Below are 49,824 nucleotides of genomic sequence, written 5' to 3' on the forward strand. Positions count from 1 at the left end.
AGCGTCCTCACCCTGGTCCCATCGCCCGTGGGACCGCGGACCCCTCGCCGGAAAGAGCCAACTACCCCTCGAGGAGTTCGCGCGCCCACGCGAAGGAGCCCAGGCACCCAGCGTCCTCACCCTGGTCCCATCGCCCGTGGGACCGCGGACCCCTCGCCGGAAAGAGCCAACTACCCCTCGAGGAGTTCGCCCGCCCACGCGCGACGGGTCCTTGCCCGCGAGAATGCCGTCGCCTCGCTCTTCCAGCCAGCCAAAAGGCCGCTCAGCATCCAGCCCCGGGGGTCCACTCTCGAGCAGGGTCCCGCACGAAGGCTGGCTCTCCCGATTGTGAGCTCTCACAAGTTGCCGTCGAGGCATCGCCTGGGTAGAATGAGATGGTATTCCTCGGTAGCTCAATGGTAGAGCGGCCGGCTGTTAACCGGTTGGTTGTTGGTTCGAGTCCAGCCCGAGGAGCCAGAATCCAAGCCGAGAAGCCTTGGGCTTCCAGGCAGCTGATGCATTCGGGGGAAGCGAAGCCTGAGAGGCAACGCTTCCCCTCTTGCGTATGGCGCAGAGCGAGCCCTGTGCCGTCGGGGGAGGTGCGCGTGGCCAGAGAGCACGAACCGAGCTACACAGACCTGGTGTACGAAGTGCTCCAATCGTCGCCGGGGCCGCTTGCCCTCTCCGAGATTCTGCAGGCCGTCAACGAACGGAGGCCGATAGCCACTGCCAATCCCAAGAGCACCATACGCGGTGCGCTCCACCAAGGCAGATCGCTCGTCAGCCTGGGGAAAGGCCTGTATGGATACCTGCCTACGCTGCTTGAGGGCAGCTTGCTGCGCTTGCCACTGACCGAGAAGAAGCCAGCCAATCATCCTCTCATATTCACCCCGGAGCTGAGCGTCGCTCTGTGGCCCACCAGCGACGAGCCCGCCAAGCGCCGGAACGACGGTCCGGTTCGGGTGCGGCTGCCCAGCGGCGAGGAGGTGACCTTGGGCCGTCACTTCCTGGGCCTGGGCACTTGGGGCAGCAGCATACCTGAGCCGCTTCGCCACTACCTGGTACAGAATCGCGCCGCGGCAGGAGACTCCCTCCTGATTCGGGTAGTTGACGCGAAGACACAGCTCTACGAAGCGCGCTTCGAGGCCCAACGCCACCGGGATGCCGCTGCAGTGGCCGCTCGGAACCGCGAGATAGGCGAGGCTGCCGCCGAGTTTGTTTGCAGGAAGCGTAGCTCCGTCGTCTTGGTCTGGGAGATCGCCAGCTATCTGCTGGCCAAAGGCTACTACAAGGCCGGCGTGGCACCCGATCCGCTCGAGACCCTGCTATCCAGTGATCGTCGACTGGGCACGAGCGGATACGGGGTGTGGATGACCGCCGAGGAGGCAGCTGAGCGCGGTGACGAGCTGAGACTTGCGTTCGAGCGCGTTTTCTCGCAGGACACAGACGATCTGCTGACGGACGCCTTCGTTCCCGATCTGCCCAAGGCACCCCCTGCTGGGCTCGAAGCCGCAATCATGGAGAGAGCGCTGGGGAACATCGACAGGATCCTGGCGGAGCAGGACTTCGAGACTGAAGAGGAGCTCGAGGCATTCCTCAGCGAACTCCTGAAGGACGGCCCCATCCCCGAGCGCCCGGCGGAGACGCCTCTGCAGAAAGCTCAGGAGCTGATCTACCAGGCCTGGGAGGCCCGCAGCCGGCAGCAGCGAGTCCGCCTGGCTCAGCAGGCGCTGGAGATCTCCCCAGACTGCGCTGACGCCTACGTGGTACTGGCCGAGGAAACGGCCCGTACCGCCGAAGAAGCTCTGGATCTGTATGCTCAGGGGGTGGCCGCCGGCGAGCGAGCCCTGGGACCCAAGGCGTTCGAGGAGTACCGTGACCGGTTCTGGGGCGTGATCGAGACCCGTCCCTACATGCGAGCGCGTCTAGGTCTGGCTCTCGCCCTCTGGGAGTGCGGTCGCCGGGAGGAGGCCATCGGCCATGCCTGGAGCATGCTGGAGCTGAACCCCAACGACAACCAGGGAGTGCGCTACGCCCTGCTCGGTTGGCTCCTCGAAAGCGGCGACCAGGCAGGGACCCTCAGGCTCCTCAAGCAGTACGAGGACGACCCGGCGGCGGCGTGGAAGTACGGCCGTGCCCTGCACAGCTTCCAGACCGAAGGCGACACCGCTCACTCCTGCCAGCTTCTGCGCCAGGCGATGGACAGCAATTCGTACGTCCCGGCCTACCTTGTCGGACGGAGGCGTATCCCTCTGAGGCGGCCCGAGTTCATGTCTCTGGGCAATGAGAGCGAAGCGGTGGTCTACGCCCAGGATCAGATTGGGGCCTGGAGGAATACCCCAGGGGCTCTTGAGTGGCTCAGGAGGCGGTGGCGCGCCGAGTAACCTAGCCATGTCCCGACTTCCGTGCGACATAGGAAACGGCGCATGAGCGAGTACCAGTACTGTGAAGGCGGCGTATAGGACCTGATCGGCCGGTGCCAGGCCGCTGGCCATGACCACGCCGTCCAGATCCTCCAGGACCTGGGCGACCTGGCAGCCTCGCTGGGGAGGCAGGAGCGCTTCCGCAGCCGCGTACACGAGCCCCACCCCCGCTACGCCCGCAGGCCCTCCCTCGTGAGCCGGCTCGATACCATCGTGCTCAAGGAGTGAACTCCGGCACGTTCCTCGAGCGAGACTCACACTGGCCCGCGAATTGCGACCCAGTACCTGGCGGCGTTCGCGCCCGCATCTCCCCGGGGAGGGTCTTCCATGGCCAAGCGGTTGCGTCTGCTCATGCGGCTGGTCGGCGTCTCGGTGCTCTTCGGCCTACTCGCCTCCCTCGGCGTATACTGCCTGACCGCCTGCTGGTCCGACTGGGCCTTCCAGCGTGAGTTCCTCTCCCGCCTGGGATCGTCCCTGGCAGCGATCCTCGTGGGGGTGCCCATCGCCCTGGGCCTCCGCGACCAGCTCCGCCGAGGAGAAATGGAGGAGCACCGCCGCTCTCAGGCCGAGCACGCTTCCACGGTGCTGAGTCTCCTTCGCCGCGAGCTGGAGCATAACGGCGACCTGCTCCTGGCCCGCCAAGGCTCCGATACCCCTCTCCCTTCGGAACCGCTCAAGGACGACCTTTGGCAGGCTCTCACTCGCGGCGGAGAGCTCCCCTGGCTGCAGGAGCCGGCAGTGCTGGACCGCCTTGCCTCCGCCTACTACTACGTGCGCGCCGTGAGCGAACTCGAGTCGGCCATGGCCCATTCCGGAGCCGGCTTCGGACCCGACGGGACCCTGAGCGAGGGCTTCCGCGGCTATCTGGAGGATCTCGAAGCTCGCGCCCTGCGCCACGTGGTCCTGGCCCTCGAGACTGTGGACGAGAAGATGGGCCGAGTGGCCGTCCAGCGGTGAGGCAGGCCAGCATTTCTGACCCATCCGGTGTATAATGCCGGGATCACAGCGCCAGGTGGCGCCGGGAGCAGGCCCCCAGTTGTACGCGGAAGAGCCACAGACGGCAGTGCAGACGCCCACAGCGGTCTATCGCGACCCCAACTTGCGTATCATCTTCGCCGTCACTCTGATCGCCGTTCTGGGCGTGTCCAGCGTCACACCGGCCTTTCCCACCATGCAGAGGTCCCTGGGCATCACCCCTCAGGCGACCGGCCTTCTCATCACCGTCTTCACCCTACCTGGGGTGGTGGCCACACCGGTGCTGGGCATGATGGCAGATCACGTGGGCCGCAAGCGGATCCTGGTGCCTTCTCTCTTCCTATTCGCTGCGGCCGGCACCGCGCTGCCCCTGGCCGGCAGCATGGACCTCATGCTCCTCCTCCGTTTCCTCCAGGGGCTCGGTGCCGCTGCTCTGGGCTCCCTCAACGTCACCATTATCGGCGATCTCTACTCGGGCCGCCGGTGCACTGCTGCTATGGGCTACAACGCTAGCGTGCTCAGCGTAGGCACCGCCGCCTATCCTGCTATCGGTGGCGCACTCGCGTCTCTGGGCTGGCGCTATCCCTTCTTCCTCCCTGTGGTGGCCATCCCTGTGGGCCTTCTGGTCCTGTTCCGGCTGGACAGCCCGGAACCGCTGACCCATCAGGGCCTGCGGCAGTACCTGGCCGATGCCTTCATCAGCGTGACCAACCGCCGCATCGGTGGCCTCTTCCTCGCCAGCCTGGCCACTTTCATCATCATCTATGGCGCCTACCTGGCTTACTTCCCCTTCCTGTTGGCCGACTCCTTCGGGGGCTCCTCGCTGGTCATCGGCCTCATTATGTCGAGCATGTCGATCACCACTGCCCTGGTGTCCTCCCAGCTAGGCCGGCTGGTGCGCCGCTCGTCGGAGCGCTCTCTCATCGTGGTGGCCTTCCTGCTCTACGCGGCGGCCATGACTCTCATCCCCTTGGTGCCCAGCTTGTGGCTCTTCATAGTGCCCGCCACCATCTTCGGCCTGGCCCAGGGCATCAACGTCCCCAGCATACAGTCGCTGCTGGCACGCCTGGCCCCGCCGCAGCATAGGGGGGCGTTCATGTCGCTGAACGGTATGGTCCTCCGCCTCGGTCAGACGCTCGGCCCCGTGATCATGGGTGGCGCGTACGCCGCGTGGGGCATGGTCGGAGTCTATCGCACCGGTGCCGCAGTGGCGCTTCTAGCGGCTGTGATCGTCGGCTACACCGTAAGGGCCGGGCGCGGCGAATGACCGCGCCCTCCGCTTTGACCGCCAGCGCCGCTCGGTGCTAACTTCCTTCTCAGCTTCCTCTGGAGACATCCATGACCGGTAGAGAACGCGTCTGGGCTGCCATCCGCTTCCATACGCCGGATCGCATCCCCCTCATCTACGGCGTGCTACCCGGGGCGGTGGACCGGTACGGAGCTGAGCTATCCGCCATCATGGCGCGATACCCTAGCGACTTCGCCGGCCAGGAGAGGGCCCTTCATGGAACGGCGGAAGACCCGCACTACCGACAGGGCACGGACGTGGATGCCTGGGGCTGCATCTGGAAGAACATGGGCCTGGGAACAGAGGGACAGATCGTGGGCCACCCCCTGGCCGACTGGTCGGCGCTGCCGGCCTACCGTCCCCCCGACCCAGGAGCCGAGGACTGGGCCGCCGTGGACGACACCATCGAGGAGGGGCGGCGCCGGGGCAAGTTCGTCATGTTCGGGGCCGGCAGGCTGTTTGAGCGCATGCACTTCCTGCGCGGCTATGACCGCCTGCTCCTGGACATCGCCGAGGATCGGCCCGAGGTGGAGCGTCTACGTGACCTGGTGCTGGCCCACGACCTCGCCGTCGCCGAGCTCGTCGCCCAACGCGACACCGATGGCATCTCCTACATGGACGACTGGGGCACCCAGTCCGCCCTGATGATTCGCCCGGACCGATGGCGCTCCCTGTTCAAGCCCGCCTACCGCAAGCTGGTCCAGGTGGCCCACGACGCCGGCAAAGCGTTCTACTTTCACAGCGACGGCTGCATCGCTGAGATCATCCCCGACCTGATCGAGGTCGGGGTGGACGTGCTCAACCCCCAGTTCTCCTGCCACGACTTGGATGAGCTGGCCCAACTCTGTCGCGGGCGGGTCTGCATCTCCACCGATCTGGACCGGCAGCAGGTGCTGCCCTACGGCACGCCCGATGACGTGCGCCAGTACACCCGACGGGTCATCGAGTCCCTGGCCCTGCCAGAAGGCGGGCTGATCGGCCGGGCCGAGGCCGCACCGGACACGCCACCCGCCAACATCGAAGCCGCCTATGCCGTGTTCGCCTGCCACCGCTTCGGCTCCGGCCAGAACGATGGCTCGCAGCGCCCGCTTGGCGGCCCCAGGGAGTAGAGCATGCCAGGGGTCGCGCACGATTCGGCAGACGTGCTGGTGCTGGGGGGCGGCGGCGCCGCCCTGCGGGCCGCCATCGCTGCAGCCGAGCACAGCCCCCGGCTATCGGTGCTTCTCGCCACCAAGGGCTCCCTGGGCCGAAGCGGGGTCACTGCCACCGCCTGCTCCGACCGGATGGCCTTCCACGCCACTCTCCCCACCACCGAGCCCCGCGAGCCCTACTCCTGGGTGCACCACGCCGACGACACCTACCGCATCGGCGGCTACGTCTCCGACTATGACCTGGCTGCCATTCAGGCGCGAGAGGCCGCCTCGGCCTTCCACTACCTCGATCGCCTGGGCGTTCCCTGGGTTCGACGGCCGGACGGCACCGTGGACCAGTTCGTCACCGATGGGTCCGAGTATGCCCGTGCCTGTTACACCGGGCCCTATACTGCTAAGCACATCGAGGAGGCCCTGGTCCGACGCGCCCGCAGTCTGGCCAACCTCCGGGTCATCGAGCACGTCGGCGCCACCGACCTGCTCCGGGGCCAGGACGGCGGCATCGCCGGGGCGCTGCTTCTGAGCCAGACCGGCGACGAGCGGCTGGCGATCACCGCGGGCGGTGTGGTGCTGGCCACCGGCGGCGCTGGCCAGATCTTCGAGATCAACGTCTTCCCGCCCGACTGTACCGGCGATGGCTATGCCATGGCCTACCGCGCCGGCGCCGAACTGGTGAATATGGAGTTCATCCAGCTCGGCCTGTGCTCCGTCGCTACGGGGCTAGCCATGTCCGGCAGCATGATGCGTGCCCTTCCCCGGATGGTGAATGACTCCGGTGAGGAGTTCCTCTTTCGCTACCTGCCGCCGGACACCCCTCCCGAGGAGGCCTACGGCCTCCTCTTCAGCAAGGGCGCCAGCTGGCCCGTGTCCCTGGAGCAGCCCAGCCACGTCCTCGACATCGCCGTGACTTACGAGAGGGCGGAGGGCCGTCGAGTGTACCTCGATTACAGCGCCAACCCGCAAGAGCTGGAGGTGTCCTCCCTGCCGGCCAAGGTCAGGCGCTGGTACCGCGACACGAAGGGCGTGCCCTTCGAGGATGAGCCGTACCGCAGCAGTCCTCTAGAGAGGCTCAGGGCCATCAACCTTCCGTCAGTGGAGTGGCTCAAGGACAGGGGCGTCGATCTGGAGGCGGGCCATCTGGTCGAGGTGGCGCCCGCGGCCCAGCACTTCCAGGGCGGCGTCAAGATACGCACCCACGCCGAGACGTCCCTGCCTGGGCTCTACGCCGCCGGGGAGGTCGCCGGTGGGCAGCACGGTGCCAACCGCCCGGGTGGCAACGCCCTCATGGACTCACAGGTGTTCGGCCGTATCGCCGGAGACAGCGCCGCTCTCCTGGCCTCGCGCCGCAGCCCGACGCTTGATCCAGCCTCCCTACGCGCCGCTCTGGACAGCCTGGATCGGCTCTCCGCCCGAGCCGGGAGTGCCGTCAGCCTGAGGCGCGCGGTTCAGCAAGTCATGTCGCAGGCGGCGTCCGTGGTCCGCACCGCTGCGGGGCTGACCGAAGGGCTGCGCCGGCTGGAGCACCTCAGGCGCTCGTGGTCGCCTGATGGCGACGGGGAGCTCCTGTGCGCCGTGGAGACGGCTAGCCTGCTGACCGTGGCCGAGATGGTGCTACGCGCCGCCGAGGCCCGCACCGAGAGCCGTGGTCCCCACCTGCGCTTCGCCACCTGGGGCGACCTCACTCCCATTCCGTCCTCGCCTCACTGGCGCCAGTACGTCGTCATCCGGAGGAGCGGCCCCACCATGCAGCTCGAGATACACCAACCGGTGGAACCGTAGCAGTGACCGCCAGCGTCCGCCGGGCCACCGTCGCCGACGTGGAGGCCTTGCAGCAGCTGTACCGCCAGGTGGACGAGATGCACTTGCGCCTCGCCCCCGCACGTTCCGCCGCCCAGAGGAGCCTCTTGGCATCCGGGAATGGATCGCCGACCTCATCAACGATCCCCAGTCGCTCCTCCTCGTGGCCGAGAGCGGCGGTCTCGTCGTCGGCCTGGTGGAGGCGGCCCTCCGGGAAATGCCGCCGATGCCCTACCTGGTGCCGAAGCGTTTCGTCGTCGGCACCTTGGTGGTGCATGAAGGGTTCGGCCGCCGCGGCATCGGCCGAGCGTTGATGGCGGCGGTCGAGGAGTGGGGGAAGGGCCAGGGGGCAGAGGAATGCCAGCTCACCGTCCACGCGGCGAACCGGGGGGCCATGTTCTTCTGCGAGGCACTCGAGTCCGCCTCCGCCAAGCAAGACCCGGGTAAGCCACTTGACCGCTAGCGACCGGGCCATGCGGGTGCTCCTCGCGTCCAAAGCCTACGTGGTGGCCGAGTATCGCCGTAAGGCGGCCGAGCTGGCGGAGCTGGGCGTCGATCTTACGCTGGTGGCGCCAGCGTCGTGGCAGGACGAGCGCGGCCGGTCGCCGCTCGAACCCGGCGATGATTCCTCCTATCGGCTGCGCGTGCTTCCCCTGGCTCTGAACGGCCACTTCCACCTGCACTGGTTCCGCGGGCTGGGCGGCCTGATCCGGCAAGAGCGACCGGACATCGTGCACATGGAAGAGGAGCCCTACAACCTGGCCACCGCCCTGGCGCTGGCCGCCGCTCGCCGGTCCGGGGCGCGAGCCGTCTTCTTCACTTGGCAGAACCTGAACCGCCGCTATCCTGTGCCCTTCCGATTGCTGGAGCGCTATTGCTACCGCACCGCTTCCCACGCTCTGAGCGGGAACACCGAGGCCGCAGCGGTGCTGCGGGCCAAAGGGTACACCGGCCCCGTCACCGTGCTGCCTCAGTTCGGGGTGGATCCGGACCGGTTCAGCCCCCCTCCCGCCCCACCGAAGGACTTCGTCATCGGCTACGTGGGACGGCTGGTGCCGGAGAAGGGAGTGGACCTGCTGCTGCGGGCCGCCGGCGGCCTGACCGGGGAGTGGTCTCTGAGCATCCTGGGTGCCGGGCCCGAGGCCAAGAACCTGCAAGGACTCGCCGAGCAGTTGGGGGTGGCACCCCGCGTACGCTGGCATGACCCCGTGCCGTCCCCGCACGTGCCCGCTCACCTGAGATCGCTTGCCTGTCTGGTCCTGCCATCGATCTCTCGGCCCCACTGGAAGGAGCAATTCGGCCGGGTCCTGGTCGAGGCCATGGCCTGCGGAGTGCCAGTGGTGGGATCGGACTCAGGCGAGATCCCCAACGTGATCGGGCCCGCAGGTCTGGTCTTCCCCGAAGGGGACGTAGCCGCCCTGCGCGCGTCCCTGGCCCGGCTGCAGAGTTCACCCGCGCTACGGCGGGAGCTGGCGGTAGCCGGCCGCCAGCGGGTGCTGGAGCACTACACCCAGGCCGCCATCGCCCGAGAGACGGTGCGTGTCTACGAGGCCGTGCTCGGCAGGGGAACGGGCCTCAGTCTCAACGCCCAGTAGGCCGCCCCGACCGCCACCGGCAGCAGCACCAGCACCCCCAGTAGAGGCCGGGAGTAGGCATCCCCCAGCAGAACCCCCAGCTGCCCGGCCAGGTGCAACCCCATCGCGTACAGGACCCAGGCTCGCGACGACCGCAGGAACGCCTGCACCACCAGAACCGAGAGGCCTACCTGCAGCACCAGGGTCAGGGCGCTCTCAGCACCGTCCACCAGCGGTAGCCAGACGGCCATGGTGGCCACGTGCTCCTTGGCCGCTCGGAGCGCCATCAGCTCCCCGACTGTCTGGGCCACGCTGGACGGGTTGACCTGAGGCAACACGATGACGTTCACCAGGGCCATGGCCGCCGGCAGCCCCACCAGATACACAGACTGCAGGCTGCCATACCCCAGGCCGAAGACCACCGCCCGCCGCCACGTGCGCCGCAGGTCCCGGAACAGCAACCGGAACCCCAGGTAGCGGCCGATCTGCTCGGTCACCGCGGTGGCGAGGGCCAGCGCCACGACCGCGCCCAGGCGCCCCGCGTGGGCCTGCCCCCAGGAGGAGGCGACAGGCCCACGAGTGGCCCAGTCGGTGAGCGGCGTCAGAAGGACTAACCCCACCACGGCAAAGGTCAGCACCCCATAGCCGAAGACCCGCCAACCCACTCTGAGGCTCCCCACCGCCCAGAGACTGGCCACCGCCGGTAGGCCTACTTCCACCGAGATCGCGGCCAGAAAGGCCAGAACCAGCGGAATCCTCACCATTTCCCTACGTTGCGCCGAATGGATCGGCCCCCCGTCAACCGCCCCGTCCTCGGGCGAAGCGCCACACCAGCGCCGAGGCCAAAGCCAGCAGCCCCGCTCCCAATAGGGCGAGGGAGGAGCGGTCGGTGATCTCGCTCACCCGCACCCCGTCGCTACCCACGCTAACCAGGGCGATGGGCCGGACGTAGCAGCGCGACTGGGGCTGGCCTAGGCCGCCGCCCGCCAGCTTCACCCCCGCCTCCGGCCCCTCCCCCTCGAACTCGCCCTCGGCCCGCAAGGCGTAGCTCACCCGCGCTACGGGGATCACCGTCCTACCGGCAGCCTCATAGGGTTCACCGAAGGCGGCCCGCACCATGTTGGAGTTCTTGAATGCATCCAACCACTGAAACAGGCCCTCTACCATCGCCTCCCTCCTCCCCTCACGTGCCGGAACGGGCAGGCCTCCTGTACCGCCTCCACAGCCACAGCGCGAGCACAAGCAACGCCAGCAGCCCTACTCCACCCCAGCGGCGCCGGGGGGCCACGGCGATGCTGTAGCGCCGGCCGAGTGGGTCGGTGACCTGTATCCTGGTGGGGCGAACGTGGACCCAGGCCCACACGCGGCCCAGGACCGGGCCGTGGAGCGGCACAGCCACCTTGGCCTTGCCTCCGCGCAGCACCCAGGCCACCGGCTCTATCTGATGGCCCTGCACGAAGTACGGCCTGCCGGACTGGCGCTCCCACGACAGCGGGCCCACCGAGATCCTCACCGCTCTGCTCCCTCACGCACCTCGGCCAACCGCGACGGTTCAGCCAGCCACTTCCGCACTAGTCGCTCCTCCTCTTGCCGGCCGGCCACCACGCCATCCAGCACCGCTTCCCGCAGCGCCTCCAGTACCTCGCGGTAAATGGGCCCAGGCTTCAGCCCCCATCCTCGCAGGTCTCTGCCGGTGATCTGCGGGCGCACCCGTCGCCACTCGGTCTGGTAGCGCAACAGCCGCTCGCGGGCGCGCTCGTCGCAGGATACGGCATAGGCAGCCAGGAGGCCGGGGGCAGCATATGGCTCGAGCCAGCGGTACACCTGACTGGGCGTCAGAGCCGCCGTTCCCAGCCTCTCCACCACCTCTCTCAGGGCCGGCACTTGACTTACCAGCCGGGCGACCGCACGGGATAATCGGAGGCGCGTCACCAGGCTCTGAATCTCCTCTCGGGATGAGTCCCACACCAGCAAACACAGGTACGTCTGCGGCAGGTCAGCCGTCTTCACCTCGAAGCGCGGCGCCGACATCCTGGCTGCCTCCATGGCAGTGTGCAGCTGAGGCGTGAAGCGGAGCCCCTCGGCCACGCGCTCCAGCAGCCCGAACTCCTGCAGACGAGCCAGGGCGCGCTCAGGAGCCTCCTCCTGCAGGATGAGCATCAGCTCCCCGGCAACTCGCTCCCCCGACGTGCGCTCCAGAAGCTCCGCCGCGTCACGGATCAGCTCGGCAGTGCGCTCTTCGATCTGAAAGCCCAGGCGCGCCTCCAGACGCACTGCCCGGAGCATCCGGGTGGGGTCTTCCACAAACGAAAGGCTGTGCAGCACCCGGACCACTCCTTGGTCCAGGTCTCTCAAGCCGCCGAAGAAGTCGAGGACCTCCCCCAACCTACCCGGGTTCAGAGTGATGGCGAGGGTGTTGATAGTGAAGTCCCGCCGGTGCAAATCCTGCTTGATGGAGCTCCGTTCCACGATGGGCAGGGCGCTGGGCCGCTCGTAGAACTCGGTGCGCGCAGTGGCGAAGTCCACGTGCTCGGGCAGGTCGGCCCACTCCTGACCCGCCATCGTTTCTCTCTCCAGTACCCACTTGGCTGTGCCGAAGCGCCGGTGGCTCTTGACCTCGCCCCCCAGGCGCTTAGCCAGCTGCTGGGCCAGAGCTATGGCATCCCCTTCCACCACCAGATCCAAGTCCAGGTTCGGGAACCCCAGGAGCAGGTCGCGGACGAAACCGCCCACGGCGTAGAGGTTGTAGCCCATATCGTCGGCCACATCGGCGGCGATACGCAGCACCCGCCACAGAGGAGCCGGCAGGGCGCTCTCCAGCCGTTCCACTACCCGAGGGGGCTTGGAGGCCCCCTCGCCTTCCGCTGCCCACAGCTTGATGAGGTCCGTACGGGTTACGATGCCAATCACCCGGCCATCCTCTACCACCGGCACCTGTCCGATGTCGTGCTCGGTCATCAGCCGCTGTAGCTCGCGCACTCCCGTCTCCGGGTCCACGCTGACACCCTGAGCCCGCATATACACCCGCACCGGAGCTCGATCCAGACCATGGTGCAGAGCTCGGTCTATCTCTCGGCGAGTGATGATCCCTACCGGCTTGCCGCCCTCAACCACCGGGAAACCCTCGTGGCCGTAGCGCTGCATGAGAGCAGCCGCCTCGGCCACCCGTGTATCGGGAGCGAGGACATGCACGCCGTAGGACATGATCTGCCGGACGGTGGTGGTGGGCTCCACCGCCACCGGTAGGTACGCCCGTAGCTCCCGCTTGACCTCATTCAGGCTGCGTTCCCGCACCAGCGCCGCCGAAGCCCGGGCGTGCCCGCCCCCGCCGAAGTGCCGGGCGACGCGGCCCACGTCTATTGTCCCCTTCTCGCTCCGGGCCACCATCTGGATGTGGTCGTCCATCTTGGCCAGGAGGAACAGCGCCTGAGGCTCGTACAGGTCCATCAGTCGGTGGGCCAGGACGCTGACCTCTTCCACGTAGACCTCTGATTCGGCCGCAGCTACCGCTACCGTCACTCCCTCTACCAGGAACGTAGTCAGACTCTGGGCCAGCCGGTGGTAGAGTTGCCGCTGTTCGTCGGTCAAGGGATAGCTGAGAAACTCCCTTACAATCTCGAGGTTCGCCCCCAATTCCATCAGGCGGGCCGCCGCCAGCAGATCGCGCGGAGTGGTGCCGCTGTAGGTCAGGCCCCCGGTGTCTTCGTATATCCCCAGGACGAAGAGGGTAGCTTCCAGAGGATCAATGCCGATCCCGCTCTCTAGCAGACGCTCCACTAGCATGGTGGTCGTGGAGCCCGTCGTGTCCAGCTCGTACGTTGCGTTGGCCAGGCGCTGGTCCATACTATGGTGATCCACGATGACCAGGGACGTCTGCCCGTCTACCCCCCGGAGCTGCGGGGGCGTCTGGGTGTCCACCAGGATGAGTGTGTCCACGTGCTCACGAGGCAGGTCGTTTGGGCGGTGCAGCAGCAGCCTGTCCTGGTAAAGGGCGTGGAATCCGCGGACGTTGCGGTTCATCTGGTGCGGTAGCAGCGCGAGAGCGGAAGGAAACAGCTTGGAGGCCGCCACGAGCGCCGAGAAGCCATCGAAATCGGTATTCTCGTGGGTGGCAATCACATTCATATGGTCATTATAGGGTGGTGGCGAGACCAGGGACAATCGCCCCCGTGGTGCGGGGACCCCACGTGGGGGAGAGGGCGGCCCCGTAGCGTCGTGCTGCATAGAGCGCGGTATCTCCGGCCACGGCATCAACGGCACCGCCATGCCTTCTTGCCTGGCAGCCCCCAGCGGCTAGAATCCCCCATCAGTGGGAGGTCCCGGCATGGCGAGTGAGAACGGGCCCGCGGTCCTCAGCCGCCCAGCCTATCTGTACGCCGGCCTGATCGGCGCCGCGCTGATCGGGCTCGTCCTGGCGCTGCTTCCCTGGCTTGGCGCCGAGAGGCAGCCCGCCATCGCGCCCAAGCGCAGCATCCCCAACACGGATGTCAGCCCCTACGGCGCCAACTTCTTCCTTCCTCGCGAGGTGGAGGACTGGAAACGGGAGCGCACCCTAAGTATGGCCGCCGAGGCCGGCATACGTTGGGCCAAGATCCAGTTCTCCTGGGCCGAGATCGAGAGGGACGGAAAGGCCCGCACCCCCGAGGACCTGGACTGGGAGAAGTTCGATCACATCGTGGACCTGTGCGAGCGCTATGGCATCCGCGTGATCGCCCGGTTGGATCGTCCTCCCGACTGGAGTCGCGCGGACAACACTGTGCCCGGCCGCCCGCCTGATAACCTGGAGGACTACGGCGACTTCGTCCACGCCTTCGCTGATCATTACCGTGGCCGGGTGGACTACATCCAGATCTGGAACGAGCCCAACCTCTGGAGTGAATGGGGCAATCGCCCGGTGGACCCGCAAGGCTACGTGGAGCTCCTGCGCATAGCCTACCGCCGAGCCAAGGAGGCCAACCCCAACGTCTACATCTTGTCGGCGCCCCTGGCCATCACCCTGGGAGAACCGCATCCTGAGCCCGGCAAGTGGCGGGCCATGAACGACATCCAGTTCCTGGAGGAGATGTACCAGGCCGGCGCCAAGCCCTACTTCGACATCCTCTCCGTCAACGCCTTCGGCATGGACCTGCCGCCCGAGGACCCTCCAGGCCGGGACAAGCTGAACTTCTCCCGCGTGTTGCTCCAGCGCCAGGTGATGGAGCGCTATGGCGATGCCAATAAGGCAGTGTGGTTCAACGAGTTCGGCTGGAACGCCCCTCCTGACGACATGCCCGACGAGCGAGCCATCTACGGCCGAGTCACCGAGGAGCAGCAGGCCGAGTATGTCCTGAGGGCCATCGAGATGGCTCGCCGGAGCTGGCCCTGGGCGGGGGTCTTCAGCTTCTGGTACTTCCGCCAGGTGGGCGACATCAGCCCCGATGCGGCCGACTACTACTTCCGCATGGTGGACGTGGATTTCACCCCCAGGCGGGTCTACTACACCGTGAAGGACGCCGCCAACGCCCTGGCCACCGCCGGCCCGGGCTATCATGAGGAGACCAGCCCCGGGGTGGAGTGGGGAAGGGGCTGGCAGAACGCTATCTTCCAGGACGCCAGCGGCGGGGCCGTCGCCGTGGCCGAAGAGCCGGGCGCTACCCTCACCCTCAAGTTCAAGGGCGACGGGGTGACCTTGGTAGCCCTCAAGGACAGTCGCTCCGGCATCCTCCACGCCACTCTCGACGGCAAACGCGTCCCTGGCCTGCCCGTGGACTCGGAAGGCAACTCATACCTGGATCTGTACTCGCCCGAAGTGCAGTGGCAGGGCGAAATCCAAGTGATCGGTGGCCTGAGCGATGGTCAGCACCTCCTGCGCCTCACCACCAGCGGGCAGAGCAACCCTGAGTCGCGAGGCCAGCGTTGTGCCGTGGACGCCTTCATCGTGGCCGCTCCGGCCCCGCCTGGCTTCCCCTTCGCCCAGGTGATCGCCTTCAGCGCCGTAGCAGCGTTCGGCGGGTGGTCCCTGGCTCGCGGGGTTCGCCCGGCAGCACCTACTTCCGCCTAGTGCCGTGGGGCTGCGGCATGAGGCCCCGGACGTACACCCGGGGCCTCGGCCACCACAGCACTGGGGCGAGATCAGAGCAGACCAGCTTCCCGGTGCTTATCCGCCACTGTCTGAGCCAACCTCGCCAGCGACGCCAGATCATCGTCCCTCGGCATCCCCTTGACCAGCACCGGCTCCAACCACTCGCCACGGACGGTGGTGAGCATGTTGGCGATCTGCTGGTCCACTCGCGTGCCCCAACCGAAGGAGCCGAATAGCCCCAGGAACCTGGCCTTCGGGCGCAGGGCATTTATCAGGGTGACAGCGCTAGCGGCGGCCGGGTGAGGGCCCGCCAGCACCGTGGGCGTCCCTATCAGGATGGTGGCCGCATCCACCAGCGACATGGCCAGCTTACCCGGGTCGGTCACCGTCAGCTCGAACCGTTCCACCGTGACCCCGTGCCGCGTCAGTTCGGACACCAGATGATCGCTCATCATCTTGGTGCTTCCGTGCATGGACACGTAGGGCACCACGGCCACGTTCTTGGGCTCCGCGCTCACCCAATCCCGGTACAAGTCCATGATGAAGGCAGGGTCGTCATAGAGCGGCCCGTGACTGGGACCGATAATCCCGATGTCATAGCCCTCCAGTCGCTCCAGGTGCCGCACGATGTTGCGAGCGAAAGGCATCATGATCTCGGCATAGTAGCGCTTGGCGGCCTCCTCCACCCGCCCCCGGTCCACCCCGTACAGCTCCGAGGTAGCCAGGTGCGAACCGAACAGGTCGCAGGGGAACAGGATTCTCTGCTCGCCCAGGTAGGTGAGCATGGTCTCCGGCCAGTGCACCCAGGGCGCGTGGATGAACTCGAGAGTCCGGTCGCCCAGCGACAGCTTCTCGCCGTCCTCGACCGTCACCATCTGGTCTCGATGCAGGTGAAGCAGGTCCTCCAGCATGTCGGCGCACTTGGGGGTGCACACCACCTTCGCCATCTGGTAGCGCTCGAGCACTGCCGGGATGCCCCCCGAGTGATCCTGCTCGGCGTGGTTGGTTACTAGGTAGTCCAGGCGCTTGACCCCCACCTCATCCAGGTGCCGCATGAGCACGTGGACCATGGTCGGGTGAACCGCGTCCACCAGCGCAGTGGCATCGGTACCCTGCACCAGATACGAGTTGTAGCTGGTTCCATCCGGGAGCGGGATCAGGGCATCGAAGAGCCGCCGGTCCCAATCTACCGCCCCGACCGAGAATACTCCGTCAACGATCTTCCTGGCAGGCATGACGTTACAGTCCTCCCTCAAGAAGGCAGCTATGGCGCTGCCCATTCAGCAACATGTTATACTCTTCTAGTAGGATTATAGGCGCTGAGTCAAGAACCACGACGGGCCAGACCGCCGGGACTCAGCCGGTCGCTATCTCCGCCGGCCACCCTTCCAACGCCTCCCGAAGGAGCGCCCGCACCCGGGGTGCGGCCTGCTCCACGAAGAGCCGCGCCAGCATGGCCCCGTGCTCTGCAGTGGCCTCCTTGGCATCGGCGGTGCAACCCTCGCGGGCCGAGTCCAGCTGCCCTGCTGGCAAGCGGGACAGGTCCACTAGTTCCGGGCGGAAGTGCAGCATCAGCGAGGTCTCGTTCTTCCCCGCGTGGTCCCCGCCCTTCACTTCCACCCATCCGGCCGGTTCGTAGTCGGTGATGGCCATGACCCGGGGCAGCCGATGCTTCTCGGTGAACCGAGCTACTCCCTCCTTCACCGCCTCCACATGCTTGCCCCCGTAGTGGCCCATCACCACCACCATGGCCTTGAATCCCTCTTGGTACAGGTTCTCTAGGTGCTCGTACACGTACTGGGTGACTAGGTCCCGAGAGAACTCGAAGGTGTGCCGGAACCCGCCCCACGGCTTCATGGTCTGGTACCCGCAGTACACCGGCGGCAGCACCACCCCGCCCGTCTCCCGGCACAGCGCCAGGGTCATGTGGTAGGCCTTGAGCGTGTCCAGCCCCACCGGATTGTGCACCCCGTGCCACTCGTGCGCTCCCCAGACAAGGTAGGCCAGTGGCGTCTCCCGCAATACGTCGTTGATCTGATGCGGCCTGAGCTCCTCGTACTTCATCCCCAGCCTCCACTGAGCGGGCCGGCGTGACCCCTACGCCCTGACCTTCTCCACCGCCGCGACAACACGGGCCTCGAAGTCGGTCATGGCCTTGGTGAACCCGTCGGCGGTGGCCACCAGGGGCGGGTAGGAGTCATACTCCTCCGGCGTCTGTCCATCCTCATCGTAGGCCTGTCGGAAGTAGGGGACCCGCCGCAGCTTCTTGATCACCTCATCGGGCACCGGCTCGTCTATGTGAGGAGCGATCTCCTCGCCCCGGTAGGCCAGGAGGAACTCCTCGATGATGTTGGGGAAGATGGTGAGAACTACGTTCCCACCGGCGAACTTCTCCAGATGCCAGATGCGAGTCTTGCCCCCCTCCTTAGGCCCCACCCGCATGGAGGCAGCGAGCATCTTGGTGCTGTAGCCTCGGTCCCGGTATAGCCGGTAGGCCTTCTTGAACACAGCCACTCCAGCCCAGCGCAGGTCGGTCTCGCTCAGTTCCACTCCGGCTGCGGCCGCCTGCTCCTTGACGGCGGGGTGATCCTCAAATCGGCCTAGCATCATGGTAGCGCAAGATCGCCAGGCGGAGAGGTCCACCCCCCTAGCCTCCGCCTCTCGCTTGCCGGCGTCCGCCGCCTCCGCCAGGGCCACCAGCTGAGAGACGGTGTAGGCCAGGGTGAGGTTAGTGGGCACGCCGCGGGCCGCCAGTTGGCGCACACCCTTGATGCCGGCGTCCGTGCCCGGCATCTTGACCATGATGTTGGGGCTGATGGAGTTCAGCTCCACCGCCTGCTCCACCATGGCATTGGTATCGCGACTGAGGCGGGGGTCCACCTGGGCGCAGATGTAGCCATAGCGCTTGCCCGACGTCTCGAAGATGGGGAAGAGCATCTCCGCCCCCCGTCGGGCTACCTCCTTGAACGTCTCCCAGGCCACCTGCTGCGGCGACCACTCTGGGTGACTCCGGGTGGCCCCCGCGATCCACTGCTCGAACTCCGGCCACCTCTCCTGGAGCGCCTGCAGGGCCAACGGTTGGTTGGTGGTGCTGCCCCGGAGATAGCCGGCGGCAGGATGGTCCGGGTCGTAGAGAGCCTGTAGGGCGCTGGAAAGGTCGGGCCCGTCGCCGGCCGCCTGCCGCGCCAGGAAGCCTTCACGCCAGGCGCGGTAGATGAGGGGGGACGAGTCGTACCAGATCTCGGTGTCTTCGTGGCAGCGTGCCAGGCTCTCTAGGGAGCTTCGTTCCATCACTCTCCTCCGTCTGGGCTACACGGATGTCTGTGCTCGAAGCCGGGCCCGGCTTCGCTGGTCCGGCCATTATCGCAGCTTGAGGAGAGGACAACAAGGCAGGCACTGGCGTCTCGCCTGGAGGGACCAGATGCCTTCGGGCTTCTGCAGGCCCGATCCAGTGGGCGTCATCCCGTGCCGGCATGACGCCTCGCCGAGCCCCTGCTACAATTTGGGCAGTACTTCGGGAGGGGCGCAGATGCCGATGGTCAGAGTCAGCTGGTGGGCAGGGCGCACGTGCGAGGAGAAGAACCAAGTAGCGCGGGACATCACCGAGGCCATGAAGCGCCTGGGCATTCCGGCCGAGGCCACACAGGTGGTCTTCGAGGACGTGCCCAGGGAGAACTGGTGCATCGGGGGCGTGCCGGCCTCAGAGCGCCAGCCAGGCGCCTGACGAGGCCGACGAGGCGCGCCGCCTCGGGCGACCGGCGACCGGTGCCCTTGGTGCCGAGGGGCGGGCCACCGAAGAGACCTGGACATCATCAGAGCTCTCCTAGGGGAGCTGGCCAAATACCGGCATCGGACTACGCTCAACCGGGCCCATCTCGACTCCCATCCGTTACTGGCGCACGCCACACAGACCCAATGCTTCGAGCTGATGCTGGCGCCCTTGCCGAGCATGCTGCAAGAGATGCGGGAGAGGACGCATGACGTTCCGGGGGCGCCGGAGGCGGGGCCCTGATTGCAGACCGGCTTACTGGCCATGGTGGGGTCGCGCGATGGGGAAGGAGCTCGCCACATCATGCGGGAAGGCATGAGCCAGGCGGCGCAGTTGCCGCAGACCGCCCGCCTCTTGCGGCAGAGAGCGGACCGCGACGCATCGGTCGGGCAGAGGCGCTGACACCTGGAGCCTTGGCCAGCAGAGCTACAACCACCAAAGAACCGGGGCTCTGTTCTGTGCAGAGCCCCGGCCTCGTGAGCGGGAGACGGGACTCGAACCCGCGACAACCTGCTTGGAAGGCAGGAGCTCTACCACTGAGCTACTCCCGCGTGACCCGGGCGGCCGGCTTGCCCCACCATCGGAACGTACGCCACGCCCGCACCGGACGGCAACTCCGTCGGTAACCATCACCGCGGCGCCGCAGAGGTCGGGGTGAGAGGACTCGAACCTCCGACTTCAGCGTCCCAAACGCTGCGCGCTAGCCGTCTGCGCCACACCCCGCTCTCAACTCAGTATACGACAGCCGCCCTCCGCGGTCAACGCGCGGCCGTATGGAGCTCAGGGTCGGCAGAGCCGGGCCCGTCCGCGCGCCCACCCCGTAGGGACAGAGAGGCCATAGCAGGCCGAGCCCGCCTGAGCCTCCTCTGCTGCCGCCGGGGCCCCGCAGCCCCCGAGGAGTCCGCGCGCCCACGCGCGAAAGGGCCACGGCAGCACCCGTCCCTGTCCCAAGCACCACCCCGCCTGGGGGGCGCGGATCCCTCGGAAGGAAGACCTCAGCCTACCAGGGTGCCGTCGTCTGGCGCTCGCAGCCGCCTTGGAGCGCCGGCTATGAGAGACCGCAGCCCACGAAGAGCCTACCCCCTCGCTCTGCTCAGGCAAGCTCTGAGCCCGCCAAACGATGGGCTTTGCCCCGTCCGGGCCCGACTGCTCATGGTCGGGCCCGAGGCGCTTCCCGGGGACCTGTGCGTCTCCGCGAGACAGACACCGCGGGCATCAGCACACGCTTCCGCTACCGGGCAGCTCCTACCGCTCCCGCCTCCAACTGACTGGTGCAGGCCGGGCAGCGGACAGCATTGATGGGCACCACAGTGAGGCAGTAGGGACACTCCTTGGTAGTAGGAGTGGCCGGCGGCGTGGCCCGGAGTCGGTTCACCTGCCTGACCAGCAGGAAGATCACGAGAGCAACGATCAGGAAGTTGATTACGGTGTTGACGAAGACACCGTAGTTGATGGTCGGCGCTCCGGCCGCTTGCGCCTCTGCCAGGCTGGCGTAGGGCTGCCCCGAGAGGTTGAGGAACAGGTTGGAGAAGTCCACCCTGCCGAGCAGAAGCCCGATGGGCGGCATGATGATGTCGTTCACTAGGGAGTTCACGATGGAACCGAAGGCGGCGCCAAGTATGATTCCTACGGCCAAGTCGAATGCGTTACCCCGAGCGATGAATGCCTTGAACTCCTTCCACATGCCCCCCCTCCTTACCCGTGGGCGCCTTCGGTTCCTGACGCCAGTCACTGCCAGCCTATGGGGCACAGGTCGCTTCGTCAATCCTTTACGCCCCGCTGCCGGCCTTGCCACCGGACGACCTCTCGCCGGCGTTCGGAGACGCAGGCAGACCCCGGGCCGCAGTCGCCCGGGGTCTGCGAGGCGCGGGTTCGAGAGGCTATTCGATGGCGTAGACCACCTGTACGTTCGTGCGGAATTCCAGTTGGCCGGGGACGATGGGGCCGGCCCCGCCACCCAGCCCGAGCGCCTTCTCCACCCCGAATAAGGCTCCGGGGGCGCCGGTGACCACCTCGCTAATGCTCAGAATCTGGCCTATCTGGACGCCAGCCAGGTCCGCCAGGTCCTCGGCCTTCGCCCGGGCGTCCGCGATGGCCTCCTCGCGGGCCTCGACTTCGCCCTCGGACCAGTCGCCGCGGGTCAAGCCTACACCCCAGATGCGGTTGGCCCCGGCCTGCACCGCCGCGTCCAGCACCTCCGCCACCCGGTCCAGGTCCCTGATGGTCACGTCCAGCATGTTGGACACCCGGTACACCGGCTCCGTCTCCATGCCCATACCGCGGAAGCCCTCGTCGAAGAAGATGCTGTAGCTGGAGGTGCGCATGTCTTCAGAAGCGACGCCCGCCTCCTCCAAAGCCATCATGATCTGGCCCATCGTCTCTTGGTTCTGGGCCACGGCTTCCTGGATGTCCGCCGCGGCAGTCTCTACCCCGAGGGTGGCGTTGGCCCGGTCGGGAGCGGCAGTGGCCACCCCCTCGCCCACCACCAGCACGTACCGAAGCGGCTCTGCCGGCGGTTCGGCGTCCGCCGGAGCTTCCTCGCCCTCGGCCGGCACCAGCTCGAACGTGACCTGGAGCGAGACTGAGACCTCAAGCTGCCCCGGCGCTATGGGGCCGGCCTGGGCCCCCGGCGCTGCCCCGGCTGCCTCGGCAGCGAATGGGATGGCGCCACCGGTCACCACTTCGCTGAGGCTGATGACGCGCCCCACGCTCACGCCCTGCAACTCGGCCAGAGCCGTAGCCCTCTGCCGCGCGTCCTGCACCGCTTCCTCGCGGGCCTGAGCCCTGGCTTCCGACGGATCCTCCACCGATAGGCTGACGCCGTAGATGCGGTTGGCCCCGGCGCCGATGCCGGCATCCAGCACCTCACCGATGGCGTCCAGGTCCTCGATGGTGACCAGAACCGTGTTGAACACTCGATACGTCGGCTGCGGTGGCTGATCCGGCCCCCGTATCCCCTCGTCGAAGAAGATGCTGTACTCGGTGGTGCGGATGTTCTCTTCCGGCACCCCGGCTTCCTGCAGCGCCTGCAGCACGGCGTCCATGATCTCCTGGTTACCGGAGACAGCCTCCTCCACGTCGGCGGCCGATGTCTCCACCCCGAGGTTGGCGGTGGCCCTGTCCGGGGTGACGCTGGCGGTGCCACCTCCTACCACGGTGATGTGACGGATGACATCACCCGTCGGCGCCTGAGCTAGGGCGGGCACTGCGGCCGCCAGAACCAGAGATACCAAGACCAGGACCAACACCATTGCCGATACACGTCTGTACATGACTTTCCTCCACATCGTTTCTAGCGATCGCCCATAAAGGCTTCGCGGACCGACTCATCGCCCCACTGGCGAGCAACCACCGGCGCCGGGGCCGGTTCCTTCCGCCATTGCCTGTCGGTGAGTTGCTCTTGCGCCCTAACCTGCCTCTGCCGCGCCGATCATCGTGCCGCTTCGCGACGCCGGCTGCGGCCGCGCTCCGCCAGCGCCATCATGACCGGGACCACGCTGTCTGGCTCCAGAGAGATGGAGTCTATGCCCTCTTCCACCAGGAAGACGGCAAACTCCGGGTGATTGCTGGGCGCCTCCCCGCAGATGCTGACCTTGCGGCCGGCCGCGTGCGCCGCCCGAATCAGCTCGCTGATGGTGCGCTTCACCGCCTCGTGCGTCTCATCGAAGAGATGGGCCAGCGCCGCCGAATCCCGGTCCACTGCCAGCACGAACTGAGTTAGATCATTGCTGCCGATGGAGAAGCCGTCGAACCGCTCCGAGAAGCGATCCGCCAGGGTGACGTTGGAAGGCACCTCGGCCATCACGTAGACCTGGAGCCCGTTCTCTCCCCGCCGCAGGCCGTTCTCCGCCATCACCTCCAGCACCCTGTCGGCCTCTTCGGGGGTGCGACAGAAGGGTATCATCACCACCACGTTGTCCAGCCCGATCTCCTCCCGAGCCCGCTTGACCGCCCGGCACTCCAGGGCGAATCCCGGCCGGTAGGCATCGCTGTAGTACCGCGATGCGCCCCTGAACCCGAGCATGGGGTTGGCCTCTTCGGGCTCGAACTGGCGTCCACCGATCAGATTGGCGTACTCGTTGGTCTTGAAGTCGCTCATGCGGACGATGACGGGGTTCGGGTATTGCGAGGCGGCGATCTTGGCGATGCCCAGCGCCAGCAGCTCGACGAAGTACTCGGTCCTGGAGCGGTATCCCTCGGTCAACCGCTCGATCTCGGCCCGGGCGGCCCGATCCTGCAACCGATCGAACTCCACCAGGGCCATAGGATGCACCTTGATGGCGTTGTTGATGACGAACTCCATCCGCGCCAGGCCCACACCCCGCGTAGGGAGGCGCCACCAGCGGAAGGAGGCAGCCGGGCTGCCGATGTTCATCATTAGGGGCGTGGACACCTCCTCGATCTGGCTCAGGTCTATCTCGGTGGCCTCATACTGCAGCAGGCCCTCGTAGACGTGGCCCTCGTCCCCCTCGGCACAGGACATCGTGATCTCCTGGCCGTCCTTGAGCACCTTGGTGGCCCGGCCCGTGCCCACGATGGCCGGTATGCCCAGCTCCCGGCTCACGATGGCGGCGTGAGAGGTGCGCCCGCCATGATCGGTGATGATGCCGGCCGCCCGTCGCATGATGGGCACCCAGTCGGGGTCGGTCATGCCCGTCACCAGGATGGCATCATCCTGGAATCGGCCCATCTCCTGCGGGCTCTCGATGACGTTCACTCTGCCCGACGCGATGGCCTGGCCGATAGCCAGCCCGGATAGGATGGGCTCGGCCGTCTCCAACAGGGTGAATGTCTTGAGTGACGTCGCCTCCCGCTGCGACTGGACGGTCTCGGGGCGGGCCTGCACGATGAACAGCTCGTTGGTGTCACCATCCTTGGCCCACTCGATGTCCATGGGACGGCCGTAGTGCTCCTCGATGGCCACGCCCCACCGGGCCAGCTGGAGGATCTCATCATCCGTCAATACGAACGAATGGCGCTCGCCGGCCGTGGTCTCCATCTCCTTGGTGGTCTGAGTCCCGCCCGTGGCGTACACCATCTTGCGTTCCTTGGCCCCCATCAGCTTCTCGATGATTGGCCTCTTGGCCCGATCCTCCAGCAGGGGCTTGAACGCCTGGTACTCGTCTGGGTTCACCCTCCCCTGGACCACCGTCTCGCCCAGCCCCCAGGCGGCGTTGATCACCACCACACCCGGGAAGCCGCTCTCCGTGTCCAGGGTGAACATCACGCCGGCGCCCGCCTTGTCGGAACGCACCATCTTCTGCACCCCCACCGACAGGGCCACGGAGAGGTGGTCGAAGCCCCGATCCTGGCGGTAGCTAATGGCGCGATCGGTGAACAGGGAGGCGAAGCAACTCCGACACGAGTCCAGCAACTCCTCTTCGCCCCGCACGTTGAGGAAGGTCTCCTGCTGGCCAGCGAAGCTGGCCTCGGGCAGGTCCTCGGCGGTGGCGCTGCTGCGCACGGCCACGTCCACCTCCGGGACGCCGAACCGGCGCGATAGCTCCCGGTAGGCGGAGCGGATCCCCTCGGCCAGCGCCTCCGGAAATCGTCCTTGACAGAACAGGCGCCGGATGGCCCGGCCGGCCTCCTGCAGGGTCTGCTCCCCGCTTTCCAAGCCGGCGAGCTCCTCCCGGAGCCTGGCGGCAATGCCGTTCGCCTCGATGAAGGCCCAGTAAGCCTGGGCGGTGGTGGCGAAACCTCCGGGCACGCGCACCCCCTTCTCGCCCAGTGAGCGGATCATCTCGCCCAGCGAGGCGTTCTTCCCTCCCACCGAGGCCACGTCCTCGCTGCTCAAGTCCTCGAACCAGCGGATGTACGAGCTCCCGTCTCCTTGCACTACATACCCCCTCAGTGCCCGCCACCCATCGGTCGGGCCGCTACTGCAACAACCAGGTCGCGTTCACCTGGACCTCGATCTCACCACCGAAATGTAAGCGGTGCGTACACCAGAAACGCCGGCTCCGTCACCCCCAGCTCGTAGCCAGTGACGCTGCCGAAAGCCCTCATCAGGAGCCGAGAGTCCATTGCCACCAACCAGGCAGGGTTGGAGTTGGCGCTGCATCGGCGTCCTTCAGGAGCGAGAGGGACGCTGCCGCCCGCCAGCCACCCACGCAGCAAGACCAGGGAAGTCTTCCTGCGTGGTCTACTGTCAACCGGCACCTGCGCTTTGACCCCGGACAGGGATGGCGAGGCGGCCATTACCGAGTCTCGGCCAGCGGTGGCGTCTGGGCCCCTTCGGGGACCTGATCGGCACCCACTATCTGCCACACCGAACCCGGTGGGTTCTCCAGCGGGCCAGGGCCGCCGTAGCTGCAGTTGCAGGTGGTCATGTAGATGCTGCCATCCTCCGCCGCGTTGCCACCCGTGAACTGCACTCCGGTGTGCAGCAACTCCTGGAACTGCCACTCGCCGGTCTCATCCCGCCCCAGGCCCCACAGGCGCCCGGAGCACCAGTCACCCACCAGGTGCACGCCGTCAAGGTCAGGGATCTGACCACCGCGGTACACACCCAGACCCATCACCGCACAGCCCAGATCGTGGCTGTACTGGGCCACGGGCAGCACACCCACTGCGGGACAAGACTCGGCCTCGATGGGATAGCAGTATGAGCCCATCAGGAAGTCCCATCCGTAGTTCTCCCTACTCGGGCTGTCGGCCGGCTGGAAGTTGATCTCCTCCCAGTGATTCTGGCCTACATCGGGGTGATAGAGGTCACCGGTCTCAGAGTCGAAGTGAGACTTCCAGGAGTTGCGCAGCCCGTAGGCCCAGATCTCCGGCTTGGCCTCGGTGCGTATGTCGGCGAAGACCCTCTCCGGGATGCCAAACAGCTCCACCAGTCGGATCTGATCCGCAAAGGGGTTCTCCTCCGGGGTGTCGTAGGTGCGATACCCACCCTCGAGGTTGACGTCTATGCGCAGGATCTTGCCCAAGAGAGTGCTCAGGTCCTGCCCGGCCTCGAAGGGGTCGCCTGCCCAACCGCCGTCGCCGCTGCCGATGTAGAGGTAGCCGTCCGGCCCGAAGGCCAGCTCGCCACCGTTGTGGTTGGCCCAGGGCTGCTCTATCTGCATGATCACCCGGGCGCTGCTCATGTTGGCCACGTCTGGGTCAGCATCGGAGACACGGAACTCCACTATCATTCCGTCGCCGTTCCTGAGGAGCCCAGCGAAGTGCACATAGAACAGACCGTTGTTGGCAAAGTCGGGGTGGAACTCGATGTCGTACATTCCCTGCTCGAGGAAGGCGCTCAGGGTGCTGCTGGTGAGGTCCAGGAAGGGTTGCTCCAGGATCTGGCCATCCTGCACGATCCTGACAGTGCCTGAACGCTCCACCACGAAGAGCCTGCCGGTCCCATCATACGGGTTGAGCACGTTCACTGGGTCGAAGAACCCATCGGCGACCAGCACCAGCTGAACCTGAGGATCGCCCGGTAGGTCTCCTCCTGGCGTGGCCACGGGGGCCACGCTGTAGCCCAGGGGGCCGGCAGGGGCCTCCTCGGCCATGGGAGTCGGGGTCGTGTCCGCCGCAGGCGTCTCTGTGGCCATAGGTGTGCCCTGCGGGGCCGGCGTCGGCGTCTGTGCCTGCGCCACCAGTCCCACCAAGGCCACGGCCATGAGGGCGATTACCAGTACGAGCGCCCATCGCTTACGTGCCATTTCATACGCCTGCGTTAACTACAATAGACCAGCTAACACCGTGCTAGCCCTGCCCTGCCGGCCTTCCGAGGGCAGGCCAAACTTCGGCTTGGGCCGGGCGCCGTTACGCGCCGCTGCGGAGTGACTTCAGCGCCACACGTCTGACCAGTCCATGCCCAAAGCAGGTACGGCCAGCTGGGGCCGGACCGTGGCGCAGACGGCATTGGAGGCCTGGACTGGGCCTGATGGAGGCGGCTAGGCCTGGTCCCTGATGTCCTCGAACTGGAAGAGATGGTTGAACTCGGCAGGGAGTTGGGCCCGCATGTCGCGGATCTCCCCCGGGGAGACGGCCTCGGTCAGCACCGACATGACCACCCGAGCTCGGAAGACGGCATCGGGATAGTCGAGGCCGGGACCGGCGTGCTCCGCCACCCGGCGGTAGAACTCGTCCAGGCCGAAGCTCTCCTGGCGGCTTCTGTCCGCCTCTCGCAGGTAGGAGCCGATCTCTCGGGGGAGCTGTGCTGCCAGATCCTCCGCCTCTCCCCCGAAAAGCCGCTGTGCCAGGGTCTCCAGGGTGGCATGGACGGCGCGCACCGCCTCGCCGGTAGAGGGAAGCCGGGCTCGGTTCTGCACCTTGCCCACAAACTCATCATACTGCATCGAACCTCCTAACTCGTCCGCTAACGTCAAGCACACAAGACCGCTCACACGTGGTAGCCCAAACGCCGGGCTACCGACGAGGGGGATTGTACCTCGCCCTTCCACCGCTGTAAAGCGCCCCAGGGGCCGGCCGGGCCACCCCTCTTCAAGCGGCAGCTGGAGCCGAGAGCGAGGCCACCATCCCATGGAATCACCGCAGCACTACCTCCATGCCATCGAAGGCGATCTCCGCCCGGACCCCACGCTCCTGTGCCAGAGCGCGTACCTTGTCCTCCACCGCCTGGCGGTCGCCCGCCACGATGGCCGAGCCGCAGTGGGTGAAGATGGCCCGCGGCACACCTTCCTTCTGACACCAGGTCAGCTGAGTGCGGATGGGCGTGTGCCCGATCAGCTCCTCTCCCGGCTTGCGCACCATGGACCGGACAATGGTAGCCCCGTCCCCCACGTAGAGGTCTGCCCCTCCCAGCGCCTCACCGCGGTCATTTATGTACACCACGTCCGGCACGTAGAAGATCGTGACCCTCCCCGCGCCGATGCGGTAGCCCACCGCCGGTGCCCGGGTCGAGTGCACCACCGGGAACGCCTCCACCTTGATTCGCCCTATCTCGATCGGCCGGCGCGGCTCGACGGTGCGCCCATCCATCACCGAGAATGAGCGCATCACTTCCCAGGAGTGGGAGGTGGCGTACACCGGGCAAGGCGCCCCGTTCTTCAGGCCCCAGGCGTGATCAGGGTGAGCGTGGGTGACGAAGATGGCCTCCACGCGCCAGTCGTCCACCAGCCCCAACCAGTCCTCGCCGCAGTCGAGGGCGATGGATGCACCCCGGTACTGCACGAGCGTGGTGCTGTGGCGGAAATGCCGCTGCGTGCGCGGCTCGATGTACCCTCTCGTGCCCAGGAACACCAGCTTCACCGCGTCGCTCCCGTCCACCCTTGACAGCGGGGCCTGGCCGGCGTATACCGACGCCAGAGCGCTAACGTGGGCGCCTTCGACGTTAGGTGAGAATCGTTTGGGAGGATACGAGACATGTTACGTAACGTTGACGACCTCTATGGGTTCACCCTTCGCATCACCGGCGCCGATGCGGGCCGGGTGTCCGATTTCTTGTTCACCGACCGCGACCTGGCGGTGCGTTACCTGGTAGTCGACACCGGAACGTGGCTCACAGGCCGGCAGATCCTGGTAGGCACCGAAGCAGTAGAGCCCATCACCCACCCGATGTGGGAGGAGCGGAAGCTCTTCGCCAACCTGACTCAGGCTCAGATCGAGAACGCTCCGGACATAGACACCCACAGCCCTATCTCCAGGGAACAGGAGACCGAGCTCCGCTCTCATTACGGCTGGCTCCCTTACTGGGTCGGCTACCCTTTGGGAGCGCCTCTCGGCGCCAGCGGGATCACCAGGTACCCCGCGCCTCCGGTGGCCGCGCAACCGCCGGAGCTGGGACACGCCCGGGAGCATCCGGAACCGGAGCCGGCGGCGGAGGAGGAGCAGCCAGTTCTGCGGAGCACCAAGGAGGTCGCCGGTTACAGCGCCCAGGCCAGCGATGGCAAGATCGGCCGCGTCGCCAGCTTCCTCATTGACGACCAGAACTGGGCCATCCAGTACCTCATCGTAGATACCACCGAGTGGCAGCGCGGTGGCGAAGTCATGATCCCGGTCGCCGCCCTGGAGAGCATCCGCTGGTCCAGCTCTGACGTGTTCTTCCGCGCCACACGGGCCCAGATCAGGGAGGCTCCGGGCTACGAGCGCGCCCGCTGGTCCGACCTGGAGAACGAACGCCGAGTGCAGCAGTACTACGGCTACGTCCCGGACCGGGACCTCTGACCGCGCCACGGCGGTGCCCACCAGGCAGCAGGGGCTCCCTGCAGGCCGGGCCCCCTGCTCTGGCCAGCCCCTAGGCATATACCTGGGGGAAGATGGGGGTGAGGCCCTTGGCCATCTCCGCCAGCTTCGCCTGCTCTTCGTCCGACAACGGCTCGAACTCCTCCGCCGCATCCGCCATCCACCACAGCAACTCGGCGTGCCCCGGGCTTACCGCAGCGGTCACCGGAAGAGAGAGGGTGAATCGGAGGCCCCACAGGGCCTCCTGGTAGCTCTCCACCGGGCCGTACCAGCTCTTGGCCCAGGGACGGTCCTCCCCTTCCTCCAGCTTGCGCTTGGCCAGGGCCTTGAGGGCCAGCAGGCCGACCCCCCTCTCCTGAGCCTTCTCCACCACCCGGGGCCCGAAGCCCCCGCGGTACCAGGCTACCCAGCTGAGAGGAAAGAGAACGCTGTCGAAGTCGAACTGGTCCATCATGGCCACGGCAGCCTCTTCGGAGTGAGCGGAGAAGCCGATGTACCGGATCAGACCCCTCCGGCGTGCCTCCAGAAAGGCCTCCATCGCCCCCCCGGGCCCCAGAATCCCTTCCACTTCCTCCAACTTCCGCACGGCGTGGAACTGGTACAGGTCGAAGTGATCGGTCCGTAGCCGCTCTAGCGATGCGCTCAGCTCGGCTGCCGCGGCCTCCCGATCCCGCTTCTCCGTCTTGCAGGCCAGGAAGACCTGATCTCGGTAGGGTTCCAGGGCCGGGCCCAGCCGCTCCTCCGCGTTGCCGTAGGATGGCGCCACGTCGAAGTAGTTGATGCCCCGTTCGATGGCCTCCCTGACGTATGCCGAGGCCGCGTCGGGGGTCTCGTTCCGGACCACGATGCCGCCGAAGCCGACCACTGAAAGCCACTCTCCCGTCCGTCCCAATACGCGTCTTTCCACGCTACTCCTCCAAAGCGTTCCAACGCCTGATGATGCCGGCGGCTCGTCCCCCTGTGTAGCAGGGACACTGCCGCTGCTGCCCGAGCTGCCGGGCCAGGGCCGGTCCGGCACTTCTGCCCGAGCCCTGAGCCTGGTTCAGCCCGCCGCGCCCTTCTGCCTCAGGTCCTCTTCCACCGTCTCCCGGCTTCCCTCAGCCTGGCTGGGCAGCTGCGATTCCTGAGGCCCTTCCTCGCTCTCAGGCGGGGCACACTCAGCGCCGCTCACCTGCGCCTCCCTCGCCTCGTGGAGGCAAATGCCCACCTCCACCGTCTGACGATCGCCTTCGGCCTGGCTCGGCGTCGTCCTTGTGTCGGACCTTACCCCATCGGAAGCCTGCGCTCGCGGTCCTCTGCGCTTCGCTCCGCTCTTGCCTTCAGTCATCATTCCTCCCAGGAGCTTCCCTCCGAGGGCGTCGCCACCGGCACCGGCGATTACCCCTCGGCGCACATGCCCTCGCCTTCCGTGGCCCCGCCCATCAGCACCTCGCCCGCTTCCAGACGGTCCCGGAACTGACGCAGGTCGGCGCGGATCTCGTCCGCGGTCATTGGGTTGAGCAGCCGACCCACCGCCGTGCCCACGGCGCCGCCCGGCGGGCTGTAGGCCAGCATCACCCGTATCTCGGTGCCGTCGCCGGCCGGAGTGGGCCGGAAGAATACCGACCCCGCTACGTCAACCTGCGACCCGGGATAGGAGCGCCACGTGATGAGCTCATTCTCGCGCTCCTCGACGATCTCGCCCTCCCACTCCACCGTGGCCCGGACGGGTCCGGGGGCCCGCACCACCCAGCGCGATCGCCTCTCGCCCATGGGCGTCACCGACACCACGTGGCCCATGACCCGGGGCAGGTTCTCCAGGTTGCGCCAGAACCGGTAGACCTCCTCCACCGGTCGTCTCACCACGATGCTCTCTTCTACCCGGATGCCCGGGCCTCCAGGCCACGCCCAGGTCGCCCGGCGCCCTCCGGCATCTAGCCCCAGGGCATGGTACAGGTAGCTATGGCCACTGAGGCCGCGGTAGAAGAGAGCGCCGCCGAGCACGAGCCACACCAGCCCCCTGAAGGAGCGGGCGAACCCGTACACGAGTAGAAGCGACCCTACCAGCAGCGAGGCCCACCTCTCCGAATGACCGATGTTGACTTCGCGTGAGAGCTTAGTATCTAGCTGCACGTCCTCCTCCTTGGGTGTGCCGCACTCCGGCGCCGACTTCGCGCCGGCAGCCGCCTGCCCAGTCTCCTGTCCGGCGCTGCCAATTCCACCCATCCCGCCAGCCACCCCGCGGCACCAGCGGCAGTGAGGCGCCTGTGCTCCTTGAACGGTGCGAGCACGGCTGCCCGAACCTTCCCCAGCGGTCCCCGCTCCTCGGGCCGTCGCCTGTCGCCCTCGGCTTCAGCCCCCGCACGACGGCGCTCCCCGCCTCTCCACTGGCCGGTGTCGGCCCCAGTCGGCGGATCACCAGCGGCACCTCGCCCACTCCACCCGGGCCAGCCGACGCTCAGGCAACTGGTCGTACCTCGTGCCCGGCGCGCGCTCCGCCGGGCGCATCTACGTCCCGTGCACGATCCGCTCCGACCTCGAAGGCGCAGCCCAGCCCCCCGCTGAGGCGGGTCGCGGCACCGGCCACAGCCACACTGCTTCCCTTCACACGAGCACCTCCAGCCGGGCGCTATGGCCGACGGTGAGACAGGTGGTGAAGTGAGGGCCTCGGCCGTGACGCCGCCGGCCGAAGGCAGGAGCCCGCTGACTTCTTCCGCGGCATAGCCCACCAGCCGGCGCTGCGGTCTATGGCTGCACTGCAAGGACCGAAGACCGACGAGAAGATGGATGCACGCGGCCACGGGCGAGCGTTGACCGGGGTCTCGGGTCCAAAATGGCCGTAGCGAGACGTCGGGGAGGCCATTCGCCGGGGCAGGGGAACGGCGCGTCTCGCGCCGAGGCGGGTGGACGGCATCACCACGCAGTCACGGCTCCTAACGACACCATCAACAATCACCTATCCGCTTGACGCCGATGCCCTCGCGGGCAGCCAGCCGGCGCCCCTCAACTCACGCTAACGACACTCCTAGCAGCCCGGTCAATTCCAGGCACCGCAGCGATTGTAGCAGCCCCCTGCTAGCTGTCAACCCCTCCGCCCCGCCTTCTACCTGACTCCCGTACGCCACGCCACCGCGATCGCCCCATCCCAGCGTCCGACGCGCGCCGCATGTTGGCTTTACATCCCCGGTAACCGTCTGCTATCATCGCTGCAACCGTCACTGGCTCGCAGGACCCGGTGGAAGACAGAGCGTTAGCGCGCTGGGGCCCCGCACGCCGACAGGCCAGATGGAGCCGGTAGCCGTAGTGTGGTGCCGTGGCCTCCGTCCCGATGGAGACTGGCATCGCCACCATCTAGGCTCCCACCGGGCCAGGAGTCCGGGTTGGGTCGCCGGGTGGAGGTGCTCCCCATCCTCATGAGCGCCCGGCCGGTGCCGGCTGCTTCACCAACGTATGGAGGCCTAGTTATGGGAAGTGGCTTTCGGATCGGTCGGATCTTCGGTATCAACGTCAGGGTAGACTGGAGCTGGCTCTTCATCTTCTTCCTGGTGACCTGGAACCTGGCCTCGGTGTTCGGGCAGGTTCAGCCGGACTGGCAGCCTCTCTTCAGGTGGATCGTGGCGGGAGTGGCGGCCCTCCTCTTCTTCGGGTCCGTCCTGGCCCATGAGATGGCCCACTCCCTGGTGGCCCGGGCACAAGGGTTGCCGGTGCGCAACATAACCCTGTTTCTCTTCGGCGGCGTTTCCAATATCCAGCGAGAGCCCGACTCACCTCGGGAGGAGTTCGTGATGGCGCTGGTCGGTCCGCTGACCAGCATCGTCCTGGGCGCAGTGCTGGTGCTCATCGCCAACCTCACGGCCGATCCGGCAGCAAGCTTGACCAGAGATCCCTTGGGACTCCTGGGCCAACTGAGCCCGGTGACGTTGCTTCTGTTCTGGCTCGGCTCGGTGAACATCCTGGTGGGCCTCTTCAACCTCATACCTGGGTTTCCTCTGGACGGCGGCCGAGTGCTGCGCTCCATATTCTGGGCTGCCACCGACAACCTCCGTCGGGCCACACGCTGGGCAGCGGGCGTGGGCCAGGGCGTCGCCTGGCTCCTGATCCTCACCGGCCTGGCGATGGTCTTCGGAGTGCAGGTGCCCATCTTCGGCACCGGCCTCATCGGCGGTCTCTGGCTCGCCTTCATCGGCTGGTTTCTTAATAGCGCTGCCATCCAGAGCTACCAGCAAGTTGTCATCCGCGACATCCTGGAGGGCATCCCCGTCTCCAGGATGATGCGGCCCAACCCTCCTACTGTCACCGAAGGCATCACCGTGAGCTCTCTGGTCTACGACTACGTCATGGCGGCCGACGACCGGGCGTTCCCGGTGTTCGATGACGGGCGCATGACCGGCATCGTGACCGTGGAGGACTTGCGCAAGGTTGACCGCAGCCGGTGGGACGAGACCCTGGTACGCCAGATCATGACCCCGGCGGCTCAGCTAGTCACCATAGGCCCGGACGAGGAGGCCAGCGAAGCCCTCAACCGCCTGGCTCAGCGCGACATTCGCCAGCTACCGGTGGTGCAAGAGGGCCAACTAGTGGGCCTGCTGCGTCGTCGCGACCTGATCCGCTGGCTGCAGCTGCACTCGGAGCTGGCCCGGGAAGCGCCGGGAGGGCCTCGCATCCCCGCCTGATAGGCTCCGCCCGGCGATCCCGGTCGTGCGGCTGATGAGCATGGAGTGTATTTCGTCGAGTATTCTGCTGCGAGAGGTACGGATGTGAACAGACGTTGGCTTCTTGCGGGCGGGTTCGGATGTGGCTTCCTCATCGTAGTGGCCGTGGGCTTGGCTCTGGCATATGCTGTCTTCCTCATGCCGGTGCGGCGCACCCCCACGGCGGCAAGCGTCCCAGAGAGCGCTCTAGCCACTCAGCAGATCATCGCCACTCTGCCGGCCGCTACTCCCTCTGGGCAGCGTCCTTCCGCGGCTCTTCTCGACCCACTGCCCCAGGCCGGCCAGGAGGCCGGGCTCCTGGCTTCCCTGTTTGAGGAGGTGAATCCAGGGGTAGTCAGCATACGAGTGGTGGTTCAGCGCGGCCTTGTGCAAGGTGAGGGCGCCGGTTCCGGTTTCATACTGGATCAACAGGGCCATATCGTCACCAATAATCACGTCGTGTCCGGCGCCTCTCGGATCATCGTGGTCTTCCACGACGGGTTCGAGGCACTAGCCGAGGTCGTCGGCACCGATGCCGACAGCGACCTAGCCGTCATACGGGTAGACAGCCTCCCCGAAGGGGTACATCCTCTGCCGCTGGCGGATTCGGACGAGGTCCAGGTAGGCCAATGGGTGGCTGCCATCGGCAGCCCATTCGGGCTGGGCAGCAGTTTCACCGTGGGCGTCGTCAGTGCCCGGGAGCGCAGCATCCCTTCCGGCACCACTCCTTTCGACATCCCTCAGGCCATACAGACCGATGCTGCCTTGAACCCGGGCAACTCGGGAGGCCCTCTCGTCAACCTCGACGGCCAGGTGGTGGGGGTCAACGCCCAGATCGCCTCCGCCGGGACGGGGGGCAACGTCGGGGTCGGCTTCGCCATTCCATCCAACGTCGTCCGCCGGGTGGCGCCGGCCCTCATAGAGGTCGGCAGCTTCCAGTGGCCATGGCTGGGGGTGGAGATCACAGACGTGGGCTTGCTGATCGCTCAGGCGAATGGCCTGCCCAGCCAGCAAGGAGCCTACATCGCCTCGGTGGTGCCGGGCGGGCCGGCTGAAGAGGCGGGCCTACGGGGACGAACCGGCGAGCGAGTGATAGATGGCACTCGCGTCCCGGTAGGCGGGGACGTGGTGGTGGCCTTCAATGGCCAGCGCGTCGTGGATTCCAGTCAGCTCCTGGTTCTGATTGCCTCTAGCGAGCCGCGCCAGCAGGTGGAGCTGACCGTACTTCGAGACGGTCGGGAGCAGCAGTTCACGGTCACCCTCAGGCCGCGCCCCTCCGATCTTCGCCAGTAGCGGGGCAAGCGGGAACACCCCGCTCTGAGCCGGTCTCACCGCTGCATAGCCCTACGGCGGCCTCAAACACCGCCTTCTGACGCCGTGTCCAATCAAATGATAATCCTACCGGGCGGGGGTCATTCTATCAGATGATAATCCTACTGGGAGAGGCGGCTCGGTGTCGTTGGCGTATAGGGTCAGATACACGTTTTGGGCCTTGGCGGACTTGGCGGCGCCGGGCAGGCGCAGGATAGCGGCGGCCAGTTCATGGATCTGGGAGCGCAGCATTCGGGGGTCGGTGTCCTGGCGTAGGCGCAGTAGCTGCTCCTCCTTTTCCGGGGCAATGCCTTTGAGCTGGCGCAAGCGCTCGAAGGGGGTGCAAGCGGGGCCGTAGCGACGTCGAGTGCGGTAGGTGCCATCCGGCAGAGGGACTAGTTCCTTTTGGTGCAGGCGCAGCACCGGCTGGAAGAGGTTGTAGTAGAGGCTGAGCATCTCATAGAGGCGGTTCATGGCCCTCACTTGCTCCACCGTGTCCAGGCGCTGGTAGCCCAGGTAGGCCCGTACCAGGGAGGAGTTCTTCTGCTCCACGAAGCGGTTGTCGTTTTTCTGGTAGGGCCGGCTGCGGGACCATTGTAGCTGGGGCACCCAGTGGGCAAACAAGCGCAGGAGGTGGTCGTTGAAGAACTCACCTCCATTGTCCGGGTGCAGTTCCACCACGGGGAAGGGAAGGCGGGTCAGCAGGCGCTGGAAGCCATCGGCCACCACCAGTTGGCTGCGGCCCAGGATGGCGGCGATCTCGCTCCAACCGGTGGCGGCGTCCACCAGGTGGAGGCTGTGGGCGAACTCACCCGATGGGTCCGAGCCACAGTGAAGGACCAAGTCCACCTCCAGGTGGCCGGGCTCGGTCTCGTTCCAGGCCAACCGCTTCATGGGTATGGCCTGGGTGAGGGGTTGGGGTCGCCTGGGTCTGGGGCGGGGAAGGTAGTACTCGTCCTTTTCCATCCCGGCCAGCAGGCGGCGGATGGTGCAGACGCTGATCCTTTCCAGCTGCTGGGCCAGGCTGTCGGTCAACTGAAGATGCCCGTAGCTGGCCAGGTGCTCGGCCATCCAGCCCAGGTTGTCTTTGAGCCTCTCGGCGCAGATGTAGTCCAGGCTCTCGGCGATGACGCTCAGGGCGTACTTGACCTCGGGGCCGTAGGTAACTCCTCGCTCTCTAGTCCGAGCCCTGCGGCCCAGGTCAGGGCGCCCCATGAGCTCGATGAGGTGCTTGCGATGCCTGCCCGTCACCTGCTCCATCTCGTCTAGGAGCAGGGAACGTTCCTTGCGGCTGGCCTGGCGATAGCGATCTTGCATCACCTTGAGATACTCCTCACGGGACTGCCGACTCATCTTCTCCCTCGCAGACATCGCTCCCCCCAGTAGGATTATCAATTGAGGGAACGATACCCGCTCGGTAGGATTTTAGATGATAGGATGCGCCGACTAGAGATGACTTCCACCATGGAGTATACTACGGCTCTCATGGGTCGCTTGCCATACCCGGCGTGCCGCCCATCTGCCGTCTATGTGTCTTCTGACTGCCATGTTTGGCCGCAGGAGGCGATATGGTGATATCTAGCCCGCAGGGCGATCAGGCCGTTGTACGGAGGCCTGCCCGGCTCATGCGAGAGGAGTTGGCCCTGCCGGTACTCAGGCACGTTCTCGGCCTCGGGGGGCTGGCCGCGTTTGTGGGATGGTATCGGCTATCACAGCAGCCGGCGGACACGGCACTCCTGGCTGCCACCCTCGCAGGCACGGTCTTGGTCATCGCCTGCTACAGAATGTCGCTCAGGAATGCAACCTGCGCTGAGCTTCTGCTTCTGGCAGGGGCCACTGGAGTGGTCGCTCTAGCCGCCCACCTGGACGGGTCCCCGGCTCTGCTGACTTGGCTGGCACTGCCGAGCATCGCGGCGGCGCTGCTGTTTGGTCCCTGGGGTGGCCTGGGGTACAGCGGACTGGTTGCGACTGCCGTAGTCCTGCTGCCTGCGGCCGCCGACTGGCCCATACAGCTGCCTCTTGTTCTGTCTGCAGGCGCCCTGATGTCCGTAGGGCTGAGACCTTGGGATCACCTTGTTCATTGGAGTTGGAGCAACAGCCTTCAGGTGACAAGCCTGCTGAGCCAACTGCAAGAGGAGCGCGGGCGGCTGAACCGCACCATCAAGGACCTGGACGCCTCCTACCGTCTCCTGGAGTCTACCAATCGCCAACTCATCTTGGCCCGACAAGAGGCAGACCAGCTGCGCGACCTCCGCCACCGCTTTGCTACCAACTTGAGCCACGAGCTTCGCACCCCGCTCAACATTATCATGGGCTTCAGCGAGCTCGTATACCTCAACCCGAGCCTGTATGGCTACGCCAACTGGAACGACATGCTCCGCCACGACCTGGCCGAGATCCAACGTAACGCCAGCTACCTCTCCCAGTTCGTAGATGATATCGTGGATCTCGCTCGGGTGGATGCCCTCGCCATGCCCGTTCATCGGGAGCCGACCCACCTCGGACAGGTGATAGACAACGTGGTGGAGACGCTTCGCACTACGGCGAGGGCCAAGGGCCTTTCGCTGACGGTTCAGTGCCCCGAAGGGCTGGCCCCCCTCCTGATAGACCCGGTTCGCATAGGCCAGGTGGTCTACAACCTCCTCAACAACGCCATCCGCTACACCGAGCATGGATCCGTGTGCGTGGCCGTGTCATCGGACGAGAGCGAGACGGTGGTGTCAGTATCAGATACCGGGCCCGGCATACCGCAAGATGAGCTAGCCACCATCTTCAACGAGTTCCATCAGATCGCGCGGCCGAGAGGCAACGGCGAGGGCGGTAGAGGTCTGGGACTGGCCATCGCCAAGCGATTCGTTCAGCTTCATGGTGGACGCATATGGGTCGAGAGCGAGCTTGGCCAGGGGTCTACCTTCCGCTTCTCCTTGCCGCTCGCACAGAAGACGGTCACCACCACGTCCCCAGGAAGAGCATTGCCCCTGCCCAGGGAAAGGATCGAGCCGGTGGTGGCAGTGCTGAGCGCCGACGGACTAGGGGCCGCCTACCTGCGGCGCCGGATAGAAGGATTCCAGTTCGTAGCAGTGGAGAGGCTAGACGACCTGACCGAAGCGCAGTACGGCACTGAGCCTATCGCGCTCATTGTGGACACGTCCAGCCTGGCAGGCGAAGACCAGCTAGCACTGCGCGATCCGAAGGCGCTGGGCGGGCTCCCAGTGATATCATGCACCCTGCCAAGCCAGCGATGGCTAGATGATGCCGGCCAGTTCGCCGCCGTCATCTACAAACCTGTCTCGCCGGAGGCGCTGGAGGGCGTGCTCCGCCGTGTCTTGCCTTCTGGGGGCCCACATCGGGTAATGGTCGTCGACGACGACCGGGGCTTCGTTCAGATGATAGGGCGTATGCTCCAGACCACCATGCCCAGCATGGGGTTCACCCCAGCCTACGGGGCCCAGGAGGCCCTGCGGAAGGCCCATCGGGACCGGCCTGATGTAGTGCTCACCGACCTCATCATGCCGGGCAAAAACGGCTTCGACCTGGCTCAAGACATCCGGAACGACCCGGAGCTGCAGGCTGTGCCCTTGGTGGCGGTGACCGCAGCGACTCCCGGCGAAGACGAGTTGGCCATGAGAGGCGGCGATTTCCGCCTTGCCAAGCCGCAGGTCTTTGGAGCAGGAGAGCTGGTGGGGTTGATAGAGCACGCTCTGTGCCTGGCTAGAGGCGAGAGGTACCACCCACCAGAGCCCTGCGAAGCGCAGCCACAAACCGAGGCCGCGACACCGGCTTCGTGAGATAGGCAGCAGCACCTAAAGCCAGACCGAGTTCCTGTTCGTTCACCACTGAACAGATCACTATCGGGATGTCTGCCGTCTCACGGGCTTTGCGTAGCAGCCCTAGCACCGTCCATCCATCCATCTTGGGTAACATCACGTCCAGCACGATCACGTCGGGGCGCAGACTTCGAGCCACATCGTAGGCCCGCCGGGGGTCGCTAACGTGGTGTACCTCCCATTCGGGCCCTGATAGGTACCGGCGGTATAGTTCCACCGCCCCCGCGTTGTCTTCCACCACCAGCACCGATGCTGGACTGGCCTGGTGCAACCGCAGGGCAATGAGTGAGTCTCCGTCGGGGCTCAATCGGAACTCGCATCCCAGCGCCCCCGCCTCAGCGATGCTCTTGAGGTCCTCTAGCCGAGCGATCGCCGGCGCCGTAGGCCCGATTCGGAATATCACCTCAACGGACGTCCCCTCGGCCTCAGGCCAGAGCGTCATCCGCACCCGAGAGTCAGCGGACGCCTGAGCGGCGAAAGCCAGCGCCTGCACCAGAACCTGTCGAAGAAGCGCGGCATCTGCCGTTACAGGTCCAGGTGGTCGGGCTGGAGCACGAAACTCGATCTCTGCGCTCAAGCTCCGCAGCAGGGGTTGGAGAAGGGAGATAGACTCCTCCACTGCGACCATCAAATCCACCAGACTTGGCTCCGCAGCTACATGCTGAAGTTCAGTGTCGACGCCCGCTGCTCGAGTCCCACCCTCGGCTGCCGCGCAGTGCCTGCGACTCTCAAGTATCTGTGTGAGCTTCTCCTCGGCTTGCGCCAGGTCCCGATGGACTTGGCGACGGCTGAGGGAGAGCTCCTCACAGACCTCGTCGATTGTCAGACTGCCGACGTAGCGCAGACTGAGGACATCGTATGAGCGCGATTCGGCAGAGCCGAAGGGCAAACGTCTGGGAGGCCTCAGCACCTCGATGGCCTGAAGCAACTCCGACCGCAAGGCCTCAGCCCGAAGATCGACCCGTGAGATGCCCGCCAGTTCCGGAAAGCGAGATAGCAGCGGAGTCCGAGACAGGCCCACGTTGTCGTTGATGTGGCACAGCGCCTGATGCACTTCGCTGCGCGTCAGAGACTCCTTAGACATGAGGTCCCTCTGCTCATATGATAGCAGTGAACGCGAACGAATGCCATCGTACACCACGCCAATGCTCCAGCCGACCTTCGGCCCTCATCGCGACGTGTGCGGTCGCCGCCTGAGCTGGGCTGTGTCCCGTCAAGTGGTGGAAGAGAGCCGGTGCCTTCGGGCTTGGTTGGGTGCATTTCTAGGCCGCCACCAGAGCCGGATCGGGCTTCGCGGCTGGCTGTCCGATCTTCTTCATGGACGCCTCACTGAAGTAGCGACGCCCCACCAGCCACTCGTCGTTTTGCTGTGCCAGTAAGGCCCCCAAGAGTCGGATGACAGATTGCCTGTTAGGGAAGATGCTCACCACGGCGCTGCGGCGCTTGAGCTCCTTCACATCGTGAGGCCCTAGCGGAACGCTGCACCTCTGCTAATGCTGGATATGCCCCTGGGATAGCTACTTCTGGGCCAGGCACAGCCTTCGATCCACTAGGGCGTAGCCGTGCTTACTGGCGTAGCGGGCCACCACACTGGCCTGGCAGCGGGCCACCTTGCCCAGCGCACCGCAGTACTGGGGTCCACTCCCGCCGATTCCTTGCCCTGCTTGGCAGAGTCACAGCCATCGACGATGTGGACCCCCCGTCTCCACATCGCCCAAGGTCTCGGCCGCCAGCCGCCTGTGGGCTTGGGGAATGGGCTCGTCCTCCTGGGCCTCCTCACTGACGCAGTGCTACATGGCCTGCACGTTGCCGCCCCTCAGGGCCATGGGCTAGATGGACTTGCGCTCCAGAGGCGGCATCTGCCCCTGACGGTACTTCAGGGGCCAATGCCGCCGTTCCCGACGAAAGAACAAGGGGGCGAAGATGGCATGATACGCCGCCAGTTCATCCCCCAACTCCTCTACGTCCCGTGGTATCAGGCCCTCCCGCGGAGGCATGCCCGAATGCAGTGGGTTCCTCGCCGCTGTACCCTCACTCTCGTGCTGCAGGATCCCGTCCAACCAATGTTGCAGCACGACGGGATCGGCCGCCCGAGACCGGGCAAGGCGAAGTAGCCGGCTTCCCCAGCCCACTGCTTTCAACCCCCGGCCTGGACGCTGTAGCGGAGACGGCCCTGCATGGACCAGGGCCCGGTCCAGGTGATCACCGCGTCCACCAAAGCGCCTCGCAGGTCCTCGGGGCTGTCCAGGAAGACGAGCTTGTTGGTGCGAGTGCGGCCCCGCCACTTGCCCCGCACCCGCTCCTCCACCAGCACCTCGACCGTCTGGCCCAGGAGGGCCCGGTTCTGCTCGCCTGCCTGGCGCTCCAGGAGCTGCTCCACCTGCCGCCGGCGTTCCTCTTTCTCCTCGGGGGGCACGTCGTCTTCCAGGCGGGCGGCGGCGGTGCCGGCTCGAGGGGAGTAGCAGGCCACGTGGATGGCGGAGAACCCCACCTCCTCCAGGAGGTCGTACGTCTCTTGGAACTGGGCCCTGGTCTCCCCCGGGAAGCCAACGATCACGTCGGTGGCCAGGGCGACGCCCGGTATGGTGACCTTGATGCGCTGCACCAGCTCCAGGTACTGCTCCCGGGTGTAGTGCCGGTTCATCCGCTTCAGGATCTCGTCGCTGCCCGACTGCAGGGGAAGCTCGAGGTGCTCGCAGACCTTGGGGAGCTCGGCTACCGTTTCGATCAGCTCTTGCGACATGTCCTTGGGGTGGTTGGTGAGGAAGCGCAGCCGAACGATGCCATCCACCGGATGAACCTGGTGCAGGAGATGAGCGAGGGAAGGCTGCCCGGGCAGGTCGCGGCCGTAGGAATCCACGTTCTGGCCCAGGAGGGTGACCTCCCTGGCGCCCCTGGAGGCCAGCTCCTCCACCTCAGCCACAATCTCGCCCACAGGCCGGCTGCGCTCGCGCCCGCGGCGGTAGGGGACGATGCAGTAGGAGCAGAAGTTATCACAGCCTTGCATGATGGTTACGTAACGGGAGACCGAAGACGGGGACGGCGTGGGAGCGCGGCCCGGCCGCTCTGACACTAACTCGGCCAGTTGCTCGTGCGACGACGGGGGCAGCCACAGGTCAACGTAAGGAAACCTAGTGGCCAGATCGTTGTCCCGACCGTCCACTCCCACCAGACACCCCATCACTGCCAGAGTCACCTCCGGTCGGCGGTCCTTCAGCGGCTTGAGGGAAGCGAGCCGACCGAGGACACGATCCTCGGCGCTCTGGCGCACCACGCAAGTGTTGAGCACGATAAGGTCGGCGCTCTCGACGTCCTCTGCCTCCCGGTAGCCCCGGGTCGCTAGCAGTTCCGCCAGCCGGCGAGAGTCGCCCACGTTCATCTGACAGCCGATGGTCCAGATGAAGTAGGTCCTGTCTTCCATGCTTCAGCCCCTGGCTAGCCCAGCCGGCGAGCAATCTCTTGTGCCGCCAGGAGGCCGGAGGCGGCAGCCTGAACCAGCCCCCGGGTGACCCCTGCCCCGTCCCCGGCGGCGAACAGGTTGCTGACTTCAGTCTCCAGGTGCTCGTCCAGCTTCACCCGCGAGGAGTAGAACTTGACCTCCACTCCGTAAAGAAGGGTGTGCCGCGAACAGACTCCCGGGACTATCTCGTCCAGGGCATGGAGGAACTCGAGGATGTTCACCAGGTGCCGGTAAGGAAACACCAACCCCAGGTCTCCGGGGGTTGCCTCGCGCAGGGTGGGCCGGACGATGCCCCGGTCCATCCGCTCCGGAGTGGACCGGCGCCCCATTTCCAGATCTCCCAGGCGCTGGACCAGCACGCCATCGCCCAGAAGGTTGGCCAGCCGTGCCACCGACTGGCCGTACGCCAGTGGGTCGTCGAAGGGCTCGGTGAACGACTTGCTCACCAGTACGGCGAAGTTCGTGTTGTCGGTGCGGCGGCCGGCGTAGCTGTGGCCGTTCACCGTGGTGACTCCGGCAGCGCGCTCGGTTACCACCTCGCCGTAGGGGCAGACGCAGAACGTGCGTACCCTGTCGTCGAACCGGCGGGAGTAGTAGAGGAGCTTGGGCTCGTACATGATGCTGGTGAGGGGCTCGAGCACCGCGGCCGGCAGCTCCACCCGTACCCCCAGGTCAACGGCGTTGCGGTCGAGCCGGAGGCCAAGCCGCTCGGCCTGGCGGCGCAGCCAGTCGGCGCCGACGCGGCCGGGAGCCACGAGGACCGCGGTGGCATGGATGACCGCTCCGTCAGCGAGGACAACCCCCGTGACCCTGCCATCCTCCGCCAAGATCGTCTCTACGGCGCAGCCGGTGCGTATGTGCACGCCGCGTTCCGCCAAGGCAGCGCGCATCCCCTTAAGTATCTCGGCGGTGCGCTCGGTGCCGATGTGACGGACCGGGGAGGTTACCAGTCGCAGGCCGGCTACTGCAGCCCGTTTCTGCCAGGCCTCGATCTGATCGGAGATCTCGCCGTAGACCGGTCCGGTGTCGCCGAACTGCCGGAACGTGTCGTCCACCGTTCTGATGAGCTGCACAGCTTCGGCCTGCCCCACAACCTCGCCCAAGCGGCCGCCCACCTCGGGCGACAGGGTGAGCTTCCCGTCGCTGAAGGCGCCCGAACCGCCCCAACCAGAGGTCAACCGGCAAGGGCTGCAGTGCACGCAGGAGAGGCCTCTCTGACGCGCGGGACAGGAGCGGCTCTCGAGATCGGGCCCGGCGTCCACCAGAAGCAATCGGAGTCGGGAGTTTTGACTCAGCGACAGGGCGGCGAAGATGCCTGCGGGCCCGGCTCCGACGATCACCACGTCGTAGCGGTCTGTCACTGCCTAGCCCCCATCGGTCACATTGGACAGGCCCAGCCGCCGGCGGAGATAGGCGCCGGTATGGGAACCGGCCGTGAGCGCCACTTGCTCCGGAGTGCCCTCCGCCACCAGGTACCCACCCTCCTCGCCGCCCTCTGGCCCCAGGTCAAGGACCCAGTCGGCGGCGCGGATGACGTCGAGATTGTGCTCGATCACCACCACGGTGTTGCCCTGATCCACCAGTCGCCCGAGGACCTGGAGCAGCCGGGCTACGTCTGAGAAGTGTAGGCCGGTCGTCGGCTCGTCCAGGATGTAGAGGCTCCGGCCGGTGTCGCGACGGGAGAGCTCCTTGGCCAGCTTCACCCGCTGGGCTTCACCGCCGGAGAGGGTGGTGGCAGGCTGGCCCAGCTTCAGGTAACCCAGGCCCACATCGGAGAGCATCTTGAGCCGGTTGCGGATCCGAGGGACGTTGGCGAAGAAGTCAGTGGCCTCGTCCACCGTCAGATCGAGCACATCGGCGATGCTGCATCCGCGGTAGCGCACCTCGAGGGCGTCGCGGTTGTAGCGGCTGCCGCCACAGGTATCGCAGGTGACGTACACATCGGGCAGAAACTGCATCTCGATGCGGACCATGCCCTCGCCCTGGCAGGCCTCGCAGCGGCCGCCCTTGACATTGAATGAGAAGCGCCCGGGCCTGTAGCCGCGAGCCTTGGCCTCGGGCAGGGAGGCGAACAGCTGTCGTATGGGGGTGAAGATGCCTGTGTACGTCACCGGGTTGGAGCGCGGGGTGCGCCCGATGGGCGATTGGTCCACGTTCACCACTTTGTCAATGAGCTCGATCCCCTCGATGCCGTCGTGGGCTCCCGGACGAGCCTTGGCCCCACACAGCCGCTGGGCAAGGGCCCGGTACAGGATGTCCACCACCAGGCTGCTCTTACCTGAGCCGGAGACGCCGGTGACGCAGATGAAGCGCTTCAGAGGGAAACGGACGTCCACCCCCTTGAGATTGTGCTCGCGCGCGCCGCGAACCAGCAGGCAGGTGCCGTCGCCAGGGTGCTTGCGCGGCGGCGTCGGGATGGTCAGCTCACCGGACAGATAGCGCCCAGTGAGCGAGTGCGGGTTGGCCATGACTTCGGCCGGGGAGCCCGTGGCCATAACCTGGCCGCCGTGCTCGCCGGCGCCCGGCCCCAAATCAACGATGTAGTCCGCCGCCCTGATAATGTTCTCGTCGTGCTCGACCACGATCACGGTGTTGGCCAGGTCCCGCAACTGCTCCAGGGTGCGGATCAGGCGGTCGCCGTCGCGCGGGTGCAGGCCAATGCTGGGCTCGTCCAGGACGTAGAGCACACCCATCAGTCGGGAACCGAGCTGAGTGGCCAGACGCACGCGCTGAGCCTCACCTCCGGAGAGGGACTCGGTGGGACGGTCCAGAGTCAAGTAATGGAGCCCCACGTTCAGCAGGAAGCGCAGGCGGGATTCCATCTCCACCAGCACTCGCTGGGCCACGGCGGCATCGCGACGGCTGAAGTGCTCCCCATCGCGGGAGTCTTGGAGAGACCGAACCCACTCTGCCAGGCGCTCTATGGTCATGGCGGCCGCCTGGCTGATGTCGAGGCCGGCGACGGTCACTGCCAGGCTCTCTGGTCGCAGTCGCTTGCCCTCGCACACCGGGCAAGTGACGCTGGTCATGTACCGCTCCAGCCGGCCGCGCTCGGCCTCGTCCTCGGCTTCTCGGTAGTGGCGGCGCAGGTAGGGAAGCACCCCTTCGAAAGGCATGCTGAGGCGGTGTTGCTTGCCGTCCCGGCCCACGAAGGCAACCTCGATCAGCTTGGACCGGGGCCCGCCGTAGAGGAGGGTGTCCAGCTGCCGCGGCGAGAGCTTGCTCACCGGCACATCGAGGGGTACATCTAGTTGAGCGCTGACGCTTTCCAGCAGGGCTTCGAAGTAGGGAAGGTGTCGCCGCCCCCTGGCCCAGGGGCGTATGGCTCCCTGGCGCAGAGTGAGACCAGTGTCTGGAATCACGAGGACGGTGTCGAAGTCCATCTGCACCCCGAGGCCGGTGCAGGCAGGGCAGGCACCCTGAGGGCTGTTGAAGCTGAAGGAGCGGGGCTCGATGTCGGCCAGGGAGATGCCGCAGTGCATGCAGGCAAAGCGCTCCGAGAAGTACGTCTCCCGGCCGCTGCCGTCCCCGTTCATCTCCATCAGGACGGCGAACCCATCTCCCAGTCGTAGGGCCGTCTCCACCGAATCGGCTAGGCGCGCCAGGTCCATGTCTTCGGGCCGGGCGACGAGACGATCTACCACCACATCGATGCTATGCGCGCGCTCGGGATCGAGGTGGATTTCCTCCTCCAGGTGGGTCACCACCCCGTCCACCCGGGCACGGACGAAGCCCGCCTTGCGGATCTCCTCCAGGGTCTCCTCGTGACCGCCCTTGCGTGCCGTCACCAAGGGGGCCAGGATCATCATGCGCGCACCGGGCTGCATCTCCAGTATGGCATCCACAATGTCCTGAACACTCTGCTTATGGATCTCGCGACCGCAGCGGGGACAATGAGGGATGCCGACCCGAGCATACAGGAGCCGCAGGTAATCGTAGACCTCGGTGGTGGTGCCCACCGTGGACCGAGGATTGTGGCTGGCGCTGTGCTGGTCGATGCTGATGGCCGGAGACATGCCGTCAATGAAGTCCACGTCCGGCCGCTGCATCTGGCCCAGGAACTGCCGGGCATAAGCGGACAGCGACTCGACGTACCGGCGCTGGCCCTCGGCGTAGATGGTGTCGAAGGCCAAGGTGGATTTGCCCGAGCCAGAAGGCCCCGTCACTACCACCAGCCTGTCACGCGGTAGAACGACGTCGATGTTCTTGAGGTTGTGCTGCCGAGCCCCGCGTATGACGATGGCCTTTTCGGTCATTCCTATCTCTGGGTTTTGCATATGTGGCATCACAGGCACGGCTGGTAAGACCTGCAACTTGACATTGTATCATCCCCGCGAAGCCTGCGGCAAAGGGCCGACGTCCAGCGTCGCCCACAGCACCGCTGGGCAGGATCGGAGAGGCCCCGCTCCCGAGGCCTAGGCTGCTGGTGGTGGGGCGACGGTGGGCGGGCGTGCCGGGAAAGGTGCGTCCGGAGGTGGCGTAAGCCGCCCCAAGACCCATATAATGAAAGGCCAGTTGATGGGAGCGAGTTGGGAGGCAGGCCGTGACCAGGCAGCAGGCGGTGGCGCTTGTGATCTGCAACGCCGTGGTATCGCTGGTCATTAGCCTCACGGTTGTGTTGGTCTTTGAGCGCTATCGGACGGTCCCCACGCCGGAGGGCGTGGCGTTGGCGCAGGCCGCGGCGGCCACGGAACCGCTCGCGTTCGATGGCACCCCGATAACCGGCCCCACTGCCGAGCCCCTTCCCCAAATCACCTACGTGGTCAAGAGCGGCGACAGCCTCGGTTCAGTGGCATTCCAGTTCGGGGTGACGCTCGACGCTCTCATGCAGGCCAACGGCATCGAGAACGCCAACTACATTGTCGCCGGGCAGTCTCTGGTGATCCCCGTCAGTGGACCGGCGCCGGCAGCCACAGCTACCCACCGACCGCCTCCCACCATGGCGCCGGTAGCCACCCCTGGCAGCGGGGAGGCCCTTGTCGCCATTGAATCCGTCAGTGGTGCTGGCCGGGTGGATGAGGAGTACGTCAGGCTGGTGAACCGGGGAGCTCAGGGCGTGGCCCTAGAGGGCTGGGTGCTTGAGGATGAGGACGGGCACGCCTACACCTTCCCTAACCTGTTCCTGTGGCGGAACGGCACGGTGTCGGTGCATAGCACCTTTGGCAACGACTCGGCTACTGACCTGTACTGGGGGCTGACCGAAGCGGTCTGGAGCAATCCAGAGGAGAGGGTCCGTCTCCTGAACGCGTCAGGCGAGTTGGTGGCGGAAGTGAAAGTGGGAACGGCCGATGCCGGATGATGGCCGGCGGCGCCAGATGAAAGAAGCGGTGCGTCAGATCGTGGTAACTCGGGAGCGCACCCCTCGCGGCCCCCGGTGGGCGGCGGCCTGGCGCCGAGTGCTCCTGCGCTACGTGGGCGAGTTGGAGAGACGCAAGGCGCGCCCGTTGGACGCGGTGCCGCCGGCCCAGAATCATTCGGAGCGCAGGTGACCACCGTGGCGGCCATTGGTGTGCCTACGGGCGTGTGCACCGGAATACGGCCCTTCAACCCCTTCCGGGACTTGCCTCAAGTGACCCGCCTTCTGGCCCAGGTATTCGGGCCGGAGCTATCGGTCGAGTCCAGCTCGACGGCTCGGTTGGTGCGCTGGATGAGGCGCTTCCCCTCGCTGGGGTGGCTATGGATGGGTTTCGATGCCTGGTTCGATGGCAATCTAGGCGGATACGTCTGGGTCTGCGGCGACAAGCTGGTGGGCAACGCCAACATCGCGCCGGTGGGCGTCACTGGGCGCCAGTGGGTTCTGAGCAATGTGGCGGTGGAGGAGGGTTCCCGCGGACGGGGCATAGGACGGCAGCTGGTGGAGGCCAGCCTCAGGTACGCCTGGCAGCGAGGCGCCGACCAGGTGCTACTGCAGGTGTGGCAGTCTAACCGGCCTGCCCTGCGCCTGTATGAGTCCTTTGGGTTCCGGTTGTCGGGCAGGCTCTGGCGGCTGGGGTTGGAACCCGGCCGGCGCCTGAGGCCGCCAGTGGCGCGCAGCGATGAGAGACTGGCCTGGCGACGCGTGCGAGGTGGGGACCTGGAAGCCCTGAAGGGCATGGTGGCAGCCATGCTTCCCCACAAGCTGCGCCTGCTGCGCCCTTCCCCAGTGAGCGCCTTCCAGGAGGGGCTGTGGCAGAGGTTGCGCCGAATCCTGGCCGGTTCGGTCACGGGGACGGTGCCCATGAGGCGGGTGCTCTTGAGGGACGGTCGAGTCGTGGGCGGGCTGGCGCTGACGCCGGTGGAGAAGGAGCGAGCGCGACTGACGGTAGTACTGATGCCGGACCCCTCTGAGGACACTGCGGCGGCGGTGGTGTCGCAGGTCACGACGCTGACGGCGGACCCCACGCTGGATCTTCTGGTGGACCTGCCCGAATCCCTGGACCGGCTGCGAGTCGCCCTGGTGCAAGTCGGGTTCGAGGAGCGGGATGCCCTGTTACAGATGAGCCTGGAGAGGCCGTATCGAGCCGAGTGGGACCTGGCGGTGTGATCAAGATCAGCGTTGACGAGTACGCGGCCAAGTTGACCCGGCCCTTCTTGATGGCGAGCTTGGCCACGGTGGACCACTATCTGATCAGCGCCTATTCGTGTTTCGGCGCCATGGCATGGCACCGTCACCTGGACGAGGATGAACTGTTTCTGGGCTACAGCGGCACAGCCAGCATCGAGACCAGTTGGGGGAGTGCCCAGCTTTCAGTAGGGGAACTGGTTACGGTGCCCAAGGGGCTTCCTCACCGATCCACATCTGGGGTGCCGGCGGTGTTGCTGCTGGTGCAGACGCGCGGCCTCGCCAGTCGGCGTAACGGGCACCAACCGTGCCAGGGCCTGGCGAAAGGCCAACTGCGGAAGGTGTCAGTGGCCCAGGAGGCGGCCCGTCTGACGGATGTCTTTCAGCCGCGACGCATCGCAGTCAGCGATAGCCTGGGGGTAAGCGTCCAGATCTGCCTCGGGTCCCAGGAATGGCACGCTCATGAGGGCGACCAGCTGGTCCTGTGCCACTACGGCCAGATGACGGTGGAAGGTGTGGGACAGACGGAGCGGATCACTCGGGGCGAGTTGGTGGTTCTACGGGCGGGCGAGCACCATCGGGTGGTGTCACCGGAGCCGTCTACGGCCGTGACCATGGCCCAGATGCGGGACTGATGAGGATGGAGCAGCACTCGGGGCGGGTCCTACGGCGGCAGGAGAGGGTCGGCGCTCCGACCGAGCGAGGTAGCCTCCTTGGTCCCTGGGCGGAGCCAGGGCTTTTCAGTGCTCTGACAGGAGCGGCCAGTTATGTTATGCTAGTGGCAATCTGAGGCTGAGGTTGGGGCGATGGTGGATGAGACAGGGGAGGAAAGCCTGCTGGAGGGGTTGGCGCGGCTTC

Annotated in this window: 42 protein-coding genes and 3 tRNA genes; 19 read left to right on the forward strand and 26 right to left on the reverse strand. The window is 66.3% G+C overall.

Features of this window, described 5'->3' with window-relative positions:
• Window positions 1–381: 381 nt before the first annotated feature.
• The 8 genes from HPY83_11760 (at window position 382) to HPY83_11795 (ending at window position 9,208) form a co-directional block, all read left to right on the forward strand.
• Window positions 382–456, forward strand: a tRNA-Asn gene (locus tag HPY83_11760).
• A 128-nt stretch (window positions 457–584) separates the two neighbouring features.
• Window positions 585–2,363 carry a hypothetical protein gene (locus HPY83_11765; protein ID NPV08620.1) on the forward strand — a complete coding sequence of 593 codons (1,779 nt, stop codon included), beginning with the start codon at window positions 585–587 and terminating at the stop codon, window positions 2,361–2,363.
• Between the two features lie 366 nt (window positions 2,364–2,729).
• Window positions 2,730–3,359, forward strand: a complete 630-nt coding sequence (locus tag HPY83_11770) for a hypothetical protein (protein NPV08621.1) — start codon at window positions 2,730–2,732, stop codon at window positions 3,357–3,359.
• 34 nt (window positions 3,360–3,393) lie between these two features.
• A complete protein-coding gene (locus tag HPY83_11775) occupies window positions 3,394–4,644 on the forward strand; it encodes an MFS transporter (protein NPV08622.1) in 1,251 nt (416 codons plus the stop codon).
• A gap of 71 nt (window positions 4,645–4,715) precedes the next feature.
• Window positions 4,716–5,774 (forward strand): hypothetical protein, encoded by a 1,059-nt coding sequence (locus HPY83_11780; protein ID NPV08623.1) that lies wholly within the window; start codon window positions 4,716–4,718, stop codon window positions 5,772–5,774.
• A gap of 3 nt (window positions 5,775–5,777) precedes the next feature.
• Window positions 5,778–7,595 (forward strand): FAD-binding protein, encoded by a 1,818-nt coding sequence (locus HPY83_11785; GenBank protein NPV08624.1) that lies wholly within the window; start codon window positions 5,778–5,780, stop codon window positions 7,593–7,595.
• A gap of 244 nt (window positions 7,596–7,839) precedes the next feature.
• Window positions 7,840–8,076, forward strand: coding sequence for a GNAT family N-acetyltransferase (locus HPY83_11790; protein NPV08625.1), 237 nt, complete (start codon window positions 7,840–7,842; stop codon window positions 8,074–8,076).
• A 10-nt stretch (window positions 8,077–8,086) separates the two neighbouring features.
• Window positions 8,087–9,208, forward strand: a complete 1,122-nt coding sequence (locus HPY83_11795) for a glycosyltransferase family 4 protein (GenBank protein ID NPV08626.1) — start codon at window positions 8,087–8,089, stop codon at window positions 9,206–9,208.
• On the opposite strand, the gene HPY83_11800 is transcribed toward HPY83_11795, so the two are convergent.
• From HPY83_11800 to HPY83_11815, 4 genes are read right to left on the reverse strand one after another with little or no spacing between them, the layout of a single operon-like run.
• Complete coding sequence (locus HPY83_11800; GenBank protein ID NPV08627.1) at window positions 9,157–9,948, reverse strand: YhfC family intramembrane metalloprotease; 792 nt, start codon at window positions 9,946–9,948, stop codon at window positions 9,157–9,159. The two genes, HPY83_11795 and HPY83_11800, sit on opposite strands and share 52 nt — an antisense overlap.
• A gap of 37 nt (window positions 9,949–9,985) precedes the next feature.
• Entirely contained in the window at window positions 9,986–10,354 is a 369-nt protein-coding gene (locus HPY83_11805; GenBank protein ID NPV08628.1) for a hypothetical protein, read from the reverse strand.
• A 16-nt stretch (window positions 10,355–10,370) separates the two neighbouring features.
• Window positions 10,371–10,700, reverse strand: coding sequence for a hypothetical protein (locus tag HPY83_11810; GenBank protein NPV08629.1), 330 nt, complete (start codon window positions 10,698–10,700; stop codon window positions 10,371–10,373).
• Window positions 10,697–13,312, reverse strand: a complete 2,616-nt coding sequence (locus HPY83_11815) for a CBS domain-containing protein (protein NPV08630.1) — start codon at window positions 13,310–13,312, stop codon at window positions 10,697–10,699. The genes HPY83_11810 and HPY83_11815 overlap by 4 nt, the downstream gene beginning before the upstream one ends.
• Before the next feature lie 199 nt (window positions 13,313–13,511).
• On the opposite strand from HPY83_11815, the gene HPY83_11820 reads away from it, so the two are divergent.
• Window positions 13,512–15,227 (forward strand): hypothetical protein, encoded by a 1,716-nt coding sequence (locus tag HPY83_11820; protein ID NPV08631.1) that lies wholly within the window; start codon window positions 13,512–13,514, stop codon window positions 15,225–15,227.
• Window positions 15,228–15,298: 71 nt separating this feature from the next.
• On the opposite strand, the gene HPY83_11825 is transcribed toward HPY83_11820, so the two are convergent.
• From HPY83_11825 to HPY83_11835, 3 genes are all read right to left on the reverse strand, one after another.
• Entirely contained in the window at window positions 15,299–16,483 is a 1,185-nt protein-coding gene (locus HPY83_11825; protein NPV08632.1) for an FprA family A-type flavoprotein, read from the reverse strand.
• 121 nt (window positions 16,484–16,604) lie between these two features.
• Window positions 16,605–17,312: a creatininase family protein gene (locus tag HPY83_11830; protein ID NPV08633.1), complete on the reverse strand. Its 708-nt coding sequence runs from the start codon at window positions 17,310–17,312 to the stop codon at window positions 16,605–16,607.
• 33 nt (window positions 17,313–17,345) lie between these two features.
• A complete protein-coding gene (locus tag HPY83_11835) occupies window positions 17,346–18,539 on the reverse strand; it encodes a transaldolase (GenBank protein NPV08634.1) in 1,194 nt (397 codons plus the stop codon).
• 238 nt (window positions 18,540–18,777) lie between these two features.
• Between HPY83_11835 and HPY83_11840 the strand changes: the two genes are divergently transcribed.
• Together HPY83_11840 and HPY83_11845 are read left to right on the forward strand one after the other, a co-directional pair.
• Window positions 18,778–18,972 carry a 4-oxalocrotonate tautomerase family protein gene (locus HPY83_11840; protein NPV08635.1) on the forward strand — a complete coding sequence of 65 codons (195 nt, stop codon included), beginning with the start codon at window positions 18,778–18,780 and terminating at the stop codon, window positions 18,970–18,972.
• A gap of 288 nt (window positions 18,973–19,260) precedes the next feature.
• Window positions 19,261–19,419: a hypothetical protein gene (locus HPY83_11845; GenBank protein ID NPV08636.1), complete on the forward strand. Its 159-nt coding sequence runs from the start codon at window positions 19,261–19,263 to the stop codon at window positions 19,417–19,419.
• Between the two features lie 77 nt (window positions 19,420–19,496).
• Here HPY83_11845 and HPY83_11850 read toward each other — a convergent pair.
• From HPY83_11850 to HPY83_11885, 8 genes are all read right to left on the reverse strand, one after another.
• Window positions 19,497–19,568 (reverse strand) — tRNA-Gly (locus tag HPY83_11850).
• 98 nt (window positions 19,569–19,666) lie between these two features.
• Window positions 19,667–19,740, reverse strand: a tRNA-Pro gene (locus HPY83_11855).
• A 508-nt stretch (window positions 19,741–20,248) separates the two neighbouring features.
• Window positions 20,249–20,701 carry a large conductance mechanosensitive channel protein MscL gene (gene mscL / locus HPY83_11860; GenBank protein ID NPV08637.1) on the reverse strand — a complete coding sequence of 151 codons (453 nt, stop codon included), beginning with the start codon at window positions 20,699–20,701 and terminating at the stop codon, window positions 20,249–20,251.
• A gap of 196 nt (window positions 20,702–20,897) precedes the next feature.
• A complete protein-coding gene (locus tag HPY83_11865; GenBank protein ID NPV08638.1) occupies window positions 20,898–22,289 on the reverse strand; it encodes an SIMPL domain-containing protein in 1,392 nt (463 codons plus the stop codon).
• A gap of 158 nt (window positions 22,290–22,447) precedes the next feature.
• A complete protein-coding gene (ppsA, locus tag HPY83_11870; protein ID NPV08639.1) occupies window positions 22,448–24,856 on the reverse strand; it encodes a phosphoenolpyruvate synthase in 2,409 nt (802 codons plus the stop codon).
• A 361-nt stretch (window positions 24,857–25,217) separates the two neighbouring features.
• Window positions 25,218–26,519, reverse strand: coding sequence for a hypothetical protein (locus tag HPY83_11875; GenBank protein ID NPV08640.1), 1,302 nt, complete (start codon window positions 26,517–26,519; stop codon window positions 25,218–25,220).
• A gap of 387 nt (window positions 26,520–26,906) precedes the next feature.
• Window positions 26,907–27,311: a DUF2267 domain-containing protein gene (locus tag HPY83_11880; GenBank protein NPV08641.1), complete on the reverse strand. Its 405-nt coding sequence runs from the start codon at window positions 27,309–27,311 to the stop codon at window positions 26,907–26,909.
• Between the two features lie 190 nt (window positions 27,312–27,501).
• Entirely contained in the window at window positions 27,502–28,224 is a 723-nt protein-coding gene (locus HPY83_11885; protein NPV08642.1) for an MBL fold metallo-hydrolase, read from the reverse strand.
• A gap of 114 nt (window positions 28,225–28,338) precedes the next feature.
• On the opposite strand from HPY83_11885, the gene HPY83_11890 reads away from it, so the two are divergent.
• The gene (locus HPY83_11890) at window positions 28,339–29,139 is read left to right on the forward strand and encodes a hypothetical protein (protein ID NPV08643.1); all 801 of its coding nucleotides are present in this window, start codon (window positions 28,339–28,341) and stop codon (window positions 29,137–29,139) included.
• A 70-nt stretch (window positions 29,140–29,209) separates the two neighbouring features.
• Here the strand turns inward: HPY83_11890 and HPY83_11895 are convergent, their stop codons facing one another.
• The 3 genes from HPY83_11895 to HPY83_11905 form a co-directional block, all read right to left on the reverse strand.
• Window positions 29,210–30,064 carry an aldo/keto reductase gene (locus HPY83_11895; protein NPV08644.1) on the reverse strand — a complete coding sequence of 285 codons (855 nt, stop codon included), beginning with the start codon at window positions 30,062–30,064 and terminating at the stop codon, window positions 29,210–29,212.
• 135 nt (window positions 30,065–30,199) lie between these two features.
• Entirely contained in the window at window positions 30,200–30,484 is a 285-nt protein-coding gene (locus tag HPY83_11900) for a hypothetical protein (protein NPV08645.1), read from the reverse strand.
• Window positions 30,485–30,534: 50 nt separating this feature from the next.
• Window positions 30,535–31,269, reverse strand: a complete 735-nt coding sequence (locus HPY83_11905) for a DUF2892 domain-containing protein (GenBank protein ID NPV08646.1) — start codon at window positions 31,267–31,269, stop codon at window positions 30,535–30,537.
• A 1,331-nt stretch (window positions 31,270–32,600) separates the two neighbouring features.
• Between HPY83_11905 and HPY83_11910 the strand changes: the two genes are divergently transcribed.
• Together HPY83_11910 and HPY83_11915 are read left to right on the forward strand one after the other, a co-directional pair.
• Window positions 32,601–33,809 (forward strand): site-2 protease family protein, encoded by a 1,209-nt coding sequence (locus HPY83_11910; GenBank protein NPV08647.1) that lies wholly within the window; start codon window positions 32,601–32,603, stop codon window positions 33,807–33,809.
• Between the two features lie 84 nt (window positions 33,810–33,893).
• Window positions 33,894–35,120, forward strand: a complete 1,227-nt coding sequence (locus tag HPY83_11915) for a PDZ domain-containing protein (protein NPV08648.1) — start codon at window positions 33,894–33,896, stop codon at window positions 35,118–35,120.
• A 105-nt stretch (window positions 35,121–35,225) separates the two neighbouring features.
• Here HPY83_11915 and HPY83_11920 read toward each other — a convergent pair whose 3' ends face one another.
• Window positions 35,226–36,491 carry a transposase family protein gene (locus HPY83_11920; GenBank protein NPV08649.1) on the reverse strand — a complete coding sequence of 422 codons (1,266 nt, stop codon included), beginning with the start codon at window positions 36,489–36,491 and terminating at the stop codon, window positions 35,226–35,228.
• A gap of 215 nt (window positions 36,492–36,706) precedes the next feature.
• On the opposite strand from HPY83_11920, the gene HPY83_11925 reads away from it, so the two are divergent.
• Complete coding sequence (locus HPY83_11925; protein NPV08650.1) at window positions 36,707–38,926, forward strand: hybrid sensor histidine kinase/response regulator; 2,220 nt, start codon at window positions 36,707–36,709, stop codon at window positions 38,924–38,926.
• Here the strand turns inward: HPY83_11925 and HPY83_11930 are convergent.
• The 7 genes from HPY83_11930 to uvrA form a co-directional block, all read right to left on the reverse strand.
• On the reverse strand, window positions 38,850–40,049 hold the full coding sequence (locus tag HPY83_11930) for a response regulator (protein NPV08651.1): 1,200 nt from the start codon (window positions 40,047–40,049) through the stop codon (window positions 38,850–38,852). The two genes, HPY83_11925 and HPY83_11930, sit on opposite strands and share 77 nt — an antisense overlap.
• A gap of 178 nt (window positions 40,050–40,227) precedes the next feature.
• Window positions 40,228–40,422 (reverse strand): hypothetical protein, encoded by a 195-nt coding sequence (locus HPY83_11935; protein NPV08652.1) that lies wholly within the window; start codon window positions 40,420–40,422, stop codon window positions 40,228–40,230.
• Window positions 40,423–40,482: 60 nt separating this feature from the next.
• Window positions 40,483–40,575 (reverse strand): hypothetical protein, encoded by a 93-nt coding sequence (locus HPY83_11940; GenBank protein NPV08653.1) that lies wholly within the window; start codon window positions 40,573–40,575, stop codon window positions 40,483–40,485.
• Window positions 40,576–40,794: 219 nt separating this feature from the next.
• The gene (locus HPY83_11945; GenBank protein ID NPV08654.1) at window positions 40,795–40,962 is read right to left on the reverse strand and encodes a hypothetical protein; all 168 of its coding nucleotides are present in this window, start codon (window positions 40,960–40,962) and stop codon (window positions 40,795–40,797) included.
• Window positions 40,963–41,102: 140 nt separating this feature from the next.
• Window positions 41,103–42,386: a tRNA (N6-isopentenyl adenosine(37)-C2)-methylthiotransferase MiaB gene (gene miaB, locus HPY83_11950; protein ID NPV08655.1), complete on the reverse strand. Its 1,284-nt coding sequence runs from the start codon at window positions 42,384–42,386 to the stop codon at window positions 41,103–41,105.
• 14 nt (window positions 42,387–42,400) lie between these two features.
• Window positions 42,401–43,786: an NAD(P)/FAD-dependent oxidoreductase gene (locus HPY83_11955; protein NPV08656.1), complete on the reverse strand. Its 1,386-nt coding sequence runs from the start codon at window positions 43,784–43,786 to the stop codon at window positions 42,401–42,403.
• A gap of 3 nt (window positions 43,787–43,789) precedes the next feature.
• Window positions 43,790–46,681 carry an excinuclease ABC subunit UvrA gene (uvrA, locus tag HPY83_11960; protein ID NPV08657.1) on the reverse strand — a complete coding sequence of 964 codons (2,892 nt, stop codon included), beginning with the start codon at window positions 46,679–46,681 and terminating at the stop codon, window positions 43,790–43,792.
• 287 nt (window positions 46,682–46,968) lie between these two features.
• On the opposite strand from uvrA, the gene HPY83_11965 reads away from it, so the two are divergent.
• The 4 genes from HPY83_11965 to HPY83_11980 are packed head-to-tail and all read left to right on the forward strand — an operon-like array spanning window position 46,969 to window position 49,601.
• Complete coding sequence (locus HPY83_11965) at window positions 46,969–47,724, forward strand: LysM peptidoglycan-binding domain-containing protein (GenBank protein NPV08658.1); 756 nt, start codon at window positions 46,969–46,971, stop codon at window positions 47,722–47,724.
• Window positions 47,725–47,740: 16 nt separating this feature from the next.
• Window positions 47,741–47,914 (forward strand): hypothetical protein, encoded by a 174-nt coding sequence (locus HPY83_11970; GenBank protein NPV08659.1) that lies wholly within the window; start codon window positions 47,741–47,743, stop codon window positions 47,912–47,914.
• A complete protein-coding gene (locus HPY83_11975; GenBank protein ID NPV08660.1) occupies window positions 47,911–48,948 on the forward strand; it encodes a GNAT family N-acetyltransferase in 1,038 nt (345 codons plus the stop codon). Before HPY83_11970 ends, HPY83_11975 begins: the two co-directional genes overlap by 4 nt.
• The gene (locus HPY83_11980) at window positions 48,945–49,601 is read left to right on the forward strand and encodes a cupin domain-containing protein (protein ID NPV08661.1); all 657 of its coding nucleotides are present in this window, start codon (window positions 48,945–48,947) and stop codon (window positions 49,599–49,601) included. Before HPY83_11975 ends, HPY83_11980 begins: the two co-directional genes overlap by 4 nt.
• Window positions 49,602–49,824 lie beyond the last annotated feature (223 nt).

Source organism: Anaerolineae bacterium (genome assembly GCA_013178015.1).
In the GTDB taxonomy this organism is placed as follows: Bacteria; Chloroflexota; Anaerolineae; order DRVO01; family DRVO01; genus Ch71.

Coding starts and splice junctions, on each gene's coding strand:
- HPY83_11770 (NPV08621.1), top strand. CDS start 2,730: ATGGCCAAGCGGTTGCGTCTGCTCATGCGGCTGGTCGGCGTCTCGGTG.
- HPY83_11775 (NPV08622.1), top strand. CDS start 3,394: ATGCCGGGATCACAGCGCCAGGTGGCGCCGGGAGCAGGCCCCCAGTTG.
- HPY83_11780 (NPV08623.1), top strand. CDS start 4,716: ATGACCGGTAGAGAACGCGTCTGGGCTGCCATCCGCTTCCATACGCCG.
- HPY83_11785 (NPV08624.1), top strand. CDS start 5,778: ATGCCAGGGGTCGCGCACGATTCGGCAGACGTGCTGGTGCTGGGGGGC.
- HPY83_11790 (NPV08625.1), top strand. CDS start 7,840: ATGCCCTACCTGGTGCCGAAGCGTTTCGTCGTCGGCACCTTGGTGGTG.
- HPY83_11795 (NPV08626.1), top strand. CDS start 8,087: ATGCGGGTGCTCCTCGCGTCCAAAGCCTACGTGGTGGCCGAGTATCGC.
- HPY83_11805 (NPV08628.1), bottom strand. CDS start 10,354: ATGGTAGAGGGCCTGTTTCAGTGGTTGGATGCATTCAAGAACTCCAAC.
- HPY83_11815 (NPV08630.1), bottom strand. CDS start 13,312: ATGAATGTGATTGCCACCCACGAGAATACCGATTTCGATGGCTTCTCG.
- HPY83_11820 (NPV08631.1), top strand. CDS start 13,512: ATGGCGAGTGAGAACGGGCCCGCGGTCCTCAGCCGCCCAGCCTATCTG.
- HPY83_11825 (NPV08632.1), bottom strand. CDS start 16,483: ATGCCTGCCAGGAAGATCGTTGACGGAGTATTCTCGGTCGGGGCGGTA.
- HPY83_11830 (NPV08633.1), bottom strand. CDS start 17,312: ATGAAGTACGAGGAGCTCAGGCCGCATCAGATCAACGACGTATTGCGG.
- HPY83_11835 (NPV08634.1), bottom strand. CDS start 18,539: ATGGAACGAAGCTCCCTAGAGAGCCTGGCACGCTGCCACGAAGACACC.
- HPY83_11840 (NPV08635.1), top strand. CDS start 18,778: ATGCCGATGGTCAGAGTCAGCTGGTGGGCAGGGCGCACGTGCGAGGAG.
- mscL (NPV08637.1), bottom strand. CDS start 20,701: ATGTGGAAGGAGTTCAAGGCATTCATCGCTCGGGGTAACGCATTCGAC.
- HPY83_11865 (NPV08638.1), bottom strand. CDS start 22,289: ATGTACAGACGTGTATCGGCAATGGTGTTGGTCCTGGTCTTGGTATCT.
- HPY83_11875 (NPV08640.1), bottom strand. CDS start 26,519: ATGGCCGAGGAGGCCCCTGCCGGCCCCCTGGGCTACAGCGTGGCCCCC.
- HPY83_11880 (NPV08641.1), bottom strand. CDS start 27,311: ATGCAGTATGATGAGTTTGTGGGCAAGGTGCAGAACCGAGCCCGGCTT.
- HPY83_11890 (NPV08643.1), top strand. CDS start 28,339: ATGTTACGTAACGTTGACGACCTCTATGGGTTCACCCTTCGCATCACC.
- HPY83_11900 (NPV08645.1), bottom strand. CDS start 30,484: ATGACTGAAGGCAAGAGCGGAGCGAAGCGCAGAGGACCGCGAGCGCAG.
- HPY83_11910 (NPV08647.1), top strand. CDS start 32,601: ATGGGAAGTGGCTTTCGGATCGGTCGGATCTTCGGTATCAACGTCAGG.
- HPY83_11920 (NPV08649.1), bottom strand. CDS start 36,491: ATGAGTCGGCAGTCCCGTGAGGAGTATCTCAAGGTGATGCAAGATCGC.
- HPY83_11925 (NPV08650.1), top strand. CDS start 36,707: ATGGTGATATCTAGCCCGCAGGGCGATCAGGCCGTTGTACGGAGGCCT.
- HPY83_11930 (NPV08651.1), bottom strand. CDS start 40,049: ATGTCTAAGGAGTCTCTGACGCGCAGCGAAGTGCATCAGGCGCTGTGC.
- HPY83_11945 (NPV08654.1), bottom strand. CDS start 40,962: ATGCCTCCGCGGGAGGGCCTGATACCACGGGACGTAGAGGAGTTGGGG.
- miaB (NPV08655.1), bottom strand. CDS start 42,386: ATGGAAGACAGGACCTACTTCATCTGGACCATCGGCTGTCAGATGAAC.
- uvrA (NPV08657.1), bottom strand. CDS start 46,681: ATGACCGAAAAGGCCATCGTCATACGCGGGGCTCGGCAGCACAACCTC.
- HPY83_11970 (NPV08659.1), top strand. CDS start 47,741: ATGAAAGAAGCGGTGCGTCAGATCGTGGTAACTCGGGAGCGCACCCCT.